Origin of the sequence: Pseudoxanthomonas beigongshangi, assembly GCF_016820515.1 — a bacterium.
GTDB classification, from domain to species: domain Bacteria; phylum Pseudomonadota; class Gammaproteobacteria; order Xanthomonadales; family Xanthomonadaceae; genus Pseudoxanthomonas_A; species Pseudoxanthomonas_A beigongshangi.
Map to the genome: position 1 here is coordinate 165,935 of NZ_JADHDV010000005.1, position 47,405 is coordinate 213,339.

At 67.3% G+C, this 47,405-nt stretch carries 46 protein-coding genes (1 of these 46 cut by a window edge); 35 read left to right on the plus strand and 11 right to left on the minus strand.

The window, feature by feature from the left end; all coding sequences use genetic code 11:
• The 3 genes from IQ458_RS05745 to IQ458_RS05755 all read left to right on the plus strand — a co-directional run.
• Positions 1-1,176, plus strand: the 3' portion of a protein-coding gene (locus IQ458_RS05745) for a M16 family metallopeptidase (RefSeq protein ID WP_203322185.1). The gene continues 198 nt to the left of window position 1, outside the view; the window shows 1,176 of its 1,374 coding nt (coding positions 199-1,374); its start codon lies off the left edge, out of view; it ends in the stop codon at positions 1,174-1,176.
• Positions 1,177-1,187: 11 nt separating this feature from the next.
• Entirely contained in the window at positions 1,188-2,603 is a 1,416-nt protein-coding gene (locus IQ458_RS05750; RefSeq protein WP_203322186.1) for a M16 family metallopeptidase, read from the plus strand.
• Between the two features lie 122 nt (positions 2,604-2,725).
• The gene (locus tag IQ458_RS05755; RefSeq protein ID WP_141456042.1) at positions 2,726-3,220 is read left to right on the plus strand and encodes an acyl-CoA thioesterase; all 495 of its coding nucleotides are present in this window, start codon (positions 2,726-2,728) and stop codon (positions 3,218-3,220) included.
• Positions 3,221-3,553: 333 nt separating this feature from the next.
• On the opposite strand, the gene IQ458_RS05760 is transcribed toward IQ458_RS05755, so the two are convergent.
• Both IQ458_RS05760 and IQ458_RS05765 read right to left on the minus strand, forming a co-directional pair.
• Positions 3,554-4,333, minus strand: a complete 780-nt coding sequence (locus tag IQ458_RS05760) for a C40 family peptidase (RefSeq protein WP_203322187.1) — start codon at positions 4,331-4,333, stop codon at positions 3,554-3,556.
• A gap of 116 nt (positions 4,334-4,449) precedes the next feature.
• A complete protein-coding gene (locus tag IQ458_RS05765; protein ID WP_192199315.1) occupies positions 4,450-5,010 on the minus strand; it encodes a C40 family peptidase in 561 nt (186 codons plus the stop codon).
• Positions 5,011-5,091: 81 nt separating this feature from the next.
• Here IQ458_RS05765 and IQ458_RS05770 point away from each other — a divergent pair, with 81 nt between their 5' ends.
• On the plus strand, positions 5,092-5,571 hold the full coding sequence (locus tag IQ458_RS05770) for an FKBP-type peptidyl-prolyl cis-trans isomerase (protein ID WP_203322188.1): 480 nt from the start codon (positions 5,092-5,094) through the stop codon (positions 5,569-5,571).
• A 91-nt stretch (positions 5,572-5,662) separates the two neighbouring features.
• Here IQ458_RS05770 and IQ458_RS05775 read toward each other — a convergent pair whose 3' ends face one another.
• Positions 5,663-6,166, minus strand: coding sequence for a RidA family protein (locus tag IQ458_RS05775; RefSeq protein ID WP_203322189.1), 504 nt, complete (start codon positions 6,164-6,166; stop codon positions 5,663-5,665).
• Between the two features lie 159 nt (positions 6,167-6,325).
• On the opposite strand from IQ458_RS05775, the gene IQ458_RS05780 reads away from it, so the two are divergent.
• A complete protein-coding gene (locus IQ458_RS05780) occupies positions 6,326-7,600 on the plus strand; it encodes a DUF418 domain-containing protein (RefSeq protein WP_203322190.1) in 1,275 nt (424 codons plus the stop codon).
• 71 nt (positions 7,601-7,671) lie between these two features.
• On the opposite strand, the gene IQ458_RS05785 is transcribed toward IQ458_RS05780, so the two are convergent.
• Positions 7,672-9,276 (minus strand): M4 family metallopeptidase, encoded by a 1,605-nt coding sequence (locus IQ458_RS05785; RefSeq protein ID WP_203322191.1) that lies wholly within the window; start codon positions 9,274-9,276, stop codon positions 7,672-7,674.
• Positions 9,277-9,579: 303 nt separating this feature from the next.
• Here IQ458_RS05785 and IQ458_RS05790 point away from each other — a divergent pair, with 303 nt between their 5' ends.
• The 5 genes from IQ458_RS05790 to mdtD all read left to right on the plus strand — a co-directional run bounded on the left by IQ458_RS05790 (position 9,580) and on the right by mdtD (position 16,355).
• Positions 9,580-10,827 (plus strand): NAD(P)/FAD-dependent oxidoreductase, encoded by a 1,248-nt coding sequence (locus tag IQ458_RS05790; RefSeq protein ID WP_203322192.1) that lies wholly within the window; start codon positions 9,580-9,582, stop codon positions 10,825-10,827.
• Positions 10,824-12,185: a glutathione-disulfide reductase gene (gorA, locus tag IQ458_RS05795; protein ID WP_203322193.1), complete on the plus strand. Its 1,362-nt coding sequence runs from the start codon at positions 10,824-10,826 to the stop codon at positions 12,183-12,185. The genes IQ458_RS05790 and gorA overlap by 4 nt, the downstream gene beginning before the upstream one ends.
• Before the next feature lie 123 nt (positions 12,186-12,308).
• Positions 12,309-13,775, plus strand: a complete 1,467-nt coding sequence (locus IQ458_RS05800) for a DUF418 domain-containing protein (protein WP_203322194.1) — start codon at positions 12,309-12,311, stop codon at positions 13,773-13,775.
• 168 nt (positions 13,776-13,943) lie between these two features.
• Positions 13,944-14,867, plus strand: coding sequence for a DMT family transporter (locus IQ458_RS05805; protein ID WP_425504639.1), 924 nt, complete (start codon positions 13,944-13,946; stop codon positions 14,865-14,867).
• Positions 14,868-14,927: 60 nt separating this feature from the next.
• The gene (mdtD, locus tag IQ458_RS05810; protein ID WP_203322196.1) at positions 14,928-16,355 is read left to right on the plus strand and encodes a multidrug transporter subunit MdtD; all 1,428 of its coding nucleotides are present in this window, start codon (positions 14,928-14,930) and stop codon (positions 16,353-16,355) included.
• Between the two features lie 6 nt (positions 16,356-16,361).
• Here the strand turns inward: mdtD and IQ458_RS05815 are convergent, their stop codons facing one another.
• The 3 genes from IQ458_RS05815 to parE form a co-directional block, all read right to left on the minus strand.
• The gene (locus tag IQ458_RS05815; protein WP_183638309.1) at positions 16,362-17,495 is read right to left on the minus strand and encodes a carboxylate-amine ligase; all 1,134 of its coding nucleotides are present in this window, start codon (positions 17,493-17,495) and stop codon (positions 16,362-16,364) included.
• 105 nt (positions 17,496-17,600) lie between these two features.
• On the minus strand, positions 17,601-19,472 hold the full coding sequence (locus IQ458_RS19855; RefSeq protein ID WP_203322197.1) for an alpha/beta hydrolase family protein: 1,872 nt from the start codon (positions 19,470-19,472) through the stop codon (positions 17,601-17,603).
• A 393-nt stretch (positions 19,473-19,865) separates the two neighbouring features.
• Positions 19,866-21,755 (minus strand): DNA topoisomerase IV subunit B, encoded by a 1,890-nt coding sequence (gene parE / locus IQ458_RS05825; RefSeq protein WP_203322198.1) that lies wholly within the window; start codon positions 21,753-21,755, stop codon positions 19,866-19,868.
• Between the two features lie 245 nt (positions 21,756-22,000).
• On the opposite strand from parE, the gene IQ458_RS05830 reads away from it, so the two are divergent.
• From IQ458_RS05830 to truD, 10 genes are all read left to right on the plus strand, one after another.
• Positions 22,001-22,258: a hypothetical protein gene (locus IQ458_RS05830; protein WP_141456058.1), complete on the plus strand. Its 258-nt coding sequence runs from the start codon at positions 22,001-22,003 to the stop codon at positions 22,256-22,258.
• A 131-nt stretch (positions 22,259-22,389) separates the two neighbouring features.
• Positions 22,390-24,051 carry a CTP synthase gene (gene pyrG / locus IQ458_RS05835; protein WP_141456059.1) on the plus strand — a complete coding sequence of 554 codons (1,662 nt, stop codon included), beginning with the start codon at positions 22,390-22,392 and terminating at the stop codon, positions 24,049-24,051.
• Positions 24,052-24,142: 91 nt separating this feature from the next.
• Positions 24,143-24,976, plus strand: coding sequence for a 3-deoxy-8-phosphooctulonate synthase (gene kdsA, locus IQ458_RS05840; protein WP_192199325.1), 834 nt, complete (start codon positions 24,143-24,145; stop codon positions 24,974-24,976).
• 40 nt (positions 24,977-25,016) lie between these two features.
• Positions 25,017-25,508: a hypothetical protein gene (locus IQ458_RS05845; protein ID WP_203322199.1), complete on the plus strand. Its 492-nt coding sequence runs from the start codon at positions 25,017-25,019 to the stop codon at positions 25,506-25,508.
• Between the two features lie 145 nt (positions 25,509-25,653).
• The gene (locus IQ458_RS05850) at positions 25,654-26,874 is read left to right on the plus strand and encodes a hypothetical protein (RefSeq protein WP_203322200.1); all 1,221 of its coding nucleotides are present in this window, start codon (positions 25,654-25,656) and stop codon (positions 26,872-26,874) included.
• A complete protein-coding gene (gene eno / locus IQ458_RS05855) occupies positions 26,871-28,157 on the plus strand; it encodes a phosphopyruvate hydratase (protein ID WP_203322201.1) in 1,287 nt (428 codons plus the stop codon). The genes IQ458_RS05850 and eno overlap by 4 nt, the downstream gene beginning before the upstream one ends.
• A gap of 3 nt (positions 28,158-28,160) precedes the next feature.
• Positions 28,161-28,532, plus strand: a complete 372-nt coding sequence (gene ftsB / locus IQ458_RS05860; protein ID WP_183638287.1) for a cell division protein FtsB — start codon at positions 28,161-28,163, stop codon at positions 28,530-28,532.
• Positions 28,529-29,227: a 2-C-methyl-D-erythritol 4-phosphate cytidylyltransferase gene (ispD, locus tag IQ458_RS05865; protein ID WP_203322214.1), complete on the plus strand. Its 699-nt coding sequence runs from the start codon at positions 28,529-28,531 to the stop codon at positions 29,225-29,227. The genes ftsB and ispD overlap by 4 nt, the downstream gene beginning before the upstream one ends.
• 77 nt (positions 29,228-29,304) lie before the next feature.
• Positions 29,305-29,796, plus strand: coding sequence for a 2-C-methyl-D-erythritol 2,4-cyclodiphosphate synthase (ispF, locus tag IQ458_RS05870; protein ID WP_203322202.1), 492 nt, complete (start codon positions 29,305-29,307; stop codon positions 29,794-29,796).
• Complete coding sequence (truD, locus tag IQ458_RS05875; protein ID WP_203322203.1) at positions 29,793-30,839, plus strand: tRNA pseudouridine(13) synthase TruD; 1,047 nt, start codon at positions 29,793-29,795, stop codon at positions 30,837-30,839. Before ispF ends, truD begins: the two co-directional genes overlap by 4 nt.
• 97 nt (positions 30,840-30,936) lie before the next feature.
• Here truD and IQ458_RS05880 read toward each other — a convergent pair whose 3' ends face one another.
• Positions 30,937-31,473, minus strand: coding sequence for a Smr/MutS family protein (locus tag IQ458_RS05880; RefSeq protein ID WP_183638276.1), 537 nt, complete (start codon positions 31,471-31,473; stop codon positions 30,937-30,939).
• A 90-nt stretch (positions 31,474-31,563) separates the two neighbouring features.
• Between IQ458_RS05880 and surE the strand changes: the two genes are divergently transcribed.
• From surE to IQ458_RS05900, 4 genes are read left to right on the plus strand one after another with little or no spacing between them, the layout of a single operon-like run.
• Positions 31,564-32,343 carry a 5'/3'-nucleotidase SurE gene (gene surE / locus IQ458_RS05885; protein ID WP_141456067.1) on the plus strand — a complete coding sequence of 260 codons (780 nt, stop codon included), beginning with the start codon at positions 31,564-31,566 and terminating at the stop codon, positions 32,341-32,343.
• Positions 32,340-33,017, plus strand: coding sequence for a protein-L-isoaspartate(D-aspartate) O-methyltransferase (locus tag IQ458_RS05890; RefSeq protein WP_183638273.1), 678 nt, complete (start codon positions 32,340-32,342; stop codon positions 33,015-33,017). The genes surE and IQ458_RS05890 overlap by 4 nt, the downstream gene beginning before the upstream one ends.
• Positions 33,018-33,023: 6 nt before the next feature.
• Positions 33,024-33,635: a YqaA family protein gene (locus IQ458_RS05895; protein WP_192199330.1), complete on the plus strand. Its 612-nt coding sequence runs from the start codon at positions 33,024-33,026 to the stop codon at positions 33,633-33,635.
• A 19-nt stretch (positions 33,636-33,654) separates the two neighbouring features.
• Complete coding sequence (locus IQ458_RS05900) at positions 33,655-34,437, plus strand: peptidoglycan DD-metalloendopeptidase family protein (RefSeq protein WP_425504638.1); 783 nt, start codon at positions 33,655-33,657, stop codon at positions 34,435-34,437.
• 273 nt (positions 34,438-34,710) lie between these two features.
• Here the strand turns inward: IQ458_RS05900 and IQ458_RS05905 are convergent, their stop codons facing one another.
• The 3 genes from IQ458_RS05905 to yhbY are packed head-to-tail and all read right to left on the minus strand — an operon-like array spanning position 34,711 to position 36,036.
• Positions 34,711-35,322 carry a D-Ala-D-Ala carboxypeptidase family metallohydrolase gene (locus IQ458_RS05905; RefSeq protein WP_203322204.1) on the minus strand — a complete coding sequence of 204 codons (612 nt, stop codon included), beginning with the start codon at positions 35,320-35,322 and terminating at the stop codon, positions 34,711-34,713.
• Positions 35,319-35,702, minus strand: coding sequence for an Mth938-like domain-containing protein (locus IQ458_RS05910; RefSeq protein WP_192199332.1), 384 nt, complete (start codon positions 35,700-35,702; stop codon positions 35,319-35,321). The genes IQ458_RS05905 and IQ458_RS05910 overlap by 4 nt, the downstream gene beginning before the upstream one ends.
• A gap of 28 nt (positions 35,703-35,730) precedes the next feature.
• Positions 35,731-36,036 carry a ribosome assembly RNA-binding protein YhbY gene (gene yhbY, locus IQ458_RS05915; RefSeq protein WP_183638258.1) on the minus strand — a complete coding sequence of 102 codons (306 nt, stop codon included), beginning with the start codon at positions 36,034-36,036 and terminating at the stop codon, positions 35,731-35,733.
• A 99-nt stretch (positions 36,037-36,135) separates the two neighbouring features.
• Here yhbY and rlmE point away from each other — a divergent pair, with 99 nt between their 5' ends.
• From rlmE to IQ458_RS05970, 11 genes are all read left to right on the plus strand, one after another.
• Complete coding sequence (gene rlmE / locus IQ458_RS05920) at positions 36,136-36,768, plus strand: 23S rRNA (uridine(2552)-2'-O)-methyltransferase RlmE (RefSeq protein WP_203322205.1); 633 nt, start codon at positions 36,136-36,138, stop codon at positions 36,766-36,768.
• Between the two features lie 49 nt (positions 36,769-36,817).
• Positions 36,818-38,743 carry an ATP-dependent zinc metalloprotease FtsH gene (ftsH, locus tag IQ458_RS05925; protein WP_183641128.1) on the plus strand — a complete coding sequence of 642 codons (1,926 nt, stop codon included), beginning with the start codon at positions 36,818-36,820 and terminating at the stop codon, positions 38,741-38,743.
• A 104-nt stretch (positions 38,744-38,847) separates the two neighbouring features.
• Positions 38,848-39,018, plus strand: a complete 171-nt coding sequence (locus IQ458_RS05930; RefSeq protein ID WP_203322206.1) for a glycine zipper domain-containing protein — start codon at positions 38,848-38,850, stop codon at positions 39,016-39,018.
• Positions 39,018-39,917 (plus strand): dihydropteroate synthase, encoded by a 900-nt coding sequence (gene folP / locus IQ458_RS05935; RefSeq protein ID WP_203322207.1) that lies wholly within the window; start codon positions 39,018-39,020, stop codon positions 39,915-39,917. Before IQ458_RS05930 ends, folP begins: the two co-directional genes overlap by 1 nt.
• A 240-nt stretch (positions 39,918-40,157) precedes the next feature.
• Positions 40,158-41,114, plus strand: a complete 957-nt coding sequence (gene miaA, locus IQ458_RS05940; RefSeq protein ID WP_203322208.1) for a tRNA (adenosine(37)-N6)-dimethylallyltransferase MiaA — start codon at positions 40,158-40,160, stop codon at positions 41,112-41,114.
• A 117-nt stretch (positions 41,115-41,231) separates the two neighbouring features.
• Positions 41,232-41,513, plus strand: a complete 282-nt coding sequence (gene hfq / locus IQ458_RS05945) for an RNA chaperone Hfq (RefSeq protein ID WP_141456078.1) — start codon at positions 41,232-41,234, stop codon at positions 41,511-41,513.
• Between the two features lie 119 nt (positions 41,514-41,632).
• Entirely contained in the window at positions 41,633-42,934 is a 1,302-nt protein-coding gene (gene hflX, locus IQ458_RS05950; protein ID WP_141456079.1) for a ribosome rescue GTPase HflX, read from the plus strand.
• 321 nt (positions 42,935-43,255) lie between these two features.
• A complete protein-coding gene (gene hflK, locus IQ458_RS05955) occupies positions 43,256-44,386 on the plus strand; it encodes an FtsH protease activity modulator HflK (RefSeq protein WP_183638227.1) in 1,131 nt (376 codons plus the stop codon).
• Positions 44,383-45,246 carry a protease modulator HflC gene (gene hflC / locus IQ458_RS05960; RefSeq protein ID WP_183638223.1) on the plus strand — a complete coding sequence of 288 codons (864 nt, stop codon included), beginning with the start codon at positions 44,383-44,385 and terminating at the stop codon, positions 45,244-45,246. Before hflK ends, hflC begins: the two co-directional genes overlap by 4 nt.
• A 178-nt stretch (positions 45,247-45,424) precedes the next feature.
• The gene (locus IQ458_RS05965; protein ID WP_141456082.1) at positions 45,425-45,610 is read left to right on the plus strand and encodes a DUF2065 domain-containing protein; all 186 of its coding nucleotides are present in this window, start codon (positions 45,425-45,427) and stop codon (positions 45,608-45,610) included.
• A 374-nt stretch (positions 45,611-45,984) separates the two neighbouring features.
• Positions 45,985-47,277 (plus strand): adenylosuccinate synthase, encoded by a 1,293-nt coding sequence (locus tag IQ458_RS05970; RefSeq protein ID WP_203322209.1) that lies wholly within the window; start codon positions 45,985-45,987, stop codon positions 47,275-47,277.
• Positions 47,278-47,405: the final 128 nt, after the last annotated feature.

Consider the following 47,405-nt stretch of genomic DNA (forward strand, 5'->3'; position numbering starts at 1 on the left):
CCGCGCAACCGCACCGGCTTCGCCCATCTGTTCGAACATCTGATGTTCCAGGGCACGCCGAACGCGAAGAAGGGCGTGTTCGACAGCGTCATCACCGGCGGCGGCGGCAACAACAACGGTTCCACCCGCGCCGACTTCACCAACTACATCGAGACCGCGCCGGTGTCCTCGCTGGACGCGATCCTGTGGCTGGAAGCCGATCGCATGAAGACCCTGGACTTCAACGCCGAGACGCTGAAGAACCAGCAGGACGTGGTGAAGGAGGAAATCCGCGTCAACGTGAAGAACCAGCCCTACGGCGGTTTCATGTGGATCGACATCGGCCAGCAGGCGTTCCAGAAGTGGGAGAACAACCACGACGGCTACGGCAGCTTCGAGGATCTGGAGAACGCCAGCCTGGAGGACGTCAAGGCGTTCCACCGTGACTACTACGGCCCCAACAACGCGGTGCTGGCGATCGCCGGCGACGTCACCCCGGAGCAGGGCTTCGCGCTGGCGCAGAAGTACTTCGGCGCCATTCCCGCGCGCGCCACCCCGGCCGCGCCGGACTACAAGGAAGGCCTGAACACGCAGGAAAAGCGCGTGCAGCAGAGCGACGCGCTGGCGCAGGTGCCGGCGATCGCCGCGGCCTGGAAGATGCCGGATCGCGGCAGCCGCGATCAGGCGCCGATGGCGGTGCTGGGCGCGCTGCTCGCCAACGGCGACGCCTCGCGGCTGTACCAGGGCCTGGTCAAGGGCCGCGAACTCGCGATCAACGTGGAATCGCTGTACGGCCTGACCAGCGAATGGGAATACGACGGCCCCACGCTGTTCACCGTGTTCGCGCTGTACAAGCCGACTACCGATGCCGACGCGGTGCTCAAGGGCATCGACGAGGAAATCGCACGCATCGCGCGCGAAGGCGCCGATGACGCGACCCTGGCGCGCATCAAGACCCAGTTGCTGGCCGATTGGTACAACGGCCTGGAAATGTTCCTGAATCGCGCCGACACCCTGGCCAAGCTGCAGACGCTGTGGGGCGATGCCAACGTCGCCAACCAGATTCCCGGCCGGATCCAGAACGTCACCTCCGAGGACGTCAAGCGCGTCGCCGCCACCTACCTGACCCCGGCCAACCGCACCGTCATCGACCGCAAGCCCGCGGCGATGCTGGCGCCGTCGGCGAAGAAGGAATGAGGAGAATCCCGATGAGCCTGCACAAGACTGCGATTGCCCTCGCCCTGACCACGTTGTTCGCCGGCGCGGCGCACGCCGCCGAGCCGGTGCTGCCGAAGGATCTGCCGCCGTACGCGCCGGACAAGCCGCTGCCGGTGCCGCAGATTGAAAAGAAGACGCTCGCCAACGGGCTGGAAGTGTGGGTGGTGCCGCGCGACGGTATCCCGCGCGTGGACTACGTGTTGGCAGTACGCAACGCCGGCCTGGCCGCGGATGCGCCGAACGCTTCCGGCTTCGCCAGCCTGTTCGCCGGCCTGCTGACCGAGGGCACCGCGCGCCGCGATTCGCGCGCCATCGCCGAAACCGCGCAGGGCTACGGCGGCAGCATCGGCGCCGGCGCCAGCAATGATGGCGTCACCGTGTACGCCGACGCGCTCGCCAGCCAGGCCGCGCCGATGCTGGACCTGCTGGCCGAGGTCGTGCGCGAGCCGACCTTCCCGGAAAACGAGGTCAAGCTGGCCCAGGCCAATGCGGCACAGCAGTTGAAGGCCAACGAGGCGCAGCCGTCGTTCCGCGCCAACCGCGCGATGCTGGCGGCGGTGTACGGCGACCATCCGTATGCGCGCACCCAGCTCAGCGAAGCCGGCATCGCAGCACTTGCCACGCCCGCGCTGCGCGCGGAGCACGCGCGCCGCTTCCATCCGGATCGCAGCCTGCTGGTGATCACCGGCAGGGTCACGCCCGCGCAAGGTTTCGCGATGGCGGAGAAGGCATTCGGCAACTGGAAGGGCACCGGTGGTGAAGTGGCGGATACCGTGGCTCCCGCGCGTACCGCCACGCCGAAGTTCGTGCTGCTTCAACGTGACGGCAGCGTGCAGTCCACCCTGCGCATCGGCCAGCCGGCGCTCGCCGCCACCGATCCGGACTACATCCCGTTGCAGCTCACCCGCATCGTGCTGGGCGGTGGTTTCAGCAGCCGGGTCAACCTCAACCTGCGCGAGGAGAAGGGCTACACCTATGGCGCTGGCACGCGCCTGTCGGCTTCCCGCGCGGGCGGTGACCTGGTCTCGCAGGCCGACGTGCGCAACGAGGTCACCGGCGCCTCGCTGAAGGAGTTCTTCGGCGAATTCGATCGCCTGCGCAACGAACCGGTACCGGCCAGGGAACTGGACGACACCAAGCGCTACATCGCCGGCGACTATGTCCTCAGCAACCAGCTGCAGGGCGCGGTCGCGGGCACGCTGGCGAAGAATTGGCTGATCGGCCTGCCGTCGGATTTTCTGGGCCAGTACGTGCCGCGCCTGCGCCAGGTGGATGCGGCCAAGGTGCAGGCGGTGGCGAAACAGTATTTCGACCCGAAGCGGCAGTCGATCATCGTGGTCGGTGATGGCAAGGTGATCGCCGAGCAGCTCAAGCCCTACGGTACGTTCCAGACCTCGCAGAAGTAATCCGCAGGACCGCAACTCCCTGTCATTCGAAGCCGGCGTCCGCGCCGGCTTTTTTTATCGGCGTCCCTGTGCCGGTCCGGTAGCGACTGGCGTATCTTTGCCACTCCCCCGAGGAGAAGCCCATGAGCGGCGAACAGCGCGAACTGAACTTCCGTTTCCTGGCCCAGCCGACCGACGTCAATTACGGCGGAAAGGTGCACGGTGGCATCGTGATGAAGTGGATCGACCAGGTCGGCTATGCCGCGGCGGTGGGCTGGAGCGGCCATTACAGCGTGACCGTGGCGGTGGGCGGCATCCGCTTCGTCGCACCGATCCGCACCAGCGATCTGGTGACGGTGTCGGCCAAGCTGGTCTACACCGGCACCAGCAGCATGCACTTCGCGGTCGACGTGCGCGCCCGCGACCCGATGGGTGGCGAATCGCGGCTGTGCACGCACTGCATCATCGTGTTCGTCGCCCTGGACCAGGTCGAGGGCAAGCCGACCGCCGTGCCGGCCTGGAAGCCGGAAACGCCGGAGGACTGCCGCCTGGCCGAGTACGCGCTCAAGGTGATGGAACTGAGCAAGGGCATCGAGGAAACCGTCGCCCACTACCAGAGCGCGGGCGCGACGACCTGAGGCGCGGCTTCCTCTGTAGGAGCGACGTAAGTCGCGACCGGGAGGATGATAGGCGCGCGGCAACAGGCGGGAGGGCCGCCCCATGTGGTGGACAACGCGCAAAAGGCTCGCGACTCACGTCGCTCCTACAAGGAGATCCCAGGAACCGCCTATTGTGGGAGCGACGTGAGTCGCGACGAGGTCGGTCGGGACGTCCGGAAATCTGCCGTCGATCCGACAAGCTCATTTCTGATGAGGGGCAAACAAAAAGCTCGCGACTCACGTCGCTCCCACATCCGCATTGCGTATTCGAAGGTTGGGTCGAGACGCGCGCAACGGGCGTCCCGGAGCCGCTTACATCGCGACGCGGCGGGCCTGCATGAAGCGGGGCGCCCAATAGCCGGTGGTCAGGCTGTCCACGCGGACGTCCTTGCCGGTGCTGGGGGAATGCAGGAAGCGGCCTTCGCCGACGTAGATGCCGACGTGGTTGATCCGGCCCTTGCGGCCGAAGAAAACCAGGTCGCCCTGCTGGAGTTCGTCGCGGCTGGCGATCATCTGGCCGTTGGCTTGCGAGGCCATGTCGCGGGACACGCGCGGCAGTTCGATGCCCAGCGCGGTGCGGAATACGTAACCGACCAGCCCGCTGCAATCGAAACCACTGTCCGGCGAGGTGCCGCCCCAGCGGTAGGGCGTGCCCATCAGGGTCAGGGCACGCTTGAGCACGGCCTGGATCTTGCCGCCCTCGTCCTTGACCACGCCGTCCTTGCTCAAGTCGTAGCCGGCCAGCAGGCGGCTGAGGTCGCCGGCCACCATGGTGGACCGGTCCAGCAGCGGCAGGCTGTCGCTGGCCGCCAGGCGGGGCAGGAGGGCGGTGAGGGTTGCGGTGGCGGCTTCGGCCGCCTTTTCCTTGATGCTGAACGAGGCCGGCTTGGTGGCAACGGCTTCCGGGGCATTGACCGCCGCGGCGGCTTCCACGACGTCGGTCTCCACCGCATCGGCGCCCGGCGGATGCTGCTGCGCCCACGCGGGGATGCTCGCGGCGGCCAGCAGCACCAGGGAAAGGAAACGGTTCACGCCCCGCGGGGTGCGGTGGGTGGCGGCGGGCTGGCCTGGCGGCAGGTCGTCGGTCGTCACGCGGGGTCGGGGAAAATGCGAAGCGGCAATAGTGCCGTCATATCGCCTCGATTTGGTTTACAAATCGTTATTTATTCGTTAATTATGTCGGGCCTGGGTCACAGAAATGGCCGGACTCAGTGCAAAACCCGTTTGGCGCCGGTGTAATGGTCGCGCCAGTAGCTGCCATCCAGATGGTCCAGCCGGACCGTCCCTCCGGTACTGGGGGCATGCACGAAGCGGCCTTCGCCCACATAGATGCCGACGTGGCTGACGCTGCCGCGGTTGCCGAAAAACACCAGATCGGCCGGCGCCAGCCGGCGCGGCTCGATGCGCGGACCCTGCACCTTGGCCAGTTCGCCGGAAGTGCGGGGCAGCTTCAGGTCCAGCATGTCGCGGAAAACGTAGGCCACCAGTCCACTGCAGTCGAAGCCGGATTCGGGGGTATTGCCGCCGTAGCGATAGGGCGTGCCGACCAGGCCGATGGCCCGCATCAGCACCGCATTGGCCGCCGCCGGGTCCTCGGCCTCGACCCGTGGCCACTCCCGGACCGGGGGCGGGGCGGGGCGGCGGACGGTTTCCTTGCCGCCGCCGCAGCCGGCCAGCAGGGCGGCCAGCAGCACGGCGACCACGACCGTTGCGCGGGAGGCCGCGGGTGGCGGCAGGCGGTCCAAGCCGGGATAATGCACGGTCTTCATTGCGGCGCATCTTCGCCCGCAATCCACCTGGCCGACAAGCCACCACGCCTGCCGCCGGCAGCCCCTATTCCAGAGTCCCGAATGAAAATCGCAAAAGACAGCGTCGTCCGTTTCCACTACACCGTCTCCGAAGTCGGCCAGGAGCCGCTGGAGAGCTCGAAGGACCGCGAGCCGCTCGCCATCCTGATCGGCCACGGCAATATCATCCCGGGTCTGGAGAACGCGATGCAGGACCGTGAAGCCGGCGAGAGCTTCAGCGTGGACGTGACCGCCGCCGAAGCCTATGGCGAGCGTCGCGACGGGCTGAGCCAGCGCGTGCCCAAGAAGCACTTCGGCACCCAGAAGCTCGTGCCGGGCCAGCAGGTCGTGCTGAACACCAATTTCGGCCCGCGCGCGGTGACCATCCAGAAGATCGGCATGAGCGTGGTCGACGTCGACCTGAACCATCCGATGGCGGGCAAGGATCTGCATTTCGACGTCGAAATCGTCGAGGTGCGCGAAGCCTCGCCGGAAGAGGTCGAGCACGGCCACGTGCACGGTGACGATGGCCATCACCACTGAGCGGACGCACTTTCCCGCGATGCAAAAAGAAACGGCCCGCGCGAGCGGGCCGTTCTCGTTTCCGTGTCCGGCGTGTCCGCGTTCTTTCCGCTCAGGGCGCGCGCGGGGCACCGCCGTCGGACTCCGGAATGACCGCGATGGCGTCCACCTCGATGCGGACGCCGGGCTGGAACAGCGCCTGCACCCCGACCAGCGCGCTGGCGGGCGGCCGCTTCGGGTCGATCCAGCGATCCCGCACCTTGCGGATGGCCGGCAACTGCGCGGGATCGAAGTCGCGGATGTACAGCGTCAGCCGAGCCACGTGGGAGAAATCGCTGCCGGCCGCGCGCAGGGTGGCGTCCAGGTTGCGCATGACCTGTTCCAGCTGATCCTCCAGCGAACCTTCGACCAGACTGCCGTCCGCGCGCAACGGCACGTGGCCGGACAGCAGCAACAGCTTGCCGCCATCGACGCGCATGGCCTGCGAGACATTGGGAATGGTGGCGCCGGGCGGGTTGACGGGGTGCAGCAGCGCACCATCCGGCGTGCCGGCGAACACGGGCAGACCGGGACCGGCCAGCAACAGGGCGGCAAGTCGCAGGCGGAAGGGCGTCATGGCGGGTTTCTCCGAAGGCGTTGCGGCGGGGAACGGCGGCGGGACGGACGCGGGAGGCAGCGCGATGGGCGCGAGGTTACACCCGCTTCCGTTCCGGCGGATGGCTGGCCGGGAAGCGTCAACATGCTTTAATGCGCCACGATTCCAGGGAGCAAGGACATGGGCGCCATATCGTCGAATCCGGACGCACCGCTGCGGCCCGTCGCCGCCAGCGAACGCATCGAGATCATGGATGTGCTGCGCGGCTTCGCGCTGGTGGGCATCCTGCTGATGAACATCGAGGGCATGGCCGGCCCGCTGTTCCAGTCGTTCTCCGGGCTCGACCCGGCATTGACCGGCGCGGACCGTACCGCCGATGCGCTCATCTACATCCTGGTGCAGGGCAAGTTCTACACCCTGTTCTCGCTGCTGTTCGGCATGGGCTTCGCGGTGATGTCGACCCGCGCCGAGGCGCGTGGGCAACCGTTCGCGGGCGTGTATTGGCGGCGCAGCCTGGTGCTGCTGGTCATCGGCGTGATCCATGGCCTGCTGATCTGGTCGGGCGACATCCTGTTGATGTACGCGCTGTTGTCGTTTTTCCTGCTGGCGTTCCGCAACGTGCCCGCCAAGTGGCTGCCCTGGATCGCGGGCCTGACCTACCTGGCGTCGTCGGGAATGATGCTGCTGCTGGGACTGGTGGGATCGGCGATGCAGATGGACCCGGCCGCGGGCGCCAACTGGAACAGCGAAATGGCGAAGGCGGGCGCGGAGATGAACGCGATGCTGGAAGCCCAGCGCAGCGCCTACGGCTCGGGCACCTACCTGGAAGCCGTCATCCAGCGCGCCAGGGACGTCGGCTTCATGCTCAGCAACCTGCTGTTCATCGGGCCCACGGTGTTCGGCATGTTCCTGTTCGGCACGTGGTTCGTGAAGAGCGGCGCCATCGCCGCGCCGGATCGTTTTCCGCGCCTGTTCGCGTTCCTGCGCTGGGGCGCGCTGCCGCTGGGATTGGCCCTGATGCTGCTGTCGTTCTGGATGGAGCCCACTGCGGATTTCAACAACATCAACCTGCACGCGTCGCTGGCGTTCGTGGCCAGTTCCGTCGGCAGCGTGCTGATGGCGTTCGGCTACGTGGGCTGGATCGTGAAGGGCGTGCAGTCGGCGGCGACCGCGCCGCTGCTGCACTGGCTGGCGCCGGCCGGCCGGATGGCGCTGAGCAACTACCTGATGCAATCGATCGTGTGCACGCTGATCTTCAACGGCTACGGACTCGGTTACCTGGATCAGTTGCCGCGTGCGTGGCAGGTGGTGTTCGTGTTCACACTGTTCCTGATCCAGGTGCTGTACAGCCGCTGGTGGCTGGCGCGGTTCCGGTTCGGTCCGGCGGAGTGGGTCTGGCGCTCGCTGACCTACCTGCGGCCACAGCCGATGCGCGCCAGCCCCGCATCCGCCTGAGGGTGGCTCCGGACAAGAAAACGGCCCGCTCGCGCGGGCCGTTTCCTTTTTTGCAGCGTTGACGAAACCGCTCAGTTGACGCTGACCGCGCTCCACGCACGCGCCACCGCGTTGTACTGCGCCGAGCCGGCGCCGTACAGGTCGCTGGCCGCGTTGAGCGTGGCGGTGCGGGCCTGCGGATAGGTGGTGTTGGAGGTCATGTACACGGTCAGGGCGCGGTACCAGATGCGCTGGGCGGCATCGCGACCGATGCCGGTCACGCCGGTATCGCCGTTGCAGACCAGTTGGCTGGCGGTGTAGCTGAAGCCGGCCGGCGAAACCGCGCCTTCCGCGAGCAGGTAGAAGAAATGGTTGGCCGGACCGGACGAGTAGTGCGGATCCACACCGGCGAAGCCCGCCGCCGGATAGCAGTTGTAGGAACGGCCAGCGTCCGCGTCGCCGGGACGGAACATGTAGCGCAGCGCCTTCTTGCCGTCCGGGTTGCTGCGGTAGATCTTCTCGCCGATCAGGTAATCGCCCGGGTCGTTGGCGTTGTTGATGTAGTACTCGACCATCGTGCCCATGATGTCCGAGGCCGCCTCGTTGAGACCGCCGGCGTCACCGGAGTAGGCCAGGTTGGAGGTGGCTTCGGTCACGCCGTGGGTCATCTCGTGGCCGGCCACGTCGATCGACACCACCGGGTACCAGGTCGAGGTGCCCAGGCCGTAGGCCATGAACTTGTACGGCGCGCCGTACCAGCCCGCGTTGCCGCCGGTGGCCGGGCCGCCGCCGCCGCGGAAGGTGACGTTGACGATGCTCTTCACGCCGACGCCATCGTTGTAGATGCCGTTGCGGCCAAAGGTGTTCTTGTAATAGTCCCAGGTCGCGGCCACGCCGAAGTGCGCGTCGGAAGCCTCGCTGGCCACCTGCGACTCGGTGTTGTTGCCCCAGTTATTGTCGGCGTCGGTCATGATCGCGGCCGTGCTGTAGACGCGGCTGATCTCCTTGCCCAGGCCGTCGCGGGTATTGCCGCCGCCACGGGTGGGATCCACCATCTGGTAGCCGCCGCTGATCGAATTGGTGGTGATGGCCACGTCGCCCAGGAACAGGGTCTGGCCGGTGCCGACCGCCGCCGCGGTATGGATGATGTTCCAGTGATCCAGCACCTTGCCGCTGTGCGCGTCGACGAAATAGCGCATGTCGGCCTCGCCCTGGCTGTCGGACACGCCACGTACCCGCACCTCGTAGGCGAGCACCGGCTGCGCGCCGCGCGCATAGATCACCAGGCCCTGGCTGCCGATGTCGTCGATCTGGCCCTTGAAGTCGGCGCCGGCCGAGATCACCGCGGCATCGGCATCGATGCCGGCCTTGAGTGCCGGGCGACCGTTGCCGCGCAGGGTGAGGCTGGTGGATTTGAGCTTTCCATTCCTGGAGTGAATCACCACGTCGCCGCCGATGACGGGCAGTCCCTTGTAGCGGCGATCGAGGCGCACGTGCTCCGTGCCGTCGCGATCGACGATAACATCGCGGGCGACGAACTCGTCGCCGTCGCTGCTCTTCAGCGCGGCCGCATGGCCGACGGCCAGGCCCTTGGCGCGGCTGGCGGCGGGCGTCTGGTCGGCGTTGGCGGCGTAGAGCGGAGAGGTGACGAGGATGGCGGCGATGGCCGTGGTGATGACGCTGATCTTCCGTTGCATTGCTTGCTGACCCCTGTGATGTGTGGATGTGGGTGTTGCGACAGCAGGATTCGGAACAGGATCGGAAGCGGTGGGGCGCGTTCCATCGCGCGGTAGCGGACACGACCGGCGATGTCCCAACGATGTTGTCCCGGGACAATTGGTGTCAATAGAAACCATGTGAAGAAAGACAGAGAATGACCGTTACCTTCCACGGATTACGCTTGACATGTCCACACTGCTTGTCTCCGTATGGAACGCCGGGTCGTCGGTGGGGACATATGCGTGCGCGCGGCGATGGCCGATGAACGGGACGCACGCCTGATGCATCGCAATGACGACGTTCTGGTCCTGGGAGCCGGCGCGATCGGGCTGTCCACCGCGCTGGCCTTGCTGGAAGCCGGGCGGACGGTGCAGGTGCTGGAAGCGGGCGAGGTGGGCGCCGGTGCCTCGCACGGCAACTGCGGCACCATCACGCCCAGCCACGCGCCGCCGCTGGCCGCGCCGGGCGTGGTGCGGCAGGCGCTGCGCTGGATGCTGACGCCGGACGCGCCGCTGTACCTGAAACCGCGCGTGGATCCCGCGCTGTGGCGTTGGCTGCTGCGGTTCGCCGCGCGCTGCAATCCACGCGACTGGCGCGAGAGCACGCACGCACGCGCGGCCATCCTCGATGATTCGCGCGCCCGCCTGGTGACCTGGGTCGAACGCTACGCGTTGCGCTGCGAGTTCCAGGAAGAAGGGCTGGACTACGTGTTCCGCGATCCGCGTAATTTCGAGCGCTACGTGCGCGAATGTCAGGCGCTGCGGGAATTCGGCATCGACAGCGAAATCATTGCCGGCGCCGAGTACGAAGCCCGGGAACCGGCCATGCGCGAAGGCGTCGCCGGCGCGATCCGGTTCCCCGACGACGCCCGTCTGCGTCCGGATCGCTACGTCGCCGAACTCGCGCGCGCCGTGCGCGAACGTGGCGGGGTGATCGAAACAGGGTGCCGCGTGCTCGGTTTCGACGAGGCGCGCGACGGCGTGCGCGTGCACACCGCGCGCGGAACGCGGCAGTGCCGTGAAGCGGTGTTCGCGCTCGGCGCGTGGACGCCGGAATTCGCTCGCCGGCTCGGCCTGTCGATTCCCATCCAGCCAGGCAAGGGCTACTCGGTGACCTACAGCCGTCCGGAGCGGGTGCCTAAGCGCCCACTGGTGCTGAAAGACCGTTCGGTCTGCGTGACCGTCTGGGACAGCGGCTTCCGCCTCGGCAGCACGATGGAATTTTCCGGCTACGACGACCGCCTCAATGAAGTCCGGCTGGCCGCGCTGGAGCGCGGCGCGCGCGAGTTCCTGCGCAATCCGGTGGGCGAGGTGGTGCAGGAGCGCTGGTGCGGCTGGCGACCAATGACCTGGGACGATCTGCCGCTGCTGGGTCGGGTTCCCCGCCATGAACGGCTCTGGCTGGCCGCCGGCCACGGCATGCTCGGCATCAGCATGAGCGCCGCCACCGGCCAGTTGATGTCCGACCTGATCACCGGCCGGCCGCCGGCCATCGATCCCCTTCCTTATCGACCGGAGCGTTTTTCATGAAGCCGCAGACCGACTTCGACCTGATCGTGATAGGCGGTGGTTCCGGCGGGCTTGCCGGCGCTTTCCGCGCCGCGGCCCATGGCGCGCGGGTGGCGTTGCTGGAACCGGCGGATCTGGGCGGCACCTGTGTCAACGTCGGCTGCGTGCCGAAGAAGGCGATGTGGCTGGCCGCCGACACCGCCCAGCGCATCGCGCTGGCCGCGCAACTGGGATTCAAGCTGGAATCGCAGCCGCTCGACTGGCGCGAGTTCATCGTCCATCGCCAGCGCTACATCGCCGGCATCCATACCAGCTACCGCAAGCGGCTGGACGAAAGCGGCATCGTCTGGATGCCCTGTCGCGGCCAACTGGTCGACGCGCATACCGTGGAGAACAGCGACGGCGCGCGACTGCGGGGCGAGCGCATCCTGCTCGCGACCGGCGGCCGCCCGCGCCGTCCGCCGGTGCCCGGCGCCGAACTGGGCCTGGTGTCCGACGACTTCTTCCAGCTCTGCGATCCGCCGGCGCGGGTCGCGTTGATCGGCGGCGGCTACATCGCGGTGGAACTGGGCGGCGTGCTGCAGGCGCTGGGCAGCCAGGTGGAACTGTTCGTGCGTGGCCAGCGCCTGCTGGAGGGATTCGATCACGAGCTGGCCGCGGATCTGCTGGAGGACAATCGCCAGCATGGCCTGCGCGCGCACTTCGGCCACGCGCTGGCGGAACTGCGGCCGGCCGGTGACGGCAAGGTAGTGCTGGTCGACGCGAACGGCGAACGCAGTGATCCCTTCGACAAGGTGTTCTTCGCCACCGGCCGAGTACCCAGCACCGCCAGCCTGGGCCTGGAGAATGCCGGCGTGGAAGTGGATGCGCGCGGTTACGTGCGGGTCGACGAATGGCAGGACACCACCATGGCGAACATCCACGCGGTGGGCGACGTGACCGCCGGACCCGCGCTGACGCCGGTGGCGATCGCCGCCGCGCGCCGGCTGATGGATCGCCTGTACGGTGGCAAGCCGGAGTCGCGGCTGGAGTTCCGCGATATCGCCACGGTGGTGTTTTCGCATCCGCCCATCGGCAAGGTCGGCATGACCGAGCAAGAGGCCCGGGCGAGCTTCGGTGACGCTGCCGTACGGGTCTACCGGGCACGCTTCCGCCCGATGCTGCATGCGCTGGCCGATTCGCCGCAGCGCAGCCTGTTCAAGCTGGTGTGCGTGGGCGAGGAAGAAAAGGTGGTCGGCCTGCATCTGCTGGGGGAGGGCGTCGACGAGATCCTGCAGGGCTTCGCGGTGGCGATCCGGCGCGGCATCACCCGGCGGGATCTGGAAGACACCGTGGCGATCCATCCGACCTCGGCCGAGGAAGTGGTGCTGCTGCGCTGAAGGGTCCATCGGGTCGAAGTCGCCGATCCGACCGGCGGCGGGCCGTGCCGACAGTTGGGTGACCTCCGGCACCTGAGAGGTGCGGGTGCCGGCGCTATGGTGCGCCGACACAGGAGAGCCGCCATGCACCAGGACGTTTCCGTCACCGCCGCAACGCCCGGGCAAGCCGGTGCCGCGCTGGAGCCCGTCGATGCCGGCGAACGCATCGCCGCCCTCGACATCATTCGCGGCTTCGCCCTGATCGGCATCTTCCTGATGAACATCGAGTGGTTCACCCGCCCGATCAGCGAACTGGGCCGGGGCATCGACCCGTCGCTGCACGGCATCAATTACGCGGTGAGCTGGCTGGTGTACGTATTCGTGCAGGGCAAGTTCTGGACTTTGTTCTCGCTGCTGTTCGGCATCGGCTTCGCGGTGATGCTCGGGCGCGCGGAGACGCGCGGACGCCCGTTCCTGGCGCCGTACCTGCGCCGCATCCTGGGCCTGCTGCTGTTCGGCAGCGCGCATTTCGTCCTGATCTGGACTGGCGACATCCTGCACAACTACGCCATCACCGCGTTGGCGCTGCTGCTGGTGGTCACCCGCAACTGGAAGCTCTGGCTGGGCCTGCTGGTGTCCTTCGCGGTGATGGCGGTGGCGTTGAAGTCCGACGCCGTGGTCGGGGCGCTGATACTGCTGGTGCTGGTCGGCGTGATGATGTTCTTCCTGCATCGCGGCAGCGTGGCGCGCTACTGGAAGTGGGGCGTGACCCTGTACTCGCTGATGTTCGTGCTGGGCTTGATCGGCGCCGGCGTGACCGCGGTGTATCCGCAGATCCGCTCCCCGGAAACCGCCGAGCAGGCGGCCAAGCGCCAGGAACGCCTGGCCGAGCGCGCGAAGGAACGGGTCGAGGAAATCCGCATCGACAGCCGCGGCAGCTACGCCGAGGCGGTCCGCTACCGTGCCGACAAGTTCGCCGAGGACATGCCGCAGGCCGCCGGACTGAGTTTCATGGCGCTGCCGATGTTCATGATCGGATTCTGGTTCGTCCGTTCCGGCGTGGTTGCGCGGTTGCGCGAACACGCGGCACTGTTCCGGCGGCTGGCGGCGTGGACCCTGCCGATCGGCATGGCGATCACCCTGCTGAGCGTGTGGCTGGTGCCGAGCTTCCCCGGCGACGGCCTGGGCGGGCGCGATCCGGCGCGGATGGCCGCGATGTCGCTGTTCCAGCTCGGCGCGCTGCTGCTATGCCTGGGCTACTTCTCGGGCATGGTCCTGCTGCTGGGCACGCGCGCCGCCCGCTGGCTGGCGCCGCTGGGCTTCGCGGGCCGGATGGCGCTGACCAACTACATCGGCGCATCGATGATCAGCACGTTGTTCTTCTTCGGCTATGGCCTGGGTTACTGGGGGCAGTTGTCCCGCCCCGGCCAGATGGCGTTCGTGGCGGTGGTGTTCGCCCTGCAGGTCGCCTTCAGCTGGCTGTGGCTGCGCCATTTCCGCTACGGACCGCTGGAATGGGCGTGGCGCGCGCTGACCTATTGGCACCTGCCCCCCATGCGCCGGAGGCCGGATGTCGCGGCGGCGACGGATGGAACGGTGCATCCGGCCTGAGCCGACCGGCCTGGTCAAATCGCGCCGGGTTTAGAATGCGCGCATGGTTGAGCGCATTTCCCCCCACGCGTCACGCCTTCCTTGCTTCCGCGCCGCCGCGCCCGCTCTCCGATGAGCAGGGTCGGGCAGGACGACGAGGCACAGCAGGACGAATCCGCCAGCGCGGTACTGGATCCGGAGGCGGCGCCTTCCGGCGCCGCCGCGCCGCGCCCGCTGCTGGGTGGGTTCGCGCTGGCCGCGTTGGGCGCCATCGCCTTTTCCGGCAAGGCCATCATCGTCAAACTCGGCTACCGGCACGGCGTGGATGCGATCACGCTGCTGGCGCTGCGCATGCTGGTCGCGCTTCCGTTCTTCCTGCTGATGGGGGCCTGGGCCGCGCGCCGCGCCGAACCGCTGGCGCGGGGTGACGGGCTGAAGATCATCGGCCTGGGTTTCTTCGGCTATTACCTCGCCAGTTTCCTCGACTTCGCCGGGCTGGCCTACATCACCGCCACCCTGGAACGGCTGATCCTGTACCTCACCCCGACCCTGGTACTGGCGATCGGCCTGCTGGTGTTCCGTCGCCGCGCCAGCCGCGCGCAACTGGTGGCGCTGGTGATCAGCTATGCGGGCGTAGTGCTGGCGTTCGGCCACGACTGGTCGCTGGGCGGTGGCAACATCGCGCTGGGCAGCCTGCTGGTGTTCGGCAGCGCGCTGGCCTATGCGATCTATCTGGTCGGCAGTGGCGAGATGGTGCGCCGGGTCGGCGCGGTGCGCCTGACCGCCTACGCCAGCAGCGTGGCCAGCGTGCTGTGCATCGGCCAGTTCCTGCTGCTGCGGCCGCCGGCGGATCTGCTGGCGGTACCGGCGACGGTGTGGTGGCTTTCGCTGCTCAACGGCACCGTCTGCACGGTGCTGCCGGTACTGATGGTGATGATGGCGGTATCGCGCATCGGTTCGGCGCTGGCCGCGCAGATCGGCATGATCGGTCCGGTCTCGACCATTGTCCTGAGCCTGTTGCTGCTGGGCGAGCCGATGGGGCCGTGGCAGGTCGCCGGCACCGTGCTGGTGATGTCCGGCGTGTTCGTGGTCTCGCGGCAGAAGGCCGCATGAGGCGCGGATGCGGCCACGGCCTTCATCCTTCCGCCGGACCGGCGCGGGCACAATGAACGCATGAACGCCTCCGGCCCGCCGACACCCGACACCGCCCTTCGGCCGTTGCTGTGGCTGGTGGCGGCCGGGGTGTTCATGCAGATGCTGGACAGCACCATCGTCAACACGGCCCTGCCGGCGATGGCGCGTGATCTCGCGCAGTCGCCGCTGCGCATGCAGGCCGTGGTGGTCGCCTACGCACTGACCGTGGCGATGCTGATTCCGGCTTCGGGTTGGCTGGCGGATCATTTCGGCACCAAGCGGATCTTCATCGCCGCGGTGACCCTGTTCACCCTGGGCTCGCTGGCCTGCGCATTCTCGCAGAACCTGCCGCAACTGGTGGCCTCGCGCGTGCTGCAGGGCATTGGCGGGGCGATGTTGCTGCCGGTGGGACGATTGGCGGTGCTGCGCGCGGTGCCGCGCAAGGATTTCCTGGCGGCAATGAGCTTCGTCACCGTGCCGGGCCTGATCGGGCCACTGATCGGCCCCACGCTCGGCGGCTGGCTGGTGGAAGTCGCCTCCTGGCACTGGATCTTCCTGATCAACCTGCCACTGGGCGTGCTGGGCACCGTGGCGGCGCTGCGCTGGATGCCGGACCTGCGTGGTCCGCGGGTGCGTTTCGACGCGCTCGGCTACGTGCTGCTGGCATTCGGCATGGTGGCGGTGTCGCTGTCGCTGGACAGCCTGTCCGACCACGCCGGGAGCCGCGGCGCGATGGTGGTGCTGCTGGTGTTCGGACTGGCCGGGCTGGTGGCCTACTGGCTGCACGCCGCGCGCGCCCCGCGGCCACTGTTCCCGCTGGCGCTGTTCCGGGTGCCGAGCTTCAGCATCGGCCTGCTGGGCAACCTGTTCTCGCGCATGGGCAGCAGCGGCATGCCGTTCCTGATTCCGTTGATGCTGCAGGTCGGCCTGGGCTTCTCGCCGATGTCGGCGGGCATGCTGATGATCCCGGCCGCGCTGGCCGGCATGTTCTCCAAGCGCATCGTGGTGCCGCTGGTGCAGCGGTTGGGCTATCGCAAGGTGCTGGTCGGCAACACTGTGCTGGTGGGGCTGGCGATGGCCAGCTTCGCGCTGATATCGGCCGACCAGCCGCTGTGGCTGCACCTGCTGCATTTCGCCATCTTCGGCGCGGTCAACTCGCTGCAGTTCACCGCCATGAACACCCTGGCCCTGCGTGATCTCGACGGCGATCTGGCCAGCAGCGGCAACAGCCTGCTGTCGATGACAATGATGCTGGCGATGAGTATCGGCGTTGCGCTGGCGGGCAGCCTGCTGGGCGTGTTCGGCAATATCGTCCTGCATCCCCTGCAGGGCCAGGCACTGTCGGCCTTCCGCTGGACCTTCGTCTGCGTGGGTCTGATCACGATGGCGTCGGCGGCGATTTTCGCCCAGCTGCAACCGACCCACCGCATCCCGCCATCCAGCGTGAAACGCGCCGACCCGGGCTGAGCCTCGTCAGGTCTCCGCCGTCGGCATGCTCGCGTCGGCCAACCAGTCCACCACCGCCTGCAACGCGTCCAGCCGGCCTTCGCCGGCATTGCGACGATCGCGGTAGATCGCCAACTGCCGATGCGCGCTGGTGCCGTGCTGGAGGATCTTCCACAGTTGTTCGAACGCTTCTCCTGCCGCCAACGCGACGATGTCCTCTTCCAGTACCTGCTGCAGGTTGCGGAGCATTTCTCGCACCGGCACCAGTCGGCCGCTGGCCAGATCGATCAGGCCGGCGTCATAGCCGTGGCGCTGTGCCCGCCACAGGTTTTCCGCGATGATCGCCTGCACGCCGGCGTCCAGGCCGGCGTGCCGCTCCGGATGGTGTTCGAGGTGCCGGACCAGGCAGCGGAACAGCTGCGCCAGCGCCAGCGCGTCATCGGCATCGGTGCAGCAATCCGGCACCCGCAACTCGAGGGTGGGAAAGCGCAGGGAAGGGCGGATCGCCCACCACAGGAAACTGGCGTCCTCGATGGTGCCGGATTGCACCATCCGCGCCACGTAACGGTCGTAGGCGGCCTGGTTGGCGAACAGCGGCGGCAGGCCGGTGCGCGGGATTTCCTGGTAGGCGGTCTGGCGGTAGCCCATCAACCCGGTGGGATGGCCCATCCAGAACGGCGAGGAGGTGCTGACCGCCAGCAGCAGCGGCATGAAGGGTTGCAGGCGCCGCAGCAGGTCGATGCGCGCGGAGGTGTCGGCCGGTTGCACGTGCACGTGCAGCCCGCAGACCAGATTGCGATGGCCCAGCATCTGCAGCTGCTCCATCACCCGGTCGTAGTGCGGCTTGTCGGTGCTGCGCTGATCGCGCCACAGGCCCATGGGATGCGTGCCTGCGGCGAGGATGGCCAGGCCATGCTCGGCTGCGACGGCGCCAACCGTGCGGCGCAGGTGGTGAAGATCGCGTCGTGCCTCGTGCGGATCGTGGTGGACGTTGGTCTGCACCTCCACCTGGGTCTGCAGCAGCTCGCTGCCCACGCGATCGCCCAACGCCTCGTGGCAACGGTCGAAGAACGCCCGCGGCATGTGCCGCAGGCGCCGACGATTGCGACGGACCAGGAAGTATTCCTCTTCGAGTCCGAAGGTGTAGGGATGTGATTGCACGCGTGGCCTGTCCTGGAAGGAGCAGGTCGTTTATCGCATTGCCGGGGTAAACGTATTGTTCAGGGCCGCGTCGCCGATGACGGCGACGCGGCGTGAAGGCTCAGCTCACTTGCCCAGGTGCTTGGCCAGGAACACTTCCATGCGCCGGTACAACTCGGCGCGATTCTCCGGCTTGTAGAAACCATGGCCTTCGCCGCCGACGACCAGCGTTTCCACGGGAGTACCCTGTTTCTTGAACGCGTTTTCCAGCGCGTTGAACTGGTCCATCGGTACGCGCTGATCCAGGCGACCCTGCACCAGCATCACCGGGATCTTGATCTTGTCGACATTGCGGGCGGGCGAGTTGGCGGCCAACGTGGCGGGATCGTCACCCAGGACGCGATCGAGGTAGCGGCGTCCGGATTTGGTGCCCTGGATATCGCCTTCCTTGTGCATGACCAGCAGATCATAGACGCCCACATACCCGATGGCGCACTTGTACAGTTCCGGATACCGGATCGGGTTCATCAACGCGGCATAACCGCCGAAGCTGGCACCGTACGTGCAGATGCGATCGGGGTCGGCGAGCTTGTTGTCGATCGCCCAACGCACGCCGTCGGCGATGTCGTCCATCATCTTGCCGCCCCATTCGCGGTAGCCCAGCTGCTCGAACGCTTCACCACGTCCACCCGAGCCACGAAAGTTGACCTGCAACACCGCATAGCCGCGACTGGCTAGGAACTGCACGTCGTCGTCGAACGTCCAACTGTCGTACACGTCGTAAGGGCCGCCATGGGCCATGACAACCAGCGGCTGCGGACCCGTGGCGCCCACCTTGGCGGTGTAGAAGCCGAACAACTTCAGACCGTCCTTTGTCTTGAACTCGAAAGGCCGCATGGGGGCCATCTGCTCGGGCTTGATCCAGGCGCGCACCTGGCTGATCATTTGGACCTTGCCTGCACTGCGGTCCAGTACGTAGTAGCTCCCCGGGTGCCGGTCCGACCAAGTAGTGAACAGAACTTTCTGGTTGTCGCGGCTGAAGTCGAGAATGCTGACCATCTGGCCGGGGAATGCCTTGAGCAGACCCGCATGCAGCTTGGCCCACTCGGAAGTGTTGTCCAGATAGCGGATGGATGGCTTGTCCGAATCGAAGATGACACCGAAGGGGACGCCATCATGGCCGCCATACAACAGTCGGGTCACGGCTGCGTCGTCACGACCGATCAGCAGATCGCGCGTGCCGCTGGTGAAGTCGACTTTATATAGTTGTGCGGGCTCGCGCTTATCGGAAATCAATGCGTATGCGGTGTTGTTGTCCTTGTCGAAAGTTAGGCCATACATCGTGTACCCGGCTAGGCTCTTCGGCACGGCTTGCCAGTCTCCTTCCGCAGCGGGGCGATAGTGGAGGACGGGTAAGTCGTTGGGGCTTCTGGTGATACGCAGGCGTGGCTTGCCATCCCGGTCGTAGTAGAAGTTGGCCGGTCGGGATGAACGCTCGATTTCCTGACGGCTGCCAGTCCGGGTATTGACTTTGTAGATAACGGTTGGAGATTCTTCGCCGCAGACGCTCGACCAACAGGTGAAATCCACCAGCACGCTGCCGGGTTCATTTTCCAGTATGTGGTCGATGTCGGCGAAGCCCTGGTCCTTGCGGCGACCTGTGCGGGCACCGTCGTCCTTGACGTAAGCAAACAGGGTTTCCTGGGTCTTGCCACGAACGTCCGATGAAAGCAGTTCGCCATAGCTGTAGGGGCGCGCGTGCAAAGCTTCCATCTTGGCGCGCGACACGACGATCTGGTCGTCATCACTCCATATGGGATCCGAGACGTGTTGCTGTGGGCCGAACCGCAGCACCTGCACGTTGCCACTGCCATCGAGAGGAACGATCTGCAGCTGCGTTTCCAGGCCATCTTCAGTGGGTACCGCCATGGCAACATATTTGCCACTGGGCGACAGTGATACGGCGCTTACGGTGCCGTGTCGGGCGAAATCTTCCACCGTGACTGATTGTGCAGACGCACTCGTTACCCACAGGGCGCACACCAGTGCAGCCCACTTCAATCCATTTGATGCGTACACGGTTCCTCCCCAGGAACTTGTGCGGGTGTGCGCGGATGGTGCCACTCCGATGGGTAGCTTGTCACCGGGCGGTGCATCAGGGGACGGGGAGGACGACCCCGAACAGGCCAGTGTGAAATGTTCGCAGGGCGATCAGGCGTCGGGCGATGCGAGTAGCGCCTTCAGGGTTTAGGTCTCCAACTGCCCACGCTGCCAGCGTGGGACGCGGCGAAGCATCCGGAATCAGCCGTCGAGCCAAAGCCATGCCCTGGGGGCATGGCTGGCGCGGGTGGCACCGCCGTCGCCACGGCCGCCGGCGGTGGGTCGCCGTGATCAGACTTCCAGCGAAGCCAGATCTCCCTTGGTCTCCAACCAGCTCTTCCGCTCGCCCGCGCGCTTTTTCGCCAGCAGCATGTCCATCAGCGAATGGGTCTGGTCGCCGTCTTCGACGGTCAACTGGACCAGCCGGCGGGTGTCCGGGTGGATGGTTGACTCGCGCAGCTGCGAGGCATTCATTTCGCCCAGGCCCTTGAAGCGGGTGACGTTGACCGCGCCCTTGATCTTCTCGCGCTGGATCTTCTCCAGCAGCAGGCGCTTTTCTTCCTCGTCCAGGGCGTAGAACACCTGCTTGCCCACGTCCACGCGGAACAGCGGCGGCATCGCCACGAACACGTGGCCGGCCTGCACCAGCGCCGGGAAATGGCGCAGGAACAGCGCGCTGAGCAGGGTCGCGATGTGCAGGCCGTCGGAGTCCGCGTCCGCCAGGATCACCACCTTGCCGTAGCGCAGGCCGGAGATGTCTTCCTTGCCCGGGTCGCAACCGATGGCCACGGCCAGGTCGTGCACTTCCTGCGAGGCCAGCACGCTGCCGGAAGCGACCTCCCAGGTGTTCAGGATCTTGCCGCGCAGCGGCAGGATCGCCTGGAAGTCCTTGTCGCGTGCCTGCTTGGCGCTGCCGCCGGCCGAATCGCCTTCGACCAGGAACAACTCGGTCCGCGACAGGTCCTGGCTGATGCAGTCGGCCAGCTTGCCGGGCAGGGCCGGACCCTGGGTGACCTTCTTGCGCACGACCTGCTTTTCGGTCTTCAGCCGCGCGGCGGCACGCTCGATGGCGATCTGGGCGATGCGTTCGCCCAGGTCGACGTGCTGGTTCAGCCACAGGCTGAAAGCGTCGTGGGCGGCGCCCTCGATGAAACCGGCGGCCTGGCGCGAGCTCAGGCGTTCCTTGGTCTGGCCGCTGAACTGCGGGTCGGTCATCTTCAGCGACAGCACGAAGGCCACCCGATCCCAGACGTCCTCCGGGGCCAGCTTGACCCCGCGCGGCAGCAGGTTGCGGAAGTCGCAGAACTCGCGCAGCGCATCGGTCAGGCCGCTGCGCAGGCCGTTGACGTGGGTGCCGTGCTGGGCGGTGGGAATCAGGTTGACGTAGCTTTCCTGGACCAGTTCGCCGTCCGGCACCCAGGCCACGGCCCAGTCGACGATCTCGGTGTCCTTCTTCAGCTGGCCGACGAACAGCTCCGGTGGCAGCAGCTCGCGGCCCTGCATCTCGCCCTTGAGGTAATCGCGCAGGCCGTCCTCGTAATGCCAGGCATCGCGCTCGCCGGTGGCCTCGTCGTACAGCTTGACGGTCAGGCCCGGGCACAGCACCGCCTTGGCGCGCAGCAGGTGGCGCAAGGCGCGCGCGTTGAACTTGGGCGTGTCGAAGTACTTGGCGTCCGGCCAGAAGCGCAGGCGGGTGCCGGTGTTCTTCTTGCCGACCGTGCCGACGGCCTCCAGCTTCGAGGCAGCGTCGCCGTCGCGGAATTCCATCCGGTACTCGTTGCCTTCACGCTTGATGAAGATCTCGACCTTCTTCGACAGCGCATTGACCACGCTCACGCCGACGCCGTGCAGGCCACCGCTGAAGGTGTAGTTGCGGTTGCTGAACTTGCCGCCCGCGTGCAGGCGGGTGAGGATGAGTTCGACGCCCGGGATCTTCTCTTCCGGGTGGATGTCCACCGGCATGCCGCGGCCGTCGTCGCTGACCTCGCAACTGCCGTCCTTGTACAGGGTGACCTCGATCTCGCCGGCGTGGCCGGCCAGCGCCTCGTCCACGGAGTTGTCGATGACTTCCTGCGCCAGATGGTTCGGGCGCGCGGTGTCGGTGTACATGCCCGGGCGGCGCTTGACCGGATCCAGGCCGGAAAGGACTTCGATGTCGGCGGCGTTGTAGCGACTGCTCATGTTCGGTGGTCGGATGCTCGTGTGTCGGGGCGCGGCAGGGAGGCCGGCCAGGCGATAGGCCCGGGCGGCTGCGCATCGGGAACGTGTCGGTCCCGCGATGCGGCGAGACGCGAAGTGTGCGGCCAGCGCGCCGTTTTTGCACGTTCAGGAGCGGGCGAGCGCCAATGCGGTATCGTGCGCGCGTCAGTTGAGTGCCGCCGTTCCGGCCCCCATCTGGCGATGCAACGAGTGAATGGAGACGAGCCATGAAACCGCGCAAGCTGTTGATCCTCACCCTGGCCGCCGTGACGGCCGCCGCCGCCGGCCTGGCGCTGGCGCAGTCCAAGTCCGGCAGCCAGGACGCCGACAAGTCCGGGTCCTCGCAGTCCGACTCCTCCGATGCCGACCGCAAGGCGCAGCGCCGGGCCGCCAACGAGGCCGCCGCCGCCGAGCGCGCCAAGCAGAAGGGCGAGCAGGGCAAGAAATCCGGCAGCCAGGAAGAGGAAGAAGAGCGCAAGCCCTGATTCCCGCGAAACCTTTGCCGCACAAGGCTTTCGAGCCTGTTCGGCACCCCCGGACGCCCCGCCTGAGCGGGGCGTTCGGCTTTTAGAAACCCGGCGTTGCCGGTAGACTATGGCTTTCCGGAGCCCTGCCAATGACTCCCCTTATTTTTGTCACCGGCGGCGTCGTGTCCTCGCTAGGCAAGGGCATCGCCGCCGCTTCGCTTGCGTCCATCCTCGAAGCACGTGGCCTGAAGGTCACGATGATGAAGCTGGACCCCTATATCAACGTCGATCCGGGCACCATGAGCCCGTTCCAGCACGGCGAGGTGTACGTCACCGACGACGGCGCCGAAACCGACCTGGACCTGGGCCACTACGAGCGCTTCGTGCGCACCCGGCTCAGCCGCAAGCATTCGATCACCACCGGCCGCATCTACGAGAACGTCATCCGCCGCGAACGCCGCGGTGACTACCTGGGCGCGACCGTGCAGGTGATTCCGCACATCACCGACGAAATCCGCCGCTGCATCGACGAGGCCACCGAGGGCCACGACGTGGCGCTGGTGGAAATCGGCGGCACCGTGGGCGATATCGAATCCTTGCCGTTCCTGGAGGCCATCCGCCAGATCCGCACCGAACGCGGGCCGGAGAAGGCGCTGTTCATGCACCTGACCCTGGTGCCGTTCGTGGCCGCGGCCGGCGAACTCAAGACCAAGCCGACCCAGCATTCGGTCAAGGAACTGCGCTCCATCGGCATCCAGCCGGACGTGCTGCTGTGCCGCTCCGAGCAGCCGATTCCGGATTCCGAGCGCCGCAAGATCTCGCTGTTCACCAACGTGCCCGAGCGCGCGGTGATCAGCGTTCCGGACGTGGACGTGCTGTACAAGATTCCGCTGGGCCTGCACGGGCAGGGACTGGACGAGATCGCCATCCGCCAGCTGCGCCTGGACGGCGCCCGCGAGGCGGACCTGTCCGAGTGGGAGGCGGCGGTCGACGCCACCCTCAACCCGCTGGACGAAGTCACCATCGCGGTGGTCGGCAAGTACGTCGATCACCAGGACGCCTACAAGTCGGTCGGCGAGGCGCTCAAGCACGGCGGCCTGCGCCAGCGCACCCGCGTCAACCTGAAGTGGATCGAGGCCCAGGAACTGGAAGACAGCGACATGTCGCTGCTCGACGGCGTCGACGGCATCCTGGTGCCGGGCGGCTTCGGTGATCGCGGTTTCGAAGGCAAGGTGCTGACCTCGCGTCACGCCCGCCAGACCGGCGTGCCGTACTTCGGCATCTGCTACGGCATGCAGGCGGCGGTGGTGGATTACGCCCGCCACGTGGCCGGCCTGGAAGGCGCCAACAGCACCGAGAACGACAAGCAGTCGCCGCACCCGGTGATCGCGCTGATCACCGAATGGCGCACCGCCAGCGGCGATGTCGAGAAGCGCGACGAGCGCTCGGATCTGGGCGGCACCATGCGCCTGGGCCTGCAGGAAGCCCGGCTCAAGCCCGGCACCCTGGCGCGCGAGCTGTACGGCAAGGACGTGGTGGCCGAACGCCACCGCCACCGCTACGAGTTCAACAACCGCTACCGCACCCAGCTGGAAGACGCCGGACTGGTGGTTTCCGCCAAGTCGATGGACGACCTGCTGGTGGAAATGGTCGAACTGCCGCGCGCGGTGCATCCGTGGTTCCTGGCCTGCCAGGCGCATCCGGAATTCCTGTCCACCCCGCGCGACGGCCATCCGCTGTTCGTCGGCTTCATCCGCGCCGCGCGCGAGCGCAAGGCCGGTGGCAAGCTGCTGAAGGAAGCGCGCGCCTGAACGCGCTCCGGACCGGTCGCGAAACGTCGCGATCCGGGCCGGTGTCCTGGTGTTACGGTCGCGACTGACGTCGCTCCTACGAGGTACTGCAATGAAACTCTGCGGTTTTGAAGTCGGCCTGGACAAGCCCCTGTTCCTGATCGCCGGTCCCTGCGTGATCGAGTCCATGCAACTGCAACTGGATGTCGCCGGCCGGCTGAAGGAAATCACCGGAAAGCTGGGGATGAACTTCATCTTCAAGTCCAGCTTCGACAAGGCCAACCGCACCTCCGGCACCAGCTTCCGCGGCCCCGGCATGGAAGAGGGCCTGAAGGTCCTGGCCGAGGTGAAGAAGCAGATTGGCGTGCCGGTGCTGACCGATGTGCACGAATACACCCCGATGGACGAAGTCGCCTCGGTGGTGGATGTGCTGCAGACCCCCGCCTTCCTGGTCCGCCAGACCGATTTCATCAGGAAGGTCTGTTCGGCCGGCCGCCCGGTCAACATCAAGAAGGGCCAGTTCCTGTCGCCGTGGGACATGAAACCGGTCGTCGAGAAGGCCAAGTCCACCGGCAACAACGACATCATGGTGTGCGAACGCGGCGCCAGCTTCGGCTACAACAATCTGGTCAGCGACATGCGCTCGCTCAGCGTGATGCGCGATACCGGTTGCCCGGTCGTATTCGACGCCACCCACTCGGTGCAGTTGCCGGGCGGGCAGGGCAGCAGCTCCGGCGGCCAGCGCGAGTTCGTGCCGGTGCTGGCGCGCGCGGCGGTTGCGGTCGGCGTGGCCGGCCTGTTCGCCGAGACCCATCCGGATCCGTCCAAGGCGCTGTCCGACGGCCCCAACGCGTGGCCGCTGGACAAGATGGAAGCGTTGCTGGAAACCCTGCTGGCGCTGGATTCGGTCACCAAGCGTTCGGCGTTCCTGGAACAGACGCTGTAAGCCATCCACGGACATGCGGCCGGCGATGAAATCGCTGTGGTTGCTGAGCATCCTGGGCATCGCGGGGGCAGGGACTCCCGCGCTCGCCTGTTCGATCGGCAGCGGCATTCCCGAGGACGATCTGGCGGAAGGCTACCGGCAAAGCAGCCACGTCTTCGTCGCGCGCCTGATCCGCTACCGGAAAGTGGCGCCACCCGCGGGCGGCACCTACATGCGGGTCGAAGCGGACTACGAACTCGTCGAAGCCATCAAGGGGCGCCCGGCGGCGCACGGCGTGCTGTTCGAATCGGATCCGTACTCCCCGCTTCCGGGGCATGCGCCCGGGCCCGCCTGCGGACCTTGGCTGGTGCATGGGGAAAACGTGGGCACCTTGGCGCTGGTCATGGCGGATGATGATGGTGCGGTCGATGCGCGCCACCTGCGCGTGCGTCCGTTTTCGCGGCGCCTGTCGGCTCCGGAGCAGGGGATGGATGAAGGGCTGGAGATCATCCTGCGCCTCCATGAGCAATCCGCTTCGCCGAAGACGCGTTGAACGGTTTTGCGGACAAGCGTGTGATTCGTACGACAAGCATCCACTGCGCACGTCATTGTGATTTGGCAGGGGCCAACCCGGTGGGGATAATCGAGGCGTGGCCGAATCCGGCTGTTCGTCTTTCATTTCCGGTGTTTGTCTACGCATGATCCGTATCCCCGGCGCTTCCCCGCGCACGCTCCGCTTCCAATTCCTCCGTCCTGTACCCACTCGTTTTTCCGGCCGTCGTTGCGCATGGGCGTTGGCGTTGGTCGTGGCCGGCATGTCGATGGCCCAGGCACGGGAATCCGACGCATGGAGGCTACCGGAAGACCCCGAGGATCTGGCCGGCTCCAAGGTATTGCCGCTGACCGAATCCGAACTGCCCGCATTCGCCGCCAGGGCCGAATCCGATCCCGCGCGTCGCGCCGAACTGGTCGACCTCCTGCGCAAGGCGTCCGTGGTGCCCTGGACGCCGGCCGAACGCCACGCCTTTGTCACCGAACTGGAGCAGCTCCGGCAGTGCGAAGCCGGACGTGGCCGTGAGGATCGGGACGACAGCAAGTTCGCTGAACGCATGGAGGCGGTGATGGCCTCGGGAGAACTGGAACGGCAGATCCGTGACTACGCCCGCCTGGTGGAGGTGCCGGAACTGGCGACTCCGCTTGACGCGCCGAGCTGTGGTCGCACGGAACTGATGAAGCAGATGCGCGAGCTGGCGATGCTGCCGATGGCCGCCTCCATGCTGGGGCCGCTGACCGGGCCGCGGGCCGCGCACCAGTTGCGCGGCGCCGGCATGGAACGGCTGTTCGGTTCGCAGATGATGGGTGGCCGCTGCGCCCCTTCGGAGACGTTCGTCCGCCTGTTGATGACCACACCGGACAACCCGCGCGGCCTGCGCACCGCCGACGACCGGTTGCGCTGCAGGACGGGACCGGCCTATTCGAGCGTGTGGAGCGAAGCTGAATACACGCGCCTGATGGCGGCGATGCCGCAGGTCAGGCAGTGCCTTGCGCGGGGCAACGACCATGGTTTCGACCTGGAGGGAGCAAACGCCCGCTTCGCCGACAGCCCGGAACTGCCGCGCCTGTTCAAGGCCGCCTACGAACTGCTGGCCCATGTGGGTATCTCGAAGTCGTTCGGCTACGAGCTGCCGGCCGATGCCCAGGGCCGCGCCAATGACCTGCTGGCCGGCATGCTGAACGTCGGAACGATGGTCGAGCAGTATCATGAAGGGGCTGAAATCAGCTCACCGGCGGGCGCGCGCCAATTGCAGGCCACTGGCCTGCTGGCCCTCTACATCGCCCGTCTGGCCCCGGAAACCTGTAACCTTCCGAACGATTTCGTCCCCTTACTCAAACTGAACAGTCTGGCCGACCCCTCATGACCACGATCGCCAAAGTCCATGCCCGCGAAATCCTCGACAGCCGCGGAAATCCCACCCTCGAAGCCGAGGTCACCCTGGCCGACGGCTCGTTCGGCCGCGCGATGGTGCCGTCCGGCGCCTCCACCGGCACCAAGGAAGCGGTGGAACTGCGCGATGGCGACAAGACCCGCTACCTGGGCAAGGGCGTGCGCAAGGCGGTCGAGAACGTCAACGGCCCGATCGCCAATGCCCTGCATGGCTTCGATTCGGCCGATCAGGAAGGCCTGGATCGCCGTCTGATCGACCTGGACGGCACCGAGAACAAGGGGCGCCTGGGCGCCAATGCGCTGCTGGGCGTGTCGCTGGCCAACGCCCATGCGATGGCCGCCTCGCGCAAACAGCCGCTGTGGCGCTATCTGGCCGGCGGCGACGCGGTGACCTTGCCGGTGCCGATGATGAATATCATCAACGGCGGCGCGCATGCCGACAACAACGTGGACTTCCAGGAGTTCATGGTGCTGCCGGTGGGCTTCGACTCCTTCGCCGAGTCGCTGCGCGCGGGCACCGAAATCTTCCATTCGCTCAAGTCGGTCCTCAAGGGCCACGGCCTGAGCACGGCGGTGGGCGACGAGGGCGGCTTCGCCCCGGACTTCCGCAGCAACGTCGAAGCGCTGGACACCATCCTGGAAGCCATCGGCCGCGCCGGCTACACCGCCGGCGAGGACGTGCTGCTGGGCCTGGACGTGGCCTCCAGCGAGTTCTTCGACAACGGCAAGTACCACCTGGTGGGCGAGGGCAAGCGCCTGACCAGCGAGCAGTTCGTCGACTTCCTGGCCGACTGGGCCGCCCAGTACCCGATCATCACCATCGAGGACGGCCTGGCCGAGGACGATTGGGCCGGCTGGAAGCTGCTGACCGATCGCATCGGCAACAAGGTGCAGTTGGTCGGCGACGACCTGTTCGTCACCAACCCGAAGATCTTCAAGGAAGGCATCGAGTCCGGCACGGCCAACTCCATCCTGATCAAGGTCAACCAGATCGGCACCCTCAGCGAAACGCTGGAAGCCATCGCCATGGCCCATCACGCCAACTACGCGGCGATCGTCTCGCACCGCTCCGGCGAAACCGAAGACACCACCATCGCCGACATCGCGGTGGCGACCACCGCCACCCAGATCAAGACCGGCTCGCTGTGCCGCAGCGATCGCGTGGCCAAGTACAACCAGCTCCTGCGCATCGAGGAAGCACTGGGCAGCGCGGCGCGCTATGCGGGCCGCAACGCCTTCGTCTCGCTGAAGAAGTAAGCCATGCGCCGACTGGTCTGGCTGCTGCTGGTACTGGCGCTGCTGCTGGCCTGGCTGCAATACCGGTTCTGGTTCGGCGCGGGCAGTTCGGGTGAAGTGGTCGCGCTGGAAAGCCAGGTGGTCGTGCAAAAACGCGAGAACGCCGGCCTGCAGGAACGCAACGACGCGCTCGCCGCCGAAGTCGAAGACCTCAAGTCCGGCGAGGCGGCGGTCGAGGAACGCGCGCGTAGCGAACTGGGCATGATCAAGCCGGGCGAGAAGTTCTACCGCGTGGTGGAACCGACCGCACCGGTGCCGGCACCGCCCGTGGCCACGGAGGACGGTGAAGCCGCCGCCGAACCAGCCCCGATCGCCGAACCGGAGCACCAGCCCTGATGGCCGGGATCTGGGCGGTGATTCCCGCCGCCGGGCGCGGCACGCGCTTTGGTGGCGAGATTCCCAAGCAGTACCTGCGCGTGGCCGGCCGGCTGCTGCTGGAACACACGCTGGAGGCGCTGTTCGCGCACGATGCCGTGCTGGGCGCGGTGCTGGCGTTGTCGGCCGACGATGCGGACTGGCCGGGCTGGACCTCGTTCGCCGGCCGGCCGTTGCTGACCTGCACCGGCGGCGCGACCCGCGCCGAGTCGGTGCTGGCCGGGCTCAACGCGCTGCCTGACGACGTGCGCGCCGACGACTTCGTGCTGGTGCACGACGCCGCACGGCCCAACCTCGGGCTGGCCGATCTGGCCCAGTTGCTTGAACGCGGACGCAACGACCCGATCGGCGCCATCCTCGCCGCGCCGGTGCGCGACACGCTCAAGCGGGCCGGCGACGACGGCGGTATCGACGGCACCGAACCGCGCGAGCGGCTGTGGCGTGCCTTCACCCCCCAGCTGTTCCGCCGCCTGCACCTGCAACGCGCGCTGGAAGCCGCAGCCGGCAATGGCATCGAAGTCACCGACGAGGCGATGGCGATGGAGCGGCAGGGCCTGCGCCCGCTGCTGATCGAAGGCGCCGAGGACAACTTCAAGATCACCACCCCGGCGGATCTGGCGCGCTTCGAGTTCATACTGGCCCAGCGCGGCCGCTGACGCTTCCGGCAGGAGCGCCGTCCCGGCGCGGCGCTTCTCCCGGTGACAACCCGGCTTCTTTTTTGTTGGATATGCACATGCACGACCTTCCTTCCATCCGCATCGGCCAGGGATTCGACGTCCACGCCTTCGGCGATGGCGACCATCTGATGCTGGGTGGCGTGCGCGTGCCGCACGATCGCGGCGTGCTGGCGCACAGCGACGGCGACGTGGTGCTGCACGCGCTGTGCGACGCCATTCTCGGCGCGCTCGCGCTGGGCGACATCGGCAAGCATTTCCCGCCTTCGGATCCGCGCTGGAAAGGCGCGGACAGCCGCCATTTCCTGCGCCACTGCAATGCCCTGATCGGCGAGCGCGGATGGCGCGTCGGCAACGCCGACGTCACCGTGATCGGCGAACGGCCCAAGGTCGGCCCGCACGCCGACGTGATGCGCGCCGCCATCGCCCAGGACCTGGAAACCGACATCGACGCCATCGCCATCAAGGCGACCACCACCGAGAAGCTCGGCTTCACCGGCCGCGGCGAAGGCATCGCCGCGCAGGCGGTGGTGCTGCTGGTGCGTGCGTGAGCTCGGAACTGCCGCGCGCCTTCGGCGCATCGGTGCTGGCGGCGCGTTTCCGCGCCACGCCGGAGGATTTCTTCGTCGAGGAACTGCCCGGGTTCGAACCCACCGGCGAGGGCGAGCACTTGCTGCTGACCGTGCAAAAGCGCGGCATGAATACCGCCTTCGCGGCCAAGCGCATCGCCGCCTGGGCCGGACTGCAGGAGATGGCGATTGGCTATGCGGGCCTGAAGGATCGCCACGCGGTGACCCGCCAGCGCTTCAGCGTGCACCTGCCCAGGCGCAATGCCCCTGACATCGCCGCCCTCAACGCGGACGACCTGCAGGTGCTGGAATCGACCTGGCATAACCGCAAGCTGCCGCGCGGCGCGCTGGCAGGCAACCGTTTCGTGCTGGTATTGCGCGATGTGCGCGGAGATCGCGCGGAGATCGAACAGCGTCTGGCGGACATCGCCGCGCAGGGTCTGCCCAACTGGTTCGGCGAACAACGGTTCGGCCGCGACGGCGGCAACGTCGCCGCGGCGCTGGCGATGTTCGGTGGCCGCCGGGTGCGCCGCGATCAGCGCTCGATGCTGCTGTCGGCCGCGCGTTCGGAGCTGTTCAACCGGGTGTTGACTGCGCGCATCACCGCGGGCAACTGGAACCAGGGCATGGACGGCGAAGTGTGGATGCTGGACGGCAGTCGCAGCGTATTCGGCCCGGAGCCGTGGAACGACACCCTGGCGCAGCGCCTGGCCGCATTCGACATCCACCCCAGCGGCCCGCTATGGGGCGCCGGGGAACTGCGCACCACCGGGGAATGCCGTGAACTGGAACTGGCCGCGCTGGCCGACGATACCGCCCATCGCTTGCGCGGCGGACTCGAGCAGGCGGAGCTGCGCCAGGAACGCCGCGCGCTGCGCCTGCGCCCGCAGGCAATGGCCTGGGAATGGCTCGCCGATGACGTGCTGTCGCTGGGGTTCGCGCTGCCGCCGGGCAGCTACGCCACCGCGCTGCTGCATGAGCTGGGCGAAGTCGTGGAAGCGGATCGCGAGGCGCAGGCATCCTGAGCGGGCGGCCGCGCGTCATGCGCGAAGGCATGGCGGAGCGGGGCCGGTGGTTGCCGCATGCGTCGATTCGATGGGCGTCCTGTATCGCGCCGACCCGTCAGCGCCGCGCCAGCAGCACCAGCACCGCGCCGGTCCCGCCCTGCGTGGCGGGCGCGGAATGGAACGCCAGCACGTCGCCACGCTGGCGCAACAGCCGATCCACCAGGTTCTTCAGCACCGGAATCTCGCGCTCGTTGCGACGGCCCTTGCCGTGGATGATGCGCACGCAACCATGCTCGTGCGCATGGGCCTCCTGCATGAACTGGCGCAGCAGGCGTTCGGCCTCGGCGGCGGTGGCGCCGTGCAGATCCAGTTCGTCCTGGGCCGAGAACTGGCCCTTGCGCAGGCGCTGGAACACCCGCGGCGGCACCTTGTCGCGGCGGAAACTGAGTACGTCGCCGGCCTCCAGCAGCGCCAGGTCGTCCAGCCCGCGCTGGAACTCGCTGCGCGCGTCCACCTCGTCGCGTTCGGCCATGCGCGCGGCGGGGCGCGGCTTCGGCGGCCGTGGAGGCGGCGCGGCGTCCGCCATCGGCTTCACCTCGCCGATGGCCTGGCGGAACAAGGCGGCGTCGTCGTCTTCGGGGGGATCGGACATGGCCCACAGCGTAGCGCGGCGGGCGCGTGACGCAAGCGCGGGAAGCGGTCATCCGCTTCCGGTATCATGGGCCGTCCCCCGAGGAAGCACATGCGCGTACTTGTCAGCAACGATGACGGCGTCGACGCCCCCGGCATCCGCATTCTGGCGGAGGGGTTGCGCGAGGCCGGCCATGAAGTGTTCGTCATCGCGCCGGATCGCGATCGTTCCGGCGCCAGCAACTCGCTCACCCTGGATCTGCCGATCCGGCTAAAGCGGATCGACCACTACACCTGCAGCGTCGCCGGCACGCCGACCGACTGCGTGCACCTGGCGCTGACCGGCATGCTGGAGTTCGAACCGGACATCGTGGTGTCCGGCATCAACAATTCCGCCAACCTCGGCGACGACGTGATCTATTCCGGCACCGTGTCGGCGGCGATGGAAGGGCGCTTCCTCGGCCTGCCGGCGGTGGCGATGTCGCTGGTCTCGCGCAATCACGAGCCGCGCCATTTCGAAACCGCCGCGCGCGCCGCGGTGGAAATCGTTGCCCGGCTGAAGGCCGATCCGCTGCCCGCCGACACCATCCTCAACGTCAACGTGCCGGATCGCGCGTGGAGCGAAGTGCGTGGCTTCGAGGTCACCCGGCTCGGCAACCGCCATCGCTCCGAACCCTGCGTGACCCAGCAGGATCCGCGCGGCAACACCGTGTACTGGATCGGCCCGGCCGGTCCGGAACAGGATGCCGGCCCGGGCACCGACTTCCATGCCGTGCGCATGGGCAACATCTCCATCACCCCGATCCACGTTGATCTGACCCGCTACCAGGCGCTGGAAAAGGTCGCCGGCTGGGTCGATGGCCTGACCTCCTCGCTGGAGAACCCGGCGTGACCCCGCGGCTGCGCCTGCAACCGGAAGCCGTGGGCATGGGCATGACCTCGCAGCGCGTGCGCGATCGCCTGGTCGAGCGCCTGCGTGAGTCCGGCATCCGCGACGAGACCGTGCTCAACGCCATCCGGCTGGTACCGCGCCATCTGTTCGTCGACGAGGCGCTGGCCACGCGAGCCTACGAGGACACCGCGCTGCCGATCGGCCACAGCCAGACCATCTCGCAGCCGTGGGTGGTGGCGCGCATGACCGAGGCGCTGCTGCAGGGCGCGCCGAAGAAGGTGCTGGAAATCGGCACCGGTTCCGGCTACCAGGCCGCGGTGCTGGCCGCGCTGGGACTGGAGGTCTATACCGTCGAACGCATCGGCGACCTGCTGCGCCAGGCGCGCAAGCGCCTGCGCCAGCTCGGCATGAACGTGCGCAGCAAGCATGACGACGGCCGCATCGGCTGGCCGGAACATGCGCCGTACGACGGCATCCTGGTCACCGCCGCCGCGCCGGCGCTGGTCAACGCGCTGATCGATCAGCTGGCGGTGGGTGGTCATCTGATTGCCCCGGTTGGTGGCTCCGGTTCGCAATCGCTGGTCAAGCTGACCAAGCGCGAGGACGGCAGCGTGCAGGAGGAAACCCTGGCGCCGGTCGTGTTCGTTCCCCTGTTGTCCGGCACCCTGGACTGATCGCGGATGCAGATCTTCAAACCGCTGTACGAGCGCGCGATCCAGTGGGCCCGGCATCCGCGCGCGCCCGCGCTGCTGACCGGGTTGAGCTTCATCGAGGCGATCATCTTCCCGGTGATGCCGGAGGTGATGCTGGCCCCGATGTGCGTGGCCAATCCGAAGCGCTCGCTGTGGTTCGCCACCCTCAGCCTGGCCGGCTCCATGGCCGGCGCGCTGGTCGGTTACGCGCTGGGCCACTACGCCTTCGAGGCGCTCAAGCCGCTGTTCGCCGCGCTGGGCATGCTCGACAGCATCGAGGCGGGTATCGGCCTGGTGAAGGCCAAGATGGCCGAGTCGCCGTGGGCGGTCTTCACCTTCCTGGTACTCGGTGGCTTCATGCCGATCCCGATGAAGGTGTTCACGTGGGCGTCGGGTATCGTGGGCGTGCCTATGCTGCAATACGTGCTCAGCATGCTGATCGGACGCGGCAAGCGGGTGTACCTGCTGGGCATCGCGATCCGGTTGGGCGGGGCGCGTGCCGAGGCGGCGCTGCGCCGCTGGATCGAACCGGTGGGCTGGATTGCCACCGCACTGGTGGTGGCGCTGGTCGGCTGGCTGGTCTGGCGCGCCTCCACCTGATTCCTGGTATCCGCAGAAGGTGAGTGAACGGATGACGAAAGCCACACGTGCCCTTGTTCTGAGCATCGCGGTGATGGCCGGCCTGGCGGCCTGCCACAGCACGGTGGTCCGGCAGACCGGTTCCTCGGGCGGTGGCAGGATCGTGTCGCAGCCCAAGTATGGGCAGACCGTGCGCGTGCAGCGCGGCGACACCCTGTACGGCCTGGCCTTCCGCAACGGCATCGACTTCCGTGATTTGGCCGCCTGGAACGGCATCGGCTCGCCTTACACGATCTATCCCGGCCAGACCCTGCGCCTGTATCCATCCTCCGGCAGCCGCCCGCCGGCCAGCACCGGCACCGCCACGGCGGGTACCACGCCGCGTCCCACGACGCCGCCGGCCACCAGCGCGCCCAAGCCGCCACCGCCACAGGCCGCACCGGTCAGCAGCGGTTTCAACTGGCGCTGGCCCGCGGACGGCCACGTGATCGGACGCTTCATCGCCGGCGACGCCACCAAGCAGGGCATCGACATCGCCGGCTCCGGCGGCCAGGCGGTGCGCGCCGCCGCCGACGGCGTGGTGGTGTATTCCGGCGCCGGCCTGGTCGGCTACGGCGAACTGATCATCGTCAAGCACAGCGAAGCCTGGCTGTCGGCCTATGGTCACAACCGCAAGCGCCTGGTCAACGAAGGCCAGAACGTGAAGGCCGGGCAGCAGATTGCGGAAATGGGCAGCTCCGGTGCCGCCCGCGAGATGCTCCACTTCGAGATCCGCTACAACGGCAAGCCGGTGGATCCGCAGCTGTACCTGCCCAAGCGCTGAGCTTTCCTTCCTGCGGGCGAAACACCCGTCGCGACTGACGTCGCTCCTACAATGGTGGGTTCATGCGAGGCTGCCTTGCGCATGGGCCAAGCCCTGTAGGAGCGACGTAAGTCGCGACCGGAAATCATCGGCACGCCGCAGGCCAGCGACTCACATCACGCCCGCCACTGCATATTGGGTCTGCGCCACGGCGCCATGACCACTCCTGTGGGAGCGACGTCAGTCGCGATGCCTTTTGAGCGGAAGCCTATCGGGTCGCGACTTACGTCGCTCCTACAGGGAATGTGGCGGTTGCATGCACAACGAGGTGCGCCGGGTGTGATCGTTGCCCCACGTGCGGAAGCCCGCCGTATCGATGTGGATGTGTCCGGTGGAGTAGAAACCCAGGCCCATCCGCAAGGCAGGCCCATGCCGCCGCCAGTAACCGCACAGACGTTCGGGTGGCACCGCAGGATCCAGATCCAGATCGAGCGCGCGGTTGCGCAGATGCTGGCTGCGCGTGCTGCCGCCGGAACAGGCATTGGTGTGCGCGTCGCGCCAGCCGGAGCGGATGCGCCGGCCATCCACCAGCCCTTCCGTCTGGAGTTGCCGCAGCAACCACAGGGTCGGCAGGATCCCGGCCCATTCGGCCTGGGGCGGCACGGCGAACTCGGCGGCCTCGCACCGTTGCCAACGCCGCGAGGTCCGCAGCAGCGACGACAACGGCATGACCTCGGCCACGCCTTGTGACGCCAGCCAGTCTTGATAGGCGCCAGCCTCGGCGGCGTGGTCGCGGTGCCAGCGGGCGAAGCGCTGTTCGGCGGTTTCCGGCGCGAACAGGGCGCGCTGGCAGGCGGCCAGCAGCAGGAGCGACAGCAGCGCGATCAGCGCCCGCCGCCGGTTCACGCGGCCGGGGCGTCCAGCAGGAACCCGGCCACCACCCGGCGCGATTCGCTGGCCAGCACGTTGAAGGTGCGGGCGGCGGCGGCATTGGTCATCACCTCGATGCCCACACCGCGGGTCAGGCCGGCGGCCATGACCGCGGCCGGCGGGAAGATCTGGCGGTCACCGGTTCCCAGCAGGATGACCTCCGGCTGCAATGCCAGCAGGGGGGTGAGGTCCTCGGGCGTCAGCGAGGCGACGTCGCGCGGGCCCCAGTCCTCGCGCAGCTCCGACGGCGACAGCACGAAGCTGGCGGTCAGCACGCGATCGTTGACCTTGGCGCTGCGGCCGTCGGCCGCGCGCAGGGTGTAGGCGTAATCGGGGAGTTCGTGGCTCAGTTGCATGGGAGGCGACTCGGAGCCGGGCAGGCCGTCAGGCCCGCGGCAGGACAATCTGGCGGCGTTCCTTGCTGGGGCGGTACAGCACGGCGGTGTGGCCGATGCGCTGGACCAGCGCCGCGCCGGTCTGCTCGGCCAGTTCGGCGATCATCGCGTCGCGGGCCTCGCGGTCCTCGCCTGCCACCTTCACCTTGATCAGCTCGTGGTGTTCCAGCACGCCGTCCAGTTCGGCGATGAACGCCGGGGTGACTCCCTTGCCGCCAATCTGCAGCAGCGCTTTCAGGTCATGGGCCTGGCCACGCAGGAAACGGGTCTGGGCGGAGGTCAGAACGACGGGCATGCACAAATCAGGGTGGGAAAGGGTGTTCAGGGTATCATGGCGGCCTTTCCCGCCGCCGTTCCGCCCGCTGTCGCAAGGCCGGCGGAGATTGACGCCCTCATGGCCACACGCAGCAAAAGCAGCCAACGCTGGCTCCGCGAGCACTTTTCCGACCCCTACGTGAAGAAGGCGCAGGCCGAGGGCATGCGCTCGCGCGCCGCCTACAAGCTGGAAGAACTGCTGGAACGCGATCGCCTACTCAAGTCGGGCATGGTGGTGGTCGACCTGGGGGCCGCCCCGGGCGGCTGGTCCCAGTTCGTCCGCCAGGCCATGGGCGACAGCGGCCGGGTGGTGGCAATGGACATCCTGGACATGCCGCCGCTGGCCGGCGTCGAATTCCTTCATGGAGACTTCAGGGAACAGGCCGTGTTATCCCAGCTGGAGTCCATGCTGGACGGGCAGCCGGTGGACCTTGTGCTGTCCGATATGGCCCCCAATAAGAGTGGTGTGGATGCGGTGGACCAGCCGCGGGCGATGTATCTGGCCGAACTGGCGATGGAATTCGCCGATGGCCACCTCAAGCCCGGTGGTGCGTTCCTGATCAAGTTGTTCCAGGGCACCGGTTTCGACGACTACGTCAAGGAACTGAGGCGCCGGTACGACAAGGTGGTCATCCGCAAGCCGGACGCCTCGCGCAAGCGGTCGCCGGAGGTCTATGCGCTGGGGCAGGGCAAACGTGCCCGGATGAAGTAAGGTGGCTTAACGTGGATATCGTGAAAGAGGAACGGCGGGGCCGATGAGGATGAACGACTTGACCAAGAATCTGCTGCTGTGGGTAGTCGTCGCCGTCGTCTTGATGGTGGTGTTCCAGAGCTTTTCGCCGAAGATGGGCGCGGGTGCCGGTGGTGGCGAAGTCACCTACTCCGAGTTCCTGCGCGAGGTCGACAACGGCCGCGTGTCCTCGGTGCGCTTCACCAAGGACGGCAACCTGACCACCAATGCCATCGAGTACAAGCGCGCCGACGGCCAGACCGGTACGGTCTACGGCCCGGCCGACGATGAACTGGTCAACCAGTTGGTCCGCAAGAACGTCACCATCACCCGCGACGCGCCGGAATCGGGCATCAGCCTGGGCGTGATCCTGCTGAACTTCCTGCCGGTCCTGCTGATCATCGGCTTCTGGATTTTCATGATGCGGCAGATGCAGGGCGGCGGCGGCGCCAAGGGCGCCATGAGCTTCGGCAAGTCGCGCGCCAAGCTGCAGGGCGAGGACCAGGTGAAGATTACCTTCGCCGACGTCGCCGGCTGCGACGAGGCCAAGGAGGAAGTCGGCGAGCTGGTCGAGTTCCTGCGTGATCCGGGCAAGTTCCAGAAGCTGGGCGGCAAGATTCCGCGCGGCGTGCTGATGGTCGGCCCGCCCGGCACCGGCAAGACCCTGCTGGCCAAGGCCATCGCCGGCGAAGCCCGCGTGCCGTTCTTCAGCATTTCCGGTTCCGACTTCGTCGAAATGTTCGTCGGCGTCGGCGCCAGCCGCGTGCGCGACATGTTCGAGCAGGCCAAGAAGCATGCGCCGTGCATCATCTTCATCGACGAAATCGACGCGGTCGGCCGCCATCGCGGTGCCGGCCTCGGCGGCGGTCATGACGAGCGCGAGCAGACCCTGAACCAGTTGCTGGTCGAGATGGACGGCTTCGAGGGAGGCGAGGGCGTGATCGTCATCGCCGCCACCAACCGTCCGGACGTGCTGGACCCGGCGCTGCTGCGCCCGGGCCGCTTCGACCGTCAGGTGGTGGTCGGCCTGCCCGACGTGAAGGGCCGCGAGCAGATCCTGCGCGTGCACATGCGCAAGCTGCCGCTGGCCGACGACGTCGAGCCGATGGTGATCGCCCGCGGTACCCCCGGCTTCAGCGGCGCCGACCTGGCCAACCTGGCCAACGAGGCCGCGCTGTTCGCCGCCCGCGAGAACGCCAAGGAAGTGCGCATGGATCACTTCGACCGCGCGCGCGACAAGATCCTGATGGGCACCGAGCGCCGCTCGCTGGCCATGAGCGAGGACGAGAAGACCCTCACCGCCTACCACGAGGCCGGCCACGCCATCGTCGGCCGGCTGGTGCCGGAGCACGACCCGGTCTACAAGGTCACCATCATCCCGCGCGGCCGCGCGCTGGGCGTGACCATGTACCTGCCGGAAGGCGACAAGTACAGCCTCAACCGTGTCGCCATCGAGTCGCAGCTGTGTTCGCTGTACGGTGGCCGCGTCGCCGAGGAGCTGATCTTCGGTGCCGACAAGGTCACCACCGGTGCCTCCAACGACATCGAGCGCGCCACCAAGATGGCCCGCAACATGGTCACCAAGTGGGGCCTGAGCGACGAGATGGGTCCGATCGCCTACGGTGAGGAAGAGGACGAAGTCTTCCTGGGCCGCTCGGTCACCCAGCACAAGAACGTCTCCAACGAGACCGCGCGCCGCATCGACGAAGTGGTCCGGGCCATCCTGGATCGCGCCTACCTGCGCACCAAGGGCATCCTGACCGAAAACCTCGACAAGCTGCATTCGATGTCCCAGTTGCTGCTGCAATACGAGACCATCGATGCGCCGCAGATCGACGCCATCATGGAAGGCCGCGATCCGCCGCCGCCGGCCGGCTGGGGCAAGTCGGGCAAGGACGGCGACAAGCCGGAATCGCGCCCGCTGCCGCCGCTGGGCGGTCCGGCCGCCCAGACCTGAGTCGGGCGCTCATCCGGAAGGTCACGAAAGACGGCTTCGGCCGTCTTTTGTTTTGCGTGGATAATGGGCCGCATCGGGCGGCCGAACGTGCGCAGGAGTCCTTCATGAAGAACTTCAAGACCAACCCCGGCGTGGCCATCGCGCTGGGCATCGCCACCGGCGCCGCCGTCGGTGTGGCCACCGGCAACCTGGCCCTGTGGCTGGCGCTGGGCGTGGCGATTGGCGGCGGGCTGTCCGCCGCGGCCGCTTCCCGCAAACCCAAGGATCCCGATTGATGTTCGACACCACCCCGCAACTCGACTGTGCCGGTCGCATTCTCAAGCTCGATCGCCCGCGGGTGATGGGCATCGTCAACGTCACCCCGGATTCGTTCTCCGACGGCGGCGCACACGACACTCTGGAGGCGGCGGTCGCCCACGGTCTGAAGCTGGCGGAGGAGGGTGCGGACATCCTCGACATCGGCGGTGAGTCGACCCGTCCCGGCGCCGCGGATGTTTCCGTGGAAGAAGAACTGCGTCGGGTGGTGCCGGTGATCGAGCGGCTGGCGAAGGAAACCACGCTGCCGATCAGCATCGACACCTTCAAGCCGGAAGTGATGCGCGCGGCGGTGCAGGCCGGCGCCGGCATGATCAACGACATCTACGGCCTGCGCCGCGAAGGCGCGCTCGAAGCCGCCGCCATCCTCGGCGTGCCGGTGGTGCTGATGCACATGCAGGGCGAGCCGCGCACCATGCAGGAAGCGCCGGACTACGACGACGTGGTCGGAGACGTCCATCGCTTCCTGGCCGAGCGCATCTTCGCCGCGGAGATGGCCGGCATCGCCAAGAAGAACCTGATCGTCGATCCCGGTTTCGGCTTCGGCAAGAACACCCGGCACAACCTTGCATTGCTGGCGCAGCTGGAGCGCTTCGTCGAACTCGGCGTGCCGGTGCTGGCGGGGCTGTCGCGCAAGCGCTCGCTGGGAGAACTCACCGGGCGTGATGTCGCCAGCGAGCGCGTCGCCGCATCGGTCGCCGCGCACCTGATTGCCGTCCAGCGTGGCGCGGCGATCGTGCGCGTGCATGATGTGGCCGCCACGGTGGATGCGCTGAAGGTGTGGAATGCGGTGGCCGCGGTGCCGCAGCCGCGCGCCAAAGCCGCGGCGCCGACGATTCGCTGGCCGGATGAGGATTGAGGGAGACGACAGCTCTCCGCAGCCTTCCTTCGATCGGGAGAAATGCATAGCCCCCTTTTACAAAGGGGGCGGGCACCTGCGAAGCAGGTGACGGGGGATTTGCTCTTGGCGCCAAAAGCAAATCCCCCTCAATCCCCCTTTTTCAAAGGGGGAGGCAAAAGCCCAACCTCCTTCAATCCCCAATCCCCAATCCCCAATCCCGAATCCCGAATCCCGAATCTCCAATCCCCAACCACCCCCATGCCCGCCGACACCCGTCCCCTCGCCATTGCCCTGATGGGCCCGACCGCCTCGGGCAAGACGGCGCTGGCGATGGAATGGGCCGAGCGCTGCAATGGCGAAATCGTCAGCATCGATTCGGCGCTGGTGTATCGCGGGCTGGATATCGGTGCAGCCAAGCCGGACGCGGCGATGCAGGCGCGGGTGCGGCATCACCTGATCGACGTGCGGGAGCCGTGGCAGACTTATTCGGCCGCTGAATTCGCCGCCGACGCGCGCGCGGCGCTGGCCGACATCGCCGCGCGCGGCAGGCTGCCGATTCTGGCCGGCGGGACCGGGCTGTATTTCCGTGCGCTGCTGGAAGGGTTGGCGCCGATGCCCGAAGCCGATCCGGACACCCGCGCCGCGTTGGCCGCCGAAGCCGCCGAACGCGGCTGGCCAGCCCTGCATGCCGAGCTGGCCCGGGTCGATCCCGAGGCGGCCGCGCGCATCCACGCCACCGACCCGCAGCGCATCCAGCGTGCGCTGGAGGTCTACCGGCTCAGCGGCAAGCCGATCAGCCAATGGCAGCGCGAACCCGGGCCACCGCGCCTGCCGTTCCGCGTGCTCAAGCTGGTGCTGGCGCCGGCCGATCGCGCCGTGCTGCACGCGCGCATCGAACAGCGCTTCGACGCCATGCTGGCCGAGGGCTTCCTGGACGAGGTCCGTCGGCTGCGCGCGCTGCCGCAAATGCAGGCCGTGGCCGCGCCACTGGACCTGCCGGCGGTGCGCGCGGTGGGCTACCGCCAGGCCTGGGAACACCTGGACGGCGCCGTCTCCGCCACCGAATTCCGCGACCGCGCCATCTACGCCACCCGCCAGCTTGCCAAGCGCCAATTGACCTGGCTGCGGGGCGAACTGGACGCCCGCTGGTTCGACCCCGGGCGCGACCAGGCCGCCCTGGAGCGGGCCCGACAGCAATTTCTGGGCGCCCCGTAGCTGGTCAAACCGCCCCGGTTGTGTAACATCGGGGGCCGGGCCGCCAGGGGATACAAGCGCGCGGACCCGGAAACACCACAATTATTCCTATAAGCAACACTTCGGGAGTTCGCCACAATGTCCAAGGGGCAATCCTTGCAGGATCCTTTCCTGAACGCTCTGCGCCGCGAGCGGGTGCCGGTTTCGGTCTACCTGGTCAACGGCATCAAGCTGCAGGGCACCATCGAATCGTTCGACCAGTTCGTGGTCCTGCTGCGCAACACGGTCAGCCAGATGGTCTACAAGCACGCCATTTCCACCGTGGTGCCGGCGCGCAACGTGCGCGTGGGACCGGGTGGCGGCTACGTGCAGTCCAATGAGGGCGGCGCGGCGGGCGAAGAAGAAGAAGACACCGAGTAAACACCCGGGGAACCGGTGGAGATTCCAGGGTGAAATCGGGGGCGACCGCCCCCATGTGATGGGATCCGGGAGCCTGGCGCGACCGGATCCTCCCTGAAATCGAGTCCAAACCGCTTTCCATGTTCGAACGTTCCCGCAAAGGCGAACACGCCCTCCTGATCCAGCCCCACGCCGGCGGCCCGCCGGATGATGGCGCCGCCGAGGAATTCACCGATCTGGCCCGCTCCGCCGGCGCCAGCATCGCGGCGTTGCTCACCGCCCGCATCGATCGGCCCAATCCGTCCACCCTGATCGGCAGCGGCAAGCTGGAAGAGGTCAAGGCCGCGGCCGAAGCCACCGGCGCGGATCTGGTACTGGTCAACTATCCGCTTTCGCCCGGCCAAGAGCGCAACCTGGAGAAATTCCTGGAACGCCGCGTGCTGGATCGCACCGGCCTGATCCTGGACATCTTCGCCCAGCGCGCCCGCAGCCACGAAGGCAAGCTGCAGGTGGAACTGGCCCAGCTCAAGCACATGGCCACCCGGCTGGTGCGCGGCTGGACCCACCTGGAGCGCCAGCGCGGTGGTTCCATCGGCCTGCGCGGCCCGGGTGAAACCCAGCTGGAAACCGACCGCCGCCTGCTGCAGAAGCGGGTGGAGCAGTTGCAGAAGCGGCTGGAAAAAGTCGAAGTGCAGCGCACCCAGATGCGCCGCGCCCGCGTGCGCAGCGAACTGCCGCGCGTGGCCCTGGTCGGCTACACCAATGCCGGCAAATCCACCCTGTTCAATACGCTGACCGGCGCGGAGGCCTACGCCGCCGACCAGCTGTTCGCCACCCTGGATCCCACCGTGCGCCGCATCGAGCTGCCCGGCGGCGGCGTGGTGCTGGCCGACACCGTCGGCTTCGTCCGCGATCTGCCACACGAACTGGTCGCCGCGTTCCGCTCCACCCTGTCCGAGGCGCGCGAAGCGGATCTGCTACTGCACGTCATCGACGCCGCGGATCCGCTGCGCGAGGAACGTATCACCCAGGTCGATGAAGTGTTGCAGGCGATTGGTGCCGGCGACATTCCGCAGTTGCTGGTGTTCAACAAGATCGATCGCATCGAAGGCGCCGAACCGCGCCACGACCAGCCCAACGAAGGCCACGAGCGCGTGTGGATTTCCGCGCGCGACGGCGCAGGGCTGGATGTGCTGAAGGAAGCGCTGGCACAGAAACTCGGGCTGGAACGGATCATCGGCACTGTGCACCTGGGCGAGCGCTCGGCGCGATTGCGTTCCCGCCTGCACGCGCTCGGCGCGGTGCGCGGCGAACGCCACGACGAAACCGGCTGGCACCTGGACCTGGACATGGCCCTGGCCGACGCGCGCCGGCTGGCCGCCGAAGCGGGCGGCCACGCCCTGGAAACCCTGCTCCCCGAACCCGTCGAAGACACCTTCTGATCACCTACCCTGTGTGTTGTGGGAGCGACGTGAGTCGCGACCGCAATCCCGCCGACGTGACGAAACCTCCAGTGGTCTTCCAGCTTCCCGGTCGCGACTGACGTCGCTCCCACAAAAAGCCCCGCCGCCCGCGTAGGAGCGACGTAAGTCGCGACCGGAAACCCGCCCACCCCGCAAAACATCCCCGCATCCCGCCAGCCACCCGGCAAAAAACCGCCCGCCCCATGCCCTTCAGCCCTTGTCCGGCGGCCGGGCGGCCCTATCTTGTAGAATCGGAAACGCGTCGGTTTCGGCCCACGCATCATTGACGACGGAGTGGGCATGGCCTGGAACACCCCTGGAAGCGGCGGCTCTGGCAGCGGCGGCGGAAACGGCAACAACGACAACCGACGGGGCTGGAATCCCCGCGGCGGCAACAGTGGCGGCGGACTGGGCGATCTGCTGGACCGCCTGCGCGGTTCCTTCGACGGCAACGGCCCGCTGCGCTGGATCGGCGTGGCGCTGCTGCTGCTGGTCCTGTTCTCCAGCTTCCAGCTGATCGGCGAACAGCAGCGCGGCGTGGTCCTGCGCTTCGGCCAGTTCTCCCGCGTCATGCAGCCGGGACCCAACTTCAAGTGGCCGTGGCCGATTGAAAGCGTCACCAAGGTCAACGCCACCGAGATCAAGAACTTCAGCAACACCATGCCAGTGCTGACCCGCGACGAGAACATCGTCACCGTGTCGGTCAACGTGCAGTACCGCATCGCCGATCCACGCCTGTACCTGTACGGTTCGCGCAACGCCGACGACGTGTTGCAGCAGGCCGCGCAGAGCGCCGTGCGCGAACAGGTGGGCCGCTCGGATCTGGACACCGTGCTCGGCGAGCGCGGCCCGCTGGGCAGCCAGGCCAAGGAACGCCTGCAGGCCTCGCTGGATACCTACCGGACCGGCCTGGTCGTGACCGAACTCAACCTGCCCGACGCGCGTCCGCCGGAAGAAGTGAAGCCGGCCTTCGACGAGGTCAACTCGGCCCAGCAGATCAAGGATCGCCTGGTCAACGAAGCGCGCGCCTACGCCGCCCGCATCGTGCCCGAGGCACGCGGTACCGCGGCGCGTACCCGCACCGTGGCCGAAGGCTACAAGGCCGCCACTGTTGCCCGCGCCCAGGGTGACGCCGACCGCTTCAGCCTGCTCCAGGAGCAGTACAAGAACGCGCCGGACGTGACCCGCAAGCGCCTGTGGCTGGATACCGTCCAGCAGGTGCTGCAACAGAACAACCGCAAGGTCATCGGCGGCGACAGCCGCCAGCTGATCTACCTGCCGATGCCCGCGCAGACGGGTGCCGCACCGGCATCGTCCAGCGCCCCGGCGCCGGAAGTGGTGATGCCCGCCGTGGAAAGCAGCGCGACAACCCCGCTGCGCAGTGCCGAGCGTCCCGCGCGATCGGCCGGACGTGAGGAGAGTGGACGATGAGACTTCCCGCAATCGTGGCGCTGTTGGTCGCCATCGTGCTGGGCCTGATGGGCTCGGTGTACGTGGTCCGCGAGGACCAGACCGGCCTGGTGCTCAACCTGGGCCGCGTGGCCCGCGCCGACATCCCGCCCGGCCTGCACTTCAAGTGGCCGCTGGTGGAAACCGCGCGCGTGTTCGACCGCCGCTTCCAGGTGCTGGAAACCCAGCCCGAGCGCTACCTGACCTCCGAGCGCAAGGACGTCAGCATCGACTTCTTCGCCGTGGGCCACATCTCCGACGTGCGCGCGTTCTACCGTGCCACCGGCGGCGACGAAAAGCTGGTCAATGATCGCCTAGCGCCGATCATCACCGACTCGCTGCGCAACGAAATCAACGCCCGCACCCTGACCCAGCTGGTCTCCGGCGATCGCAACCAGATCGTCACCGCCCAGCTCAAGGCCATCAACGAGGGCGCCGCCACCCTGGGCATGCGCATCACCGACCTGCGCCTGAAGCAGATCGACCTGCCCACCGACAGCCAGGTCATCACCGACGTCTACGAGCGCATGCGCGCCCAGCGCAAGCAGGTCGCCAGCCAGTTGCGCGCCGAAGGCGAAGAGCAGGCCCGCACCATCAGCGCCCAGGCCGATCGCGACCAGGCCGTGCTGGTGGCCGAAGCCGAACGCGACGCCCAGCGCCTGCGCGGCGAAGGCGACGCCGAAGCCGCCCGCATCTACGCCGCCGCCGCCAACAAGGACCCCTCGTTCTTCGCCTTCCAGCGCAGCCTGGAGTCGTACAAGAAGTCCTTCGCCGACGGCAACAGCGTCATCGTCCTGGACAAGGACGATCCGTTTTTGCAGTACTTGAAGAGCGACCGCTAAGCGCGGTCGCTCGGGATTGGGGAGTGGGGATTCGGGATTCGCAACGGCGGATCCCGGTCGCCGAATGGCTGAGGGCGGGTGATGCCCCGCACTGAAGAGAAGCCCCGATACCTGAAGCTATCCGCCAGCAACGCTTCTGCTAATCCCCAATCCCGGCTCCTACCCAATCCCGGCCCCAATGCCCGATCTCTGGTCCGCCCTCTGCCTGGTCGCCGTCCTGGAAGGCCTGTTCCTGCTGGTCTCGCCGGGGCTGTGGAAGCGGATGGCCCTGCAACTGCTCAACCTGCCCGACGCCCAGATCCGCCAGGCCGGCGGCCTGGTCCTGATCATCGGCCTGACCCTGCTTTGGTGGCTGCGCCACTGAGGGTCTCAGCCTCCCTGTGCCTCTCATGTGGGAGCGACGTGAGTCGCGATTCGCGATGCCCGGTCGCTCAACTGGCTCCGGAAGCCAGGTCGCCCATCGCGACTCACGTCGCTCCCACAAGAAACGGGGCGGGGCCCCTTGGCCGGATTGCCCCCCATTCAGCCATCGGGGTAGCCCCCTTCACCCAAAACCCGGATAATGCACAAAAGCCGGACGGGCGCTCGCCAGAGCCAACCCCGCCGGCTTTTTCCGTGTCTGGGCACAGCGTAGTGGACCCCTCCCCGATGGAGACGGCCCGCATCGGTAACGCCGCGCCCGGTCCGGCCCATCCCGGCGGCCCCGATGGTCGTCAACAAGCGAAGGAGTTACCCGTCATGGGTCAGTCAGTCGTCGTTCTCGGCGCCCAGTGGGGCGATGAAGGCAAAGGCAAAATCGTCGACCTGCTCACCGAGGAAATCGGTGCGGTCGTCCGCTTCCAGGGCGGCCACAACGCCGGCCACACCCTGGTCATCAACGGCAAGAAAACCGTCCTCCACCTGATTCCCTCCGGCATCCTGCGGCCCGACGCCCTGTGCCTGATCGGCAACGGCGTGGTCATCAGCCCGGCCGCCCTCCGCAGGGAAATCGAGGAACTGGAAACCAGCGGCGTGGACGTGCGCTCGCGCCTGAAGATTTCCCCGGCCGCTCCGCTGATCATGCCGTACCACATCGCCCTGGATCAGGCCCGCGAGAAGGCCGCCGGCGGCAAGGCCATCGGCACCACCGGCCGCGGCATCGGCCCCGCCTACGAAGACAAGGTGGCCCGCCGCGGCATCCGCATCGCCGACCTGCATTACCCCGACCAACTGGCCGAAAAGCTGCGCGCCGCGCTGGACTACCACAACTTCGTGCTCACCAAGTACCTGGGCGTGGACGCGGTGGAGTTCCAGCAGGTCTACGACGAAGCGCTGGCCTTCGGCGAATACGTCCAGCCCATGAAGTCCGACGTGGCCGGCATCCTGCACGACCTGCGCAAGCAGGGTAAGCGCGTGCTGTTCGAAGGCGCCCAGGGCGCCCTGCTGGACATCGACCACGGCACCTATCCCTACGTCACCAGCTCCAACACCACCGTCGGCGGCGCGCTGGCCGGCAGCGGCGTGGGCGCGGACGCCATCGACTACGTGCTGGGCATCGCCAAGGCGTATGCCACCCGCGTCGGCGGCGGCCCGTTCCCGACCGAACTGGACGACGAAGTGGGGCAGGGCATCCGCGACCGTGGCCAGGAATACGGCGCCTCCACCGGCCGTCCCCGCCGCTGCGGCTGGATCGACATCGTCGCCCTCAAGCGCGCCGTGGCCATCAACGGCATCACCGGCCTGTGCATCACCAAGCTGGACGTGCTGGACGGCATGGAAAAGCTGAAGATGTGCATCGCCTACCGCTACCGCGGCAAGGAAACCGAGTACGCCCCGCTGGACGCCCAGGGCTGGGAAGAATGCGAGCCGGTCTACCTGGAATTCCCCGGCTGGTCCGAAACCACCCACGGCATCACCGAATGGGACAAGCTGCCCCCGGCCGCCCGTGCCTACCTGCGCGCCCTGGAAGAACTGTCCGGCTGCCCGCTGGCCATCGTCTCCACCGGCCCGGACCGCGACCATACGATGACGTTGCAGGATCCGTTTGCTTGAGTTGAGGTTGGGCTTAGGTCCACTGAGTAATGAAGAAAGCCCCGCATCGCGGGGCTTTTTTTGTAAGTATGTCCGAGACGAAAACTCTGGCGGGCTACGTTATTGGTACGCCCCCGATTCCGTAGACA

Coding starts and splice junctions, on each gene's coding strand:
- IQ458_RS05755 (WP_141456042.1), top strand. CDS start 2,726: ATGAGCGGCGAACAGCGCGAACTGAACTTCCGTTTCCTGGCCCAGCCG.
- IQ458_RS05895 (WP_192199330.1), top strand. CDS start 33,024: ATGCAGATCTTCAAACCGCTGTACGAGCGCGCGATCCAGTGGGCCCGG.
- IQ458_RS05770 (WP_203322188.1), top strand. CDS start 5,092: ATGAAAATCGCAAAAGACAGCGTCGTCCGTTTCCACTACACCGTCTCC.
- IQ458_RS05750 (WP_203322186.1), top strand. CDS start 1,188: ATGAGCCTGCACAAGACTGCGATTGCCCTCGCCCTGACCACGTTGTTC.
- hfq (WP_141456078.1), top strand. CDS start 41,232: ATGTCCAAGGGGCAATCCTTGCAGGATCCTTTCCTGAACGCTCTGCGC.
- IQ458_RS05830 (WP_141456058.1), top strand. CDS start 22,001: ATGAAACCGCGCAAGCTGTTGATCCTCACCCTGGCCGCCGTGACGGCC.
- ftsH (WP_183641128.1), top strand. CDS start 36,818: ATGAACGACTTGACCAAGAATCTGCTGCTGTGGGTAGTCGTCGCCGTC.
- surE (WP_141456067.1), top strand. CDS start 31,564: ATGCGCGTACTTGTCAGCAACGATGACGGCGTCGACGCCCCCGGCATC.
- IQ458_RS05765 (WP_192199315.1), bottom strand. CDS start 5,010: ATGAAGACCGTGCATTATCCCGGCTTGGACCGCCTGCCGCCACCCGCG.
- IQ458_RS05790 (WP_203322192.1), top strand. CDS start 9,580: ATGCATCGCAATGACGACGTTCTGGTCCTGGGAGCCGGCGCGATCGGG.
- IQ458_RS05910 (WP_192199332.1), bottom strand. CDS start 35,702: ATGCAACTGAGCCACGAACTCCCCGATTACGCCTACACCCTGCGCGCG.
- eno (WP_203322201.1), top strand. CDS start 26,871: ATGACCACGATCGCCAAAGTCCATGCCCGCGAAATCCTCGACAGCCGC.
- IQ458_RS05785 (WP_203322191.1), bottom strand. CDS start 9,276: ATGCAACGGAAGATCAGCGTCATCACCACGGCCATCGCCGCCATCCTC.
- miaA (WP_203322208.1), top strand. CDS start 40,158: ATGCCCGCCGACACCCGTCCCCTCGCCATTGCCCTGATGGGCCCGACC.
- hflK (WP_183638227.1), top strand. CDS start 43,256: ATGGCCTGGAACACCCCTGGAAGCGGCGGCTCTGGCAGCGGCGGCGGA.
- IQ458_RS05965 (WP_141456082.1), top strand. CDS start 45,425: ATGCCCGATCTCTGGTCCGCCCTCTGCCTGGTCGCCGTCCTGGAAGGC.
- ispF (WP_203322202.1), top strand. CDS start 29,305: ATGCACGACCTTCCTTCCATCCGCATCGGCCAGGGATTCGACGTCCAC.
- IQ458_RS05930 (WP_203322206.1), top strand. CDS start 38,848: ATGAAGAACTTCAAGACCAACCCCGGCGTGGCCATCGCGCTGGGCATC.
- gorA (WP_203322193.1), top strand. CDS start 10,824: ATGAAGCCGCAGACCGACTTCGACCTGATCGTGATAGGCGGTGGTTCC.
- folP (WP_203322207.1), top strand. CDS start 39,018: ATGTTCGACACCACCCCGCAACTCGACTGTGCCGGTCGCATTCTCAAG.
- rlmE (WP_203322205.1), top strand. CDS start 36,136: ATGGCCACACGCAGCAAAAGCAGCCAACGCTGGCTCCGCGAGCACTTT.
- pyrG (WP_141456059.1), top strand. CDS start 22,390: ATGACTCCCCTTATTTTTGTCACCGGCGGCGTCGTGTCCTCGCTAGGC.
- mdtD (WP_203322196.1), top strand. CDS start 14,928: ATGAACGCCTCCGGCCCGCCGACACCCGACACCGCCCTTCGGCCGTTG.
- IQ458_RS05970 (WP_203322209.1), top strand. CDS start 45,985: ATGGGTCAGTCAGTCGTCGTTCTCGGCGCCCAGTGGGGCGATGAAGGC.
- IQ458_RS05880 (WP_183638276.1), bottom strand. CDS start 31,473: ATGTCCGATCCCCCCGAAGACGACGACGCCGCCTTGTTCCGCCAGGCC.
- hflX (WP_141456079.1), top strand. CDS start 41,633: ATGTTCGAACGTTCCCGCAAAGGCGAACACGCCCTCCTGATCCAGCCC.
- yhbY (WP_183638258.1), bottom strand. CDS start 36,036: ATGCCCGTCGTTCTGACCTCCGCCCAGACCCGTTTCCTGCGTGGCCAG.
- parE (WP_203322198.1), bottom strand. CDS start 21,755: ATGAGCAGTCGCTACAACGCCGCCGACATCGAAGTCCTTTCCGGCCTG.
- IQ458_RS05780 (WP_203322190.1), top strand. CDS start 6,326: ATGGGCGCCATATCGTCGAATCCGGACGCACCGCTGCGGCCCGTCGCC.
- IQ458_RS05775 (WP_203322189.1), bottom strand. CDS start 6,166: ATGACGCCCTTCCGCCTGCGACTTGCCGCCCTGTTGCTGGCCGGTCCC.
- ftsB (WP_183638287.1), top strand. CDS start 28,161: ATGCGCCGACTGGTCTGGCTGCTGCTGGTACTGGCGCTGCTGCTGGCC.
- hflC (WP_183638223.1), top strand. CDS start 44,383: ATGAGACTTCCCGCAATCGTGGCGCTGTTGGTCGCCATCGTGCTGGGC.
- kdsA (WP_192199325.1), top strand. CDS start 24,143: ATGAAACTCTGCGGTTTTGAAGTCGGCCTGGACAAGCCCCTGTTCCTG.
- IQ458_RS05850 (WP_203322200.1), top strand. CDS start 25,654: ATGATCCGTATCCCCGGCGCTTCCCCGCGCACGCTCCGCTTCCAATTC.
- IQ458_RS05800 (WP_203322194.1), top strand. CDS start 12,309: ATGCACCAGGACGTTTCCGTCACCGCCGCAACGCCCGGGCAAGCCGGT.